The organism is Phenylobacterium sp., assembly GCF_013911965.1.
Lineage (GTDB): Bacteria > Pseudomonadota > Alphaproteobacteria > Caulobacterales > Caulobacteraceae > Phenylobacterium.
This window is the reverse complement of the sequence record NZ_JACESE010000018.1, coordinates 1-54,556: the sequence shown is the minus strand read 5'-3', so window position 1 is coordinate 54,556 and position 54,556 is coordinate 1. Positions and strand designations below refer to the sequence as shown.

The window sequence follows — 54,556 nt, the reverse complement described above, 5'->3', positions numbered from 1 at the left end:
GAGGCCGCCGACACAACCAATCTGCGAGGCGGAACACGAAGGGGTTGGCCACGATGGAGATGAGCGCCGCGGCCAGGATCAGATCGTGTGTCTCCCGCCCCATGACGCCGAGCGCCAGCCCCACCCCTGCCAGGATGAACGAAAACTCGCCGATCTGAGCCAGGCTGGCGGCCACGAGGAAGCCGTCCCGCCGCGGCATCCGAAACAGGGTCGTGATCGCCAGGGCCGCGAGCGACTTTCCCACCAAGACGATGAGGACGGTGGAGATCACCGCCACGGGCCGTTCGAGCACCACCCTCGGATCGAAGAGCATGCCGACGGACACGAAGAACAGGACGGCGAAGGCGTCGCGCAGCGGCAGGGATCGCTCCGCCGCGTTCTGGCCCAGCGGCGAGGAACTGAGCACCACACCCGCCACGAAGGCGCCGAGAGCGAAAGAAGCGCCGAAGACGGCGTAGGCGAGGTAGGCGATGCCGAGGGCGATGGCCAGGACGCCCAGGGTGAAGAGCTCGCGCGAGCGCGTGTGGGCGATACGCACCAGCAGCCATGGCAGGACCCGCGAACCCACCACCATCATCAGGCCGACGAAGAGTGCGATCTGCGCCAGGGCGCCGCCGACGCCCAGGGCGATGTCACGCGCCTCCACCCCGCCGCGAACGGCCACCAGCGGCACGAGCACCAGGGCCAGCACCATGACCAGGTCCTCGACGATGAGCCATCCGACGGCCACCCGGCCGGCCTCGGACTTGACCGCGCCGCGCTCCTCCAGGGCGCGCAGGAGGACCACGGTGGAGGCGACAGAGAGGGTCAGCCCGAAGAGGGCGGCTTCGGCATGAGCCATGCCCAGCAGCCGCCCGACGATCCAGCCCAGCGCCGTGGCGCAGCCGATCTGAACGAGGGCGCCCGGCGCCGCCACCCGCCGCACCTTCAGCAGGTCGGCGACAGAGAAGTGCAGGCCGACGCCGAACATAAGCAGGATCACGCCGATCTCCGCCAGCTGGGCGGCCAGCGAGGAGTCCGCGACCCATCCCGGCGTGAACGGCCCGACCGCCACACCGGCCAGCAGATAGCCGACCAGCGGCGACAGCTTCAGCCGGTTGGCCAGCAGGCCAAGCACGAAGGCCAGCACGAAGCCGGCGACGAGGGTCAGGATCAGGCTGTCGTCGTGGGGCATCCCGGCCTTGGGCTGTTCGCTTCGGCGAGCCGCTATGCCCTTCCGCGGGAGGGATCAGGGGAGGATGCAGAGGCGCTCGCAATTGCGCCCATCTTCAAACAGATCGGCCACCCGATGGAAGGGGCGCGCAAGGGTCTGTCTCACACAATCGACGGCCGAGCCGCCCCGCCCCAAACGCCGGGACGTGCCGCAGTCTTGGCCTATTCGCCGCGGACCTGTTCGCGGGCCTGAGCCAGGAACTCGTCCATCTTCATGCGGACCTCGCCCTCGGACACCTGGACGCCGGAGCCCTTGAGGTCCTCGAAGACCTTGCGCAGGACGTCTTCCTCGCCGGGCTGCTCGAGGTCGGAACGAACCACCGCCTGGGCGTAGGTCGCCACGCGATCTTCGGAGAGGCCCATCAGGCCCGCCGCCCATTCGCCCAGCATGCGGTTGCGGCGCGCGCTGGCCTTGAACTCTTGTTCCTGATCGAGCGCGAACTTCCTCTCGAAGCCCTTTTCACGATCGTCAAAGGTGGTCATGCGTTCCCCGATAAGCGGCACAATCGGAGGCTCCATACCTCCCACAAGGCGAGCCCGCAATCGAAAGCGGCGACTTGCCAGACGTTCGCAGGCGCGTACAGCGGGCGGCGTGTCGCAGCCGCACCGCGCCGTTTGCGCGCGGGCGGGCCATCCGCTAATTTCCGCCCGCCTCAGTTCGAGCGAGAGGCCGAGTCGGACCGCGCGTGGAAGCTCGCCGCGCGCGTTTTTCTTTTCCGACGGCGGCAAGCCCTCGCTCCGGGAGAAGGCGATTTGAGATGACCCGCCGCAAGAAGATTTATGAGGGCAAGGCCAAGATCCTCTACGAGGGTCCCGAGCCTGGCACCCTGATCCAGTACTTCAAGGACGACACCACGGCCTTCGACGCCACCAAGAAGGCGGTGCTGGAAGGCAAGGGCGTGATCAACAATCGCATCAGCGAATATGTGATGACGCGGCTGAACGCGATCGGTGTTCAGAACCACTTCATCAAGCGCCTGAACCTGCGCGAGCAACTGATCCGTGAGGTGGAGATCATCCCGCTGGAGGTGGTCTGCCGCAACATCGCCGCGGGCTCGTTGTCGACGCGGCTTGGCCTGCCCGAGGGCCAGGCCCTGCCCCGCTCCATCGTTGAGTTCTTCCTGAAGGACGACAAGCTCCACGACCCGATGGTCTCGGAAGAGCACATCACGGCCTTCAACTGGGCCTCGACCCAGGAGATCGACGACATCATGGCGCTGACCCTGCGGATCAACGACTTCCTGACCGGCCTGTTCGGCGCGGTCGGCATCACCCTCGTGGACTTCAAGATCGAGTTCGGCCGCGTGTGGGAAGGCGACTTCAGCCGCATCATCCTGGCCGACGAGATCAGCCCCGACTCCTGCCGGCTGTGGGATTCCACCACCAACGAAAAGCTCGACAAGGACCGCTTCCGCCGCGACCTGGGCGATGTGATCGAGAGCTACACCGAGGTGGCGCGCCGGCTGGGCATCATGAAGGAGATGCCGACCGTGATTCAGGGGGGACTGCACTGATGAAGGCCAAGGTTCACGTATTCCTCAAGCCCGGCGTGCTCGACGTCCAGGGCAAGGCGGTGGAGCAGGCCCTGCACGGCCTGGGCTGGGGCGGCGTCGAGGGCGTGCGCGTCGGCAAGACCATCGAGTTCGACCTGAAGGCCGACGACCGCGCCGCCGCCGAGGCCGAGGTCAAGGCCATGTGCGAGAAGCTGCTCGCCAATACGGTGATCGAAAGCTACCGGGTGGAGCTGGCGTGACGCGGACGGGCGCGCTCGTCCTGGCCGCGGGCGCGCTCTGCGCCTGCGCGCCGCGCGAGGCCCCGGAGGCGGAGGCCGCGAGCCTCGCCCTGGACTGCGCGGCGGGATACGAGGCGCTGCAGAGCCAGATCGTCGGCCGACCGGGGCTTCGGCCTGCGCCGATCGAGCGCAACGAGCCCTACAGGATCTATAGTGAAGCGGACGGCTCGGCCTCCTATATCCTGACCGAACCCGGCGCGCCGGCTCACCCGGCCGTGCTGAAACAGACGGCCGTGCGCCGCGCGGGCGTGCTGGCCATGGAGAACGAGGGCTGCGCCTTCGGCGACGCCGGGGCCTATGCGGACCTCAAAGCCTATTGGGACTCGGTCGCCCAGGCGCGATAGGTCCTCCCATCCGCCGGACCAAGAGACCGGCGCAAAAACGAGCAGGTTACGAGCGCTATGAAAGCCGCCGTCATCGTCTTCCCCGGGTCCAACTGCGACCGCGACTGCAAGGTGGCGGTGGAACGCTCCACCGGCGCCAAGGTGGACATGGTCTGGCACGGCGACACCGCCCTGCCCGACGGAGTCGACCTGATCGTCCTGCCGGGCGGGTTTTCCTATGGCGACTATCTGCGCTGCGGCGCCATGGCCTCGCTGTCGCCGATCATGACCGAGGTGAAGGCCGCCGCCGAGCGGGGCGTCGCCACCGTCGGCATCTGCAACGGCTTCCAGGTGCTGTGCGAGGCCGGGCTTCTGCCCGGCGCCCTCCTGCAGAACGAGCGGCTGAAGTATGTCTGCAAGCCGGTCGCACTGGAGGTCACCAACGCCCAGACGCGTTTCACCTCCGGCTATGGCGGCCGGCGCGAAGTGACCATGACCGTGGGCAATGGCGAGGGGAACTACTTCGCCGACGAGGCCACGCTGGACCGGCTGGAGGGCGAGGGCCAGGTGGTCTTCCGCTATCGCGACAATCCCAACGGCTCGGCCCGCGATATCGCCGGCATCGTCAACGGCCGCGGCAACGTACTGGGCATGATGCCCCACCCGGACCGCGCCTTCGAGGCCGAGCTGGGTTCGGCCGACGGCGCCATCCTCTTCCAGAGCGCGCTCGCCAGCGCCTGACGCCTGGAGGGGATCGATGCCGCCGGCCGCTGGAGCGGACGGACCGCGCATTCTGCCCCTCCTCTCCGTCATCTGCGCCACCGCCGCCTTCCAGGTCGGCGCGGCCCTGGCCAAGGGCCTCTTTCCGGCTGTCGGTGCGACGGGCGCGGCCACCCTGCGGCTCGGCCTCGCCGCCCTCCTGCTGCTGGCGCTCAGCCGACCCTGGCGCGCCTGGCCGGCCGGAGCGCCGCGTCTGCCGCTTCTGGGGCTCGGCCTCAGCCTCGGCGGCGTCATGCTGCTCTTCTACCTGGCCCTGACCCGCGCGCCGCTCGGCGTGGTCATCTCCCTGCAGTTCCTGGGACCGCTCGCGATCGCGCTCTTCGACTCGCGCCGGGCCATCGACCTCCTCTGGGCGGGCCTCGCCGGCCTGGGCGTCTTGTCCATCGTCGGGGTGACGAGCGCGGCCGCCGGCCAGGACGGGCTGGGCCTCCTCTTCGGCCTGGGCGCCGCGGCGTGCTGGGCCGGCTACATTCTGTTCGGCCGCCTCGCCAGCCGCGACTACGGCCGCAGCGCCCCGGCCCTGGGGCTCACGATCGCCGCGCTCGCCGTGCTGCCCTTCGGATGGGCGGAAGCCGGCGCCGGCCTCTTCTCGGCCGAGATCCTGCCGCTCGCCCTGCTGGTGGCGCTCACAGCGACGGCCATTCCGCTGTCGCTCGAACTCTACGCCCTTCCCCGGCTGCCGCCGCGGGTCTTCGCGGTCTTCACCAGCCTGGAGCCGGCGTTCGGCGTGCTGTTCGGCTTCCTCATGCTGAACGAACGGCTCAGTCCCGGTCAGCTCGCCGGCGTCGGGGCCGTGGTCCTCGCCGCGGCCGGCTCGGCCTGGACGAGCCGCACATCAAAGGCCGCTTGAGGTCCGGGCCGGCATCTCCTCGCCTTCCGCAGCGAAGTAGCAGACCGTCCCGATCTGGACGTTGCGCCGGTCACGGACGATCACGTGCGCGTCCTTCCCCGCTTCCGCGAAGGTGCGCGCCAGGCGCCGGGCGCTGAGTTCGGCCTGGGCGCCGGAGAAGAAGACGAGAGGCAGCTCCGAAAGCGTGCTGGCGACGCACCATCCCCCGTCCAGCGGCGTCACCGTGACCACGTGGCCGTATCGCTCCGCCAGGGTCGCCGAGGGTCGAGCCGTCATCGCCAAATCCTCCCGTTCATTTAGCTGAACGGACGCATCTGGCCAGCTTCTAGCCTGACCGTATGTGCTCTGGACGACGAACGGCGCAATCAAATCGCCGTTTGGTTGTGCTATCCTTCGGATAGTCGGGGGACACTTTCGCGGCGCCCCTTGGCATCGAGCTCCGTGATCAAGCGGAGTAAGCTGTGTATTCGACACCCCCCAACGCGTTTTTGCGCGCCCTCTCCACAGACACCCTTCAGCGCCTCTCCAGGGAAATGGTGCTCGTCGATCTGGAGCGCGGCGTGGAGATCGGGGTGGAAGGCGAAGCGATCGCCTTCATCTACTTTCCGCTGAACGCGCTCCTGTCGGCCTCGCGCAGTTCGCTCGACGGCTTCACGGTCGAGACCCGCGTGGTGGGCTGCGAGGGCGCCGCCAATGTCGCCCAGACCATGGGTTCGGGGAGGTTCTCCAGCCATCTCCAGGCGCAGATCGGCGGTCGGGCGTTGCGGATCTCCACCAACGCCTTCCGGCAGGCGGCTGCGGCGTCGACCTCCTTCGGTGAAGCCATCTGGCGCGGCGTCGAATTCCAGTTGTGGGAGACGGAGCAGTCCTGCCTGTGCCTGGCCGCCCACCCGGTGGAGGCGCGGCTGGCGCGCTGGCTTCTTGAGGCCGAAGAGCGTTCGGCCCGACGGGGCGGCGAACTGGGGATCACGCACGAATTCATGGCCATCATGCTGGGGGCCCAGCGGACCACGGTCACGCGCGTGCTCGGCGAGTTGTCGCGGCGCGGCCTGGTGGCCACCCGCCGGGGCAGCGTGCGCGTGACGGACGCCGAGGGACTGGGTGAGGTCGCCTGCGAGTGCCGCGCGCAAAGCGTCGCGGAACGTGGCCGCCTGGGCCTTCAGCCCTGCCACGCCTGAGCCCGAACGGCTCAGTCGAGGGCCACCTGAGCCTTCGACGGCAGCTCCCCGCGGAAGACCGCCAGGCCGTACTGGAAGCTGCGGGCGATCATCTCGGCGCGGGCGATGAACAGGGCCGCGGCGTCCGGCGGACAGACCTCCCGGACCGTCTCCCGCCAGAGCTCCAGCCAGCGCGCGAAGTGGACGGCGTCCAGGCCGGGCAGGCCGGCGTGGGCCGGCATGGGGGCGCCCTTGAAACGGCCGGTCATCAGGGTGACCGAGGACCAGAAGTCGCAGAGCTTGGCCAGGTGCTCGTCCCAGTCCTCGATGGCCGCCTCGAAGATCGGCCCCACCAGGGCGTCGGCGCGGGCCCTGGCGTAGAAGGCGTGGACCAGCTCGGCGATCATCGGCTCGGTCACGCCCACGGCGTAGCCCGGCGCGATCTGGCGGCGACGCGCCTCGGCGTCGCGGCGATGGACCTCGTACTCGTCTGCAGCCATGGGGCGGGCCTAGCGTGAAGACGGCCCCGCCGCCACCCTGGGACGACTACGTAGAGCCCGGCCGGCGCCCCTAGAACTCCTCCCAGCCGTCCAGCTTGGCGGCGGTGGCCGCGCCGCCGGCATAGGCCTGGCGGACGCGGTCGACCATCTGGCGCGGCGTGGCGCGGGGCTGCGGCTCGGGCCGCCGCGTCGCCTTCGGCTTCGCCTCGGTCTCGCCCACCCGGAACTCGCCGATCAGGCGGCGAAGCTCGGTGGCTTCGTTGCGCAAGGCGTGGCTGGCGGCGGTGGACTCCTCGACCATGGCCGCATTCTGCTGGGTCACCTGGTCCATCTGGTTGACGGCCGCGTTGACCTCGCCGAGGCCGGTCGCCTGCTCCTGGGCCGAGGCGGCGATCTCGGCCACCAGCGAGTCGATCTGCTCCACCTGAACGACGATCTGCTGCAGGGCCTCGCCCGAGCGGCCGACCAGCTCCACCCCGGAGCCGACCTGCTGGCTGGAGGCGCTGATCAGCGTCTTGATCTCCTTGGCCGCTTCGGCGGACCGCTGGGCGAGCGCCCGCACCTCGGAGGCGACCACGGCGAAACCACGGCCGGCCTCGCCGGCGCGGGCGGCCTCGACGCCGGCGTTCAGGGCCAGAAGGTTGGTCTGGAAGGCGATCTCGTCGATCACGCCGATGATCTGGCCGATCTCGGCCGATGACTTCTCGATCGCCCCCATGGCCGCGATCGCCTGCTGGACCACTTGTCCGCCCTCCGCGGCGCCGCTCTTGGCGGACAGCACGGCCGAACGCGCGGTCTTGGCGCCTTCGGCCGACTTGCGGACGGTGGCGGTGATCTCGTCGAGCGCCGCGGCCGTCTCCTCCAGGCTGGCGGCCTGCTGTTCGGTCCGGCGCGAGAGGTCGTCGGACGCCCCGGCGATCTCCTCGGCGCCGGAAGTGATCTGACCGACATTGGCGCTGATGACCTGCATAGCGCCCTGAAGCTTGGCCACGGCGGCGTTGAAGTCGGCGCGCAGCTGCTCGTATTCCGCCGAGAAGGCCGCATCGAGCCTGTGGGTCAGGTCGCCGTGCGACAGGCGCGACAGGCCGTCGGCCAGGGCGCTGACCACGGCGGTCTGCGCCTCCTGGGCCGAGGCGCGCTCCCGCTCGACCTCGTCGCGCATGGCGCTTTCGCGCTGCTGGCTGGCTTCCTGGTCCTGGCGCAGGGCGGCCAGGCGGCGCTGGTTGTCCTGGAAGACGCGCAGGCCGGTGACGATGGCGCCCAGCTCGTCCTTCCGCTCCAGGCGGTCGAGGTCCTGGCCGGCGTCTCCGGAGGCCAGGGCGCCGGTGGCCGCGGCGATGGAGTCGATGCCGCGCCGGACGCCCAGAATGATGGCGAAGGAGAGCGCCGCCACCGCCAGAAGGGTCAGCAGCGCGCCGGCCATGAAGACCTGGCCGGCCAGAGCCGCCTTGGCCGCGCTCTCGGCGGCGCGCGTCTTGGCCTCCGCCTGGATCGAGGCCGTGGCCTTCCCCAGGGTCTCGGTCATCCGCGCATAATGCTCTTCGAAGGGCTGCACGAAGGCGACGGCGGTGGCGAAGTCGATGCCCATCATCGAGCCCACCACTTCCAGGCCGCCGCGATAGTCGGTCAGGTCCTTGGCCAGGCCCGCCACGCGCTTCTGCTCGTCGGCCGGCAGGTTGGGCCGCAGCTTGTTGAGGTCCGCCTGGATGGCGTCGACCTCGCTGGTCAAGGTGGCCAGTTCGGCGCTGGCATCGGGGACGGCCAGCGGATCGGCCGCCGCGGCGCCCGCCTGGTTGGTGAGGAGCTGATAGATTTTCAGGTGCGCCACGGCGATCCGGCGCGAAATCGCCGCCAACTCCAGGCTGACCTGCAGGTCGCGCTCGACGATGCGGTCCAGAGCGCGGGCCTGCTGCTGCTGGCTCCAGTAGGCGCCGCCGGTCACAACGGCCAGCATCACCACCGCGAAGGCGGGCGCCAGAGCCATTTTCACCACCAGGGAGAGGTCGGCGAAACGAAGCGCTTTCATGTCGGACTCCGAAGCTGGCCGGGCGGTGGGCGCTCCTGGCCCAGGCCGCGCAATGGCCGATCCCCTATGGATGCTGAGAGGAAGGGAAATGAACCCTTAATCCTCAAGTTCTCGCACAATAAAAACCCGTCGGGGCTGCGGGTTTATTTGTCCGACTACGCCTGAGGCGGGCAATGTTCGCCGGCCGCAATTCTGGGATGGCGTGGCGCAATCTGCACGAATTCAGAGAAGGCGCGGGACCGCCTCCGAAGAGGCGGTCCCTGCGGACGGCGCAGAGTGGGGACCTGCGCCGCCGCGATCACCAGTCGGTGCTGATCGAGAGCAGCACGCGGCGCTCGGCTTCGAGGCCGCTCGTCTGACGTTGACCGTCCTCGAGCAGGTTCTGGCCGCTGAGCGCGAGGGTCAGGCCTTCGCCGAAGGTGCGCGCGACGCGACCGGCCACGGTCACATAGGCGTCCACCGGCCGCAGGGCCCCGCTGTAGTAGAGGTCCTTCTCGCTCTCGTAGCGGGCGAAACCGTCCACCGACCAGGCCTGGTTGGACCAGCCGAGGTTGAGGTTGGCGCGGTGCTTCGGCGTGGTCGCGGCGAAGGCCGCATAGCGGACGGCGGCGTTGTATCCGGCGTCGATGGAGTCTTCCACGTCGGTGTAGGCGTAGTTCGCGTTCCAGCGGACGCCGTTGTCGTAGGCGCCTTCGGCGGTCAGCTCCACGCCCTTCATCTCGGACTCGCCGATGTTCAGGTAGGTGAAGACCGGCAGCGTCGCGCCGGTGGCGGGAACGTCGACCTGGGCCGAGTTCGGCTGACCCTTGATGTCTTCGCTCTTCTGCACGAACAGCCGCACGCCGGCCTTGCCGCCGATCTGCGGCAGGTCGCGCTCGTAGCCGGCGCCGAAGTTGGTGACGACCGTCGGCTGGAGGGTCGGGTTGCCGCCGAACACGCCGCGGAAGGTCGGGGTGTTGAAGACGAGCTGCAGGCCGCCGAGGTCGACCAGGGTCGGCAGCTGCACGCCGCGAGCATAGGTCGCCCGCAGGGTGTCGGCCGAGGTCACGCTCCAGACCGCGCCGAGGTTGTAGGTGGTCTCGTTGAGGCTACGATCCCAGAAGGCGTTGCCGTAGGGCGGGATGCCGGGCGGGAAGTTGCCTTCGCGCTTCAGATCCAGTTCGTCGCGGCGGACGGCGGCGGTGAGCGCCAGGGCGTCGGTGACCTGCCAGTTCCACATGCCGGAGACCGAGGCCACGTCATAGCTGACCACGCCGCCGCGCACCGGAGCCGTCGGCATCTCGTTCTTGCGGTACTCGGCGCCGACGCGGAAGGTGTGCTTGGCGCCGACCTTGAACAGGTCCTGCAGGCTGAACACCGAGATGGTGTTCTCATAGATGGTCGGGACGCCGCTGATCTCGGTCTTGACCGTGAGGTCGTTCTGATAGGCCGAAGCCTGCACCAGGCCGAACTTCGAATCCCAGGCGAGCGTGCCCTTGATCGACTGCGTCAGGTACTTGGCCGGGACGTAGGCGTAGGTGGAGATGATGTCCGTCTGCTTGGTGTGCGAATAGCCGCCCTCGACGCGCAGTTCGAGATTGTCGGCCAGCTGGGTCACCGTGTCGACGTTGGCCGTCAGGCGCTCGGCGTCGAGGAACAGGCGGTCGGCCGAACCGGTGGTGTTGTCCCACTCGTCCTCTTCGGAGGCGCCCAGGGAGAGGCGGGCGGAGAAGCGCTCGCCGAGCTTCAGGGTCTGGCCCAGCGAGATCTCGCCGAAGCCGCCCGTGCCGCCGCTGACGGAGGCGAAGCCGCCGTCGTCGAACTTCGGATTGTAGGTGATGATGTTGACCACGCCGGCCACGGCGTTGAAGCCGAACAGGGCGGAGTTCGGGCCCTTCACCACCTCGATCTGACGGATCTCCTCCAGGCGCACGGGCAGGGTCGACCAGGCCGTGTAGCCATAGTGGTCGAGATAGGTCTGGCGGCCGTTGATGAGAACCAGCAGGCGCGCCGACCGGGCTTGGTCATAGCCGCGGACGCCGACATCGGCGTGACCGACGGACCAGGCTTGGATATCGACGCCGGCGACGCGCGACAGGATGGTCGGCAGGTCGGTAGCGCCCGACCGGGCGATGTCCTCGGCCGAGATGATGTCCATGTCCACCGGCGCCTGGCTGGCGCGCTGGGGCGAGCCGGTCGCGCTCGTGGTCACCGGCTCGTTGAACAGAGTCTCGAGCGAGCCGTAGTCGATGGACTGGGCGCTGGCCGGCAGGGCGAGGGCGAGCGCGGCGCAGGCGGCGGCGCCTGCGAGAAGGATTTGCTTGTTCATTGGATTGTGCTCCTGGCGCGCGGCCGGATCAGACTTCTTTGATCATCATGCGGAAGGCGGCCTTGAAGGCGGCGCCTACGGCCGCGGCCGTCGCACGATTGACGATGATTTCGACCTTGGGCTCGGTCTCGACGGCCATGACGCAGGCGCCGGAGTTGGCGCAGGCGGCGTCGGAGCCGATGGTGATGATCTTCTTGGCCTTGGCCGCGGCGCCCACCGAGGCGTAGTTCACGCCCTTGGTCACGTAGAGCACCTTCACGCCGCTCACGCCGGCGACCGCGGAGGCTTCCACGGCCGTGCCGGTGAGGGTCACGGAGCCGGCGTTGTAGCCCGCGCCGAGGGCGGCCATCACCGCGTTCTTCTCGGCCACAGAACCGGCGTTGGAAGGATCGAACACGACCCCCATCTTGGTGGCGCCCGTCGGGCCGTTTTCCAGGAAGGTCAGCGCGCGGCCGGCCACCTGCAGATTCTTCGCCCCGTCGGCGTGGGCCGCCATGGGCGTCGCCATGGCCGCAACAGCCGCCATGGCGGCCAGTCGCGTCGTCTTGCGTTCGAACATTCGGTCATCCCCTCGCCCGCCATTTTGCGGGCTGAACGCCGGGGAACCTCTTCTTCGACTCCGAACAAAAGCTTAAGCGAACCGGAGGCTGGGCCTGAAGGTGGAAGTACAGGGAAATCTAAGAGCACGCCTTACATGTATTAGATATGTATATTTCCCATATAATTGAGCACAAGCCTGAGCCTTTTCGCCACACACCTGTGACCAGCGGCCGAAATCGTGGCGCTCGATGGGCGACAAATATGGATCGTTGCACAGTCGCAACAGAACAGGCGCAATTGTGCCCGATTTACGGCGCCGACAATTACCCCGCTCACGCGCCCGTGAGAACTGTCGCTCATCTATCTCGACGGCAGATTGTCGCACCCCTGCGACAAGTTGTTCGCGCAACCGTTTCGCGCAGCCGCAGGTATGGACAGCCCCCGGTGCGGCAACGTGAGGTGGCGACGGCAGCCGGGCGGCCGAAGCCCGGCGGTTGGCCGTTCGCCCCGTTGCCATTATCAACCGCCGATCCACTGGGAGCCGACTTCATGACCGCGCAAACGCCGCCCGACCGCCTCTCCACCGACCCCAGCAGCCCCTATTACGACGAGGCCGTCCTGGCCCGCGGGGTGGGCGTGCGCTTCAAGGGCGTCGAGAAGAACAATGTGGACGAGTACTGCGTCAGCGAAGGCTGGGTCCGCGTGGCCGTCGGCAAGACCGTGGACCGCAAGGGCAACCCCGTGACCCTGAAGATGCAGGGCCCCGTCGAGCCCTATTTCCGCGACGCCGAAGAGGCCTGAGGCGCGAAGAGCGGCAGCCGCTCGAGCGCCAGCGCGCCCTCGATCTGAAGCAGCCGCATCTTGGCCGCCACCCCGCCGGGGGCGGAAAAGCCGCCTCGCCTTCCGCCGGCGGCGAGCACACGGTGACAGGGGACGAGGATGGGGACGGGATTGCGCCCCAGCGCCTCTCCCACCGCCCGGGCCGCGCCCGGCGCGCCGATACGGGCGGCGACGTCGCCATAGGTAAGGGTCTGGCCGCAGGGAATCGCGCGGGCGAGGTCATAGACCCGACGCTGGAAATCCGGCACGCCGCTCAAGTCGATCGCGACATCGCCGAAATCCCGGGGCTCGCCTGCCGTCAGGGCCCTCAAGTCGGCGACGATGGCGGCGACCTCGGACGGCGGCTCGAGCAGGCGCGCCTGCGGCCAGGCCCGCCTGGCCTCCGCCTCCACGGCCCCGCGGTCCGGATGCGGGAAGCGCACGCCGCACACGCCGTTCGCGCTCCAGGCCAGGGCGCACGCGCCAAGCGCGGTTTCGAAGATGACGAAGCCTAGTCCGCTCATGGGAGCGATCATAGCAGGAACGGCGGCTCCGATCCGGGTTCCGCCGCCGCCCGGCGCATGCGAGGCTCCTCCGCACGTTAGGAGCGGCCATGACGGTTCGAGAAGCGACGCTGGCGGACGTGCCAGCTATGGTGGACCTGCTGGAGCGCCGCCGCGCGGCCTACCAGCACTATCAGCCGGTCTTCTGGAAGAAGGCGGCGGACTCGGCGGAGATGTCGAAGGCCTTTCTGCCCTTCGTCATGGGCAAGCCCGAAACCGTCGCCCTGGCCGCGGATCAGGATGGCGCGTTGCTTGGGTTTCTCATCGCGACGCCGACGCCGGCGCCGCCAGTGTACGACGTGCCCGGCCCGACCTACACGGTTGATGACTTCGCGGTCGCCGCTCCGGAGCATTGGGCGAGCGCGGGACAGGCGCTCCTGTCGCGGATCGAAGCCGTCGGCCGGCAGCGGGGTTGGGCGCAGATCGTGGTCGTCTCCGCCCTTCGCGACCTTGAGAAGAGCGCCCTGCTCGAATCGGGCGGACTGACGATCGCCTCCACCTGGTGGACGCTGCCGCTTACGACGTAAGTCAACCCTTGTTCGACCGCCGGAGGGCGGCCATGTGAGGGGCCGCAAACATCAAGGGAGGCTTCCGTGACCGACATTCCCGCTCAGGGGCTCGAACTGCGCTCCACCATCACCTCGCAGGGCGAACTCCGCCTGAACCTGGAGACGGTGGACGTGCCCAAGCCGGGCGCCGGCGAACTGCTGGTCGAGGTGCAGGCCTCGCCGATCAATCCCTCCGACCTTGGGCTTCTGCTCGGCCCGGTGGATCCGGCCAGCCTCAAGGCCGGCGGCACGGCGCAGGCGCCGGTCGTCACCGGCGCGGTGAACGCCCGCCGGCTGGAGGCCCTGCGCCCGCGCCTCGACCAGTCCATGCCCGTCGGGAACGAGGGCGCGGGCCGCGTGATCGCCGCCGGCGATGACGTGCAGTCCTATGTCGGCAAGACCGTCGCCATGCTCGGCGGCGCCATGTACGCCCAGTACCGCCTGATCAAGGCCGCCGAGGTGATGGTCCTGCCGGAAGGCGCGACGGCGGCGGACGGCGCCTCCTGCTTCGTCAATCCGCTGACGGCGCTGGGCATGGTGGAGACCATGCGCCGCGAGGGCCACAGCGCGCTGGTCCACACCGCCGCGGCCTCCAACCTCGGTCAGATGCTGAACAAGCTCTGCCTGAAGGACGGCGTGCCGCTGGTGAACATCGTGCGCAGCGCCGAGCAGGCCAAGATCCTGCACGACCTGGGCGCCAAATACGTGCTCGACAGCACGTCGGAGACCTTCCAGGCCGACCTTACCGACGCCGTCGCCGAGACCGGCGCGACGCTCGCCTTCGACGCTATCGGCGGCGGGGACCTCGCCAACCGCATCCTGAGCGCTATGGAGAGCGCCCAGAACCGCAAGGCGGAGGTCTACAGCCGCTACGGCTCGGCCACCCACAAGCAGGTCTACATCTATGGCGGCCTCGACCTGCGCCGCACCGAGCTCGACCGAAGCTTCGGCATGGCCTGGGGCGTGGGCGGCTGGCTGCTGACCTACTTCCTGCAGAAGATCGGCGCCCAGGACGCCCAGAGGTTGCGCGACCGCGTGATGGCCGAACTGAAGACCACCTTCGCCAGCCACTACACCGCCGAGATCTCGCTGCGCGAGGCGCTCAGCCTCGACACCATCGCCGCCTACACCCGCAAGGCGACGGGCGAGAAGTACCTGGTCAATCCGAGCAAGGCCTGAGGACGGCGGGCCGGGGCTGTCCTGCGACGGCCCCGGCCAAGCTTGGTCGGTCCGGTTAACGTGTTATCCTGACCCAGGACCACCCCCGGTCATGAGGTTCGGCTTCCGTGTTCACCGCCCTCGGTTTCGCCCTCGCCCTTTTCGCCCAGGCGGGCGACCCGCCGGCGCCTGAGGGCAGCCAGGCCACCCTGCAGTCATGCGAGCTGGAGGCCGAGGGCTGGGTCTGCCGCTACCGCGTGCCCGATTCCTTCTACCGCGCCGCCCCGGCGCCGAGCCTGGCCGCGGCGCCGGCACCGCCGGCGACAGAGCCGCCGCTCGCCCCCGTCATCGCATCGCCGCCGCAGGACGAGCCGCTCGCGCCGGCGGCCGATCCGGAGGCCGTGCGCCAGGCCAAGCTGATCCGCCGCTGCGCCGACGCCTCCTGGCTTTCCCTCTGCACGCCGGGCGACCGCCGCGAGGCCAATGCGCTCAAGGCGGCCGCCGAGGCGCGCGAAGCGCTGAGGCTCAGCGTGACCAAGCTGGCCGCCGACGGCGAGTGCGACCAGGCGGTCAGGACGGCGCTGGAGGGCGGCGACCTGGACCTGGCGCGCGACATCCGCGCCTTCTGCGCCCGGGCGCCCTGACCCACGGCCGACGGGACCAACGGATCAACGGAAAAGGGCCGGCGCACGCGCCGGCCCTTCCCCTGCTCACCTCCCGCGGGCGATCCTACGGATTGGCGCCCACCGGCCCGCACACCCGGCCTTCGGGGCACGGAGCGGCGTGGATCTCCGGCGGTTCGACGATCACCTGGGACGGTTTCACGCGCACATCGGGCGCATGGAGATAGATCTGGGCCGGCGCCACGCGGATCGGCGGCGCCTCCACATAGATGGGCGGACCCTGGATATCGACCCGGCCCGAGGGCACATAGACCGGCTGCGAATAGACGCGCACGGCCGGGCCGCCCGGATGGTTGATGTGCCACGGCGCGCCCGGGGCCGGGGTGTAGAACACCTGCTCCTGATGGCAGTAGCAGCCGGCCCGCGGCGAATGCGCCGGCTCCGCGCATCCGTGGGGGCCCGGCGCAGTCGGCGCATAGTATTGGGCGGCCGCGCCGCCCGCCGACATGGCCAGCGCCACAGCAGCCCCGCTGATGATCTTGAGCATGTCACCCAACCCCGGTCTGAAGTTCCCAAAAGGGCTGGCGCAGCGCCATGGCCCTGTACGCTGACTCACATCCTGGTTAGGACGAAATGCCGCACGAGACAACCTCGCGTTAACCAACTCCGCCCCGACTTGAGCGGTTGTCGCACCGATGTGGGTCTTTCGCGCACCACTTCGGGGCGAAATTCGCCCAGTACGGGTCGAGCCCTCGCCCCGCAGGGGAAACCCTGCGGCGCCGGCTCGCGGCGCCCGGCCCGCGCGTGACGTCGGGCGCCGGGTCAACGCCCCTATCGCGCTCGCGCGCGAAGCCCGCTAGAAGGCGCCCCATGAGCGCTGCGCCTGCGAAAACCATGGCCGAGACGGCCGCCGAGTTCGGCCTCAAGGCCGACGAGTACGACCTCATCGTCAAGCGTCTGAACCGCGAGCCGAACCTCGTGGAACTGGGCGTCTTCTCGGTGATGTGGAGCGAGCACTGCTCCTACAAGTCGAGCCGCAAGCACCTTTCCAAGTTCCCGACCAAGGGCGCGAAGGTGATCCAGGGCCCGGGCGAGAACGCCGGGGTGATCGACATCGGCGACGGTCAGGCCTGCGTATTCAAGATGGAGAGCCACAACCACCCCTCGTACATCGAACCCTACCAGGGTGCGGCGACGGGCGTGGGCGGCATCATGCGCGACGTCTTCACCATGGGCGCGCGGCCGGTGGCCCTGCTGAACGCCCTGCGCTTCGGCGACCCCAGCCACCCGAAGACGAAGCGGCTGGTCTCCGGCGTGGTGGCCGGCATCGGCGGCTACGGCAACTGCGTGGGCGTGCCCACCGTGGCGGGCGAGACCAATTTCCACCGCGGCTATGACGGCAACATTCTGGTCAACGCCATGTGCGTGGGCCTCGCCGACGCCGACAAGATCTTCTACTCCGCCGCGCCGGCCGCCGGCCTGCCGGTGGTCTATTTCGGCTCCAAGACCGGGCGCGACGGCATTCACGGCGCGACCATGGCCTCGGCCGAGTTCGACGACGCCTCGGAAGAGAAGCGGCCCACCGTCCAGGTCGGCGACCCCTTCGCCGAAAAGCTGCTGATCGAGGCCACCCTGGAGCTGATGGCGTCGGGCGCCGTGGCCGCCATCCAGGACATGGGCGCCGCGGGGCTGACCTCGTCCTCGGTCGAGATGGCCGGCAAGGGCGGGGTGGGCATCGAACTCGACCTCGACGCCGTGCCCCAGCGCGAAGAAGGCATGAGCGCCTACGAGATGATGCTCTCGGAGAGCCAGGAGCGCATGCTGGCCATCCTCAAGCCCGGCCGGGAGGCCGACGGGCGGCGGATCTTCGAGAAGTGGGGCCTGGACGCCGCCGTCATCGGACAGACCACCGACACCGGCCGGATGGTGCTCAAGCACAAGGGCCAGGTGGTCGCCGACGTGCCGCTCGCCCCCCTGTTCGACGACGCGCCGCTCTATGACCGTCCCTGGACCGCGCCCGAACCGCAGCCGCGCCTGGCGCCGGCCGACGTCCCCGCCCCGGAGGACTATGCGCAGGCGGTGGTCAAGCTGATGTCCTCCCCCGACATGGCCTCCAAGCGCTGGCTGTGGGAGCAGTATGACCGGCACGTCATGGCCGACACCCTGGAAGATTCCGCCACCGGCGCCGATGCGGGCGTCGTGCGCGTGCACGGGACGAAGAAGGCGCTCGCCGTCACCTCCGACTGCACGCCGCGCTACGTCCTGGCCGACCCCTATGAGGGCGGCAAGCAGGCCGTGGCCGAGGCCTGGCGCAACCTGACCGCCGTGGGCGCCGAGCCCATCGCCATCACCGACAACCTGAACTTCGGCAACCCGGAACGGCCGGCCATCATGGGTCAGATCGTCCGCGCCATCGAAGGCATGGCCGAGGCCTGCGCCGCCCTCGACTTCCCGGTCGTGAGCGGAAACGTCAGCCTCTACAACGAGACCAATGGCGCAGCCATTCCGCCGACGCCGACCGTGGGGGCCGTCGGCCTGATCGCCGACTACGCCGCCCACGCCGACTTCTCGCGCTTGCAGGCGGGCGACGCCCTGATCCTGCTGGGCGAGACGCGTGGGGAACTGGGCGCCAGCATGTACCTGCGCGAGATCCTGGGCCGTGAGGACGGCGCGCCGCCGCCGGTGGATCTGGCTCAGGAGCGCAAGGTGGGCGATTTCGTTCGCGACCTGATCAAGGGCGAGCAGATCACCACCGTCCACGACCTGTCCGACGGCGGCCTGATCGCCGCCGCCGCCGACATGGCGCTGGCCTCGGGCGTGGGCCTCACCCTGTCGCTGGAAGGCGCCCTGCCCGCCCACGCCGAGCTCTTCGGCGAGGACCAGGGCCGCTACCTGCTGGCCGCCGCCGACGCCGAGCCGGTTCTGGCCGCCGCCCGCGCGGCCGGCGTGCCGGCGCGTCTGGCGGGCCGCGCGGGGGGCGACAGGATCGGCGCTGCGGGCCTTTTCGAGGTCGAACTTTCTGCGCTGCGTGAGGCATACGAAGGCTGGCTTCCGGCGTACATGGGCTAGGAGCGGAGCCCGCAGCCGGGCTCCGCGTTGGAACCAGGCCATGACCAAGTCCCATTCCCGCCTCGCCGCCCCCGGCCTGCTTCTCGCCCTGAGCGCCTGCGCCGCCACGCCCGAACGCGGCGCCTTCCTCTCCAGCTATGACGGCCTGGAGGCGCGCACCGACATGGTCCGCGCCGGCGCCCTCGACCGCACCGACGCCGAGGCCCTGGGCGCCATCCGCAGGGTCGCCATCGCCCCCGCCGTCTTCGCGCCGGCCGACGGGGCGAAGCTGTGGATGACGCCGCAGGAGCAGGCGCGCGTGCTGCGGGAGGTGGACGCCCAGCTCTGCTTCGAGCTGTCGGAGCGTTTCGAGATCGCCAGCGCAGCCCCGGCCGACGCCCAGGTGCGCGCCGCCGTCACCGACGTGCGCCCCACCGGCCGCGCCGGCTCCGCCGCCGCCGCGGCCGCCGCCTTCTTCATCCCCGGCCCCATCGGGCTGCGCGCGCCGGGGACGCTGGGCGGGCTCTCGGCTGAGGCCGAGATGCTTGATCCTGCGGGCGAACAGGTGGCCGCCATCGTCTGGAGCCGCTCGGCGACGGCGGTCGGCACCGACAATCCCTCGCTCAGCCGGATCGGCGACGCCCTCCAGTTCGCCGAACCCTTCGCAGACGCCGCAGCCGCCGCCATGACGCCGGAAGATCGTGAGCCGCGCGATCTCGGCGCCGGCGACGACCCTTGCGCCGAATATGGTCCGCGCTTCCGGCCGGAGGGCTTCCTGTCGCGCTTCGCCACCGGGCTCTACATCCCCGACACCAGCGCCGCCCGGCCCGAGGCGACCGAGGAGTAGAGCTGTGGAGGCCCCCGAACGCGAGGGCGCCGCCGGCGTGACCGTCTGGTACGACGGCGGCTGTCCGATCTGCACGCGGGAAGTCGGCCTGATGCGCCGGCTGGACCGCCGTGGCGCCGTGGTCTTCCGCGACGTGTCGCAGGCCGGCGACGCGGCCGATTTCCCCAAGCCGCCCCAGACCCTCCTCGCGCGCTTCCACGCCGCGCAGGACGGCCGGCTCTATGAAGGGGCGGCGGCGTTCGCCCTCGTCTGGCGCAACATCCCGCCCCTGCGCTGGGCGGGGCGACTGGCCATGGCGCCGCCTGTCCTCTGGCTCCTGGAGCGGGCCTATGACGGCTTCCTGCGCATCCGCCCGGCGCTGCAGGCCGTGGCCCGGCGCTCGCTGGGCGGCGGGGCGCGTCGATGACCTCCGCCATGCCGCGCGCCGCCCTCGTCCTGGGGCTCCTGGGACTGGTCCCCTTTGTCGCCTTCGCCGCGGCCGTGCGCACGGGCCTCGTCCTGCCGGCCGACCCGGCGCGGATCGGCGCCGTCCTCTATGGCGTGGTCATCCTTTCCTTCATGGGCGGCGCCCAATGGGGCCTGGCCACCGCCGCGCCGCGGCCCCGGCCGTGCGCCTTCATCATCAGCGTGGCGCCCGCCCTCCTGGCCTGGGCGAGCCTCGCCCTCAATGCGCGCCTGTCCCTCCTGCTCCTGACCGGGGGCTTCGCCGCCCTGCTGGCCTACGACCTGTGGACGGTGCGACAGGGGGAAGCGCCGCCCTGGTACGGCCGGCTGCGGATCGGTCTGACAGGCGTGGTCGCGGCCTGCCTGCTTGCTGCGGCCCTTTAGAGGAACGACAAGCTTGGCCACAAGCTGCTGAAACATAAGCGACTTGCGGTCTCCGGACGATGTCACGCAGATGACGCCGTTCTGTCATGATGTTGTAAATCCGCCTCACTCAGAACAAATCACAGCCGTCTTGGCGCCGGAATGGCGGCAATTTTGTTCTCGCTGGCGTCGGCCTCCTGCGCCGACGCCGGTTCCATGATCGATGGGGCGAAACTCCTTTCGCCGAGACCCGAATGATCCTCAAAAAGACACTCCTCGCCTCGTCCCTTCTGTCCGGCGCCGCCGTCCTGGCGAGCCTCGCCGCGCCCAGCGCCGCGCTGGCCCAGGAGGACTCCGCCGTCGCCGTCGAAGAGCTGGTCGTCACCGGTTCGCGCCTGCGCCTGCAGGACTTCACCGCGCCGAACCCCGTCAGCACGGTGAACGAGGAAGCCATCGAACGGTCGGGCATCACCAACGTCACCGACCTGATGCAGAGCTATCCGGCCCTGGTCGGCTCGACCGACAACCAGGATCTGGCCAACGCCGCCAACCGCGGCAGCGTGGGCCTCAACCTGCTGAACCTTCGCAACCTGGGTGAGAAGCGCACCCTGGTCCTGGTGGACGGCCGCCGCCACGTCGCCGGCGATCCCGGCACGGCCGCGGTCGACACCAACGCCATCCCCGTGGGCCTGATCGAGCGGGTCGAAGTGCTCACGGGCGGCGCCTCGGCCGTCTATGGCGCCGACGGCGTCTCCGGCGTGGTCAACTTCATCACCAAGCGCAACTTCGAAGGCCTGGACGTCCGCACCCAGTACGGCTTCTCCGACGAGGGCGGCGGCGAGGAAGCCTTCATCAGCGCCGTTGGCGGCCGCAACTTCATGGACGGCCGCGCCAACATCACCGGGGCTCTGGAGTACTCGAACCGCGACGCCATCTCGCCCTACGACCGCGACTTCTCGCGGCCGGGCAATCGCGAGGTCTTCGTCAACAACCCGGCCGACTACAACAATATCGACCGCGGTCCCTGGGGCGACACCACCCTCGTCTTCGCCCGCGACAGCCGCTACATCGACACCGCCCTGGGCGGCGGCGTCTATACCCGCGCCGACTTCAATTCCGGCACCTACTCCGGCGTCAGCTTCGAGGGCGACGGCGATCCCTGGGTCGACGGCCTCTACACTGGCGGCTTCTCCATGCTGGGCGGCTCGGGCACGCCCACCGACCTCTTCCAGACGGAGCTCGTGCCGGGCCTGGAGCGCTGGAGCGCCTACGTCTCCGGCACGTACGACCTGTCGGCCGACCACCGCGTCTTCGCCAATGTGAAGTACAACAACGCCAAGACGTCCTTCACCTCGCAGCCGACCTTCGACTACGGCATCTTCGTCCCCATCGAGAACCCCTTCATCCCGGGCTCCATCCGGGCTGACGCCATCGCCCCGGGCGGCTTCGCCGATCCGGGCACGGACACCGGCCTGCCGCCGGGCGTGCTGGTCGCCCGCGACAACTTCGATCTGGGCCAGGTGCGTCGCGACATCGAGCGCGAGACCATCCGCACCGTCGTCGGCTTCGAGGGCGATCTGTCGCCGGCCATCTCGTACAACGTCTCCTACACCTTCGGTAAGACGACCGAGGAGAACGACGAGCTCAACAACCGCAACAACCTGCGCTGGTTCGCCGCCATCGACGCCGTCCGCGATCCCGCCAGCGGCAACATCGTCTGCCGTTCGACGCTCGACCCGTCGGCTGTCCCCTTGGGCGACGTGTTCGGCGACGGCGTCGACGCCGGCGCCTGGAACGCCGCCTATGCCGGAAGCGGCGCGGCGGCCGGTTGCGTGCCGATCAACATCTTCGGCGAGGGCGGCATCTCGCCGGAGGCCCGCGCCTGGATCAACGAGACGGCCCACTCCAGCGCCGAGGTCGAGCAGCATGTGCTGAACGCCTACATCTCGGGGGACACCAGCGAGCAGTTCGAGCTGCCCGCCGGCCCGATCGGCTTCGTGCTGGGCGCCGAGTACCGCAAGGAAAAGAGCCTCTTCACCCCGTCGCAGTCTGAACTGCTGGCGGCCCAACTGGGCTACAGCGTCACCTGGCTGGGCGAAGGCGCGGTCGTCCAGGGCGAGTTCGACGTGAACGAGCTGTTCGCCGAGCTGGCCGTGCCGATCGTGCGCGACCTGCCCTTCGTGCAGTCCTTCGACGTCAATCTCGCCTACCGCTTCTCCGACTATTCCACGATCGGGACCACCGACACCTGGAACATCGGGGGCCAGTGGCGCGTGACCGACGACCTGATGATCCGCGGCAGCCGCGCCCGCGCGGTCCGGGCGCCGAACATCAACGAGCTGTTCCTGCCCCAGGTGCAGACCTTCCGGTCGATCACCGACCCCTGCGACACCCGCAATGTCGAGGCCGGCACCCAGTACCGCCTGGCCAACTGCACCGCGGCGCTCGGCTACAGCCCGCTCGACCAGGACTTCATCGATACGACCTCGTCGTCGGTCGAAGGCGTCGTGGGCGGCAATCCGAACCTGGAGTCGGAAACCGGCGACACCCAGACCCTGGGCCTCGTCTTCACGCCGCGCTTCGCGCCCGGCCTGTCCATGTCCCTGGACTATTACCGCATCACCCTGAAGGACGCGGTGAACCAGTTCACCGCCGACACCATCATCGAGAGCTGCTACGACCTCGAACAGCCGAACGACTTCTGCAACCTGTTCACGCGTGACCCGGCCACGGGCTTCGTGGACTTCTTCCAGGAGTACTCGGTCAACGTCTCGGAGTATGAGACGGCCGGCTTCGACTTCACCGCGCAGTACCTGCTCGATCCGGTGGACCTGGGCATCCAGCGAGACATTGGCCGGTTCCAGTTCAACCTGGCGGCCAACCGTCTGACCAAGCTGCAGTTCATCGAGATCGAGGGCGCCGATCCCACCGACGAGGTCGGCTTCGCCGGCGCGCCGAAGTGGCAGGCCAACTTCGACGTCACCTGGCTGTGGAACGACCTGATCGTGAACTACGGCTTCAACTGGTTCGACGAGACCAAGCGCTACACCGACGAGCGCCGCGCCTCGGACCCGAACTACGTCCCGGCCGACTACTGGACCTACTCGCCGCGCGAAACGCACGACATCCAGGTGCAGTACAGCTTCCGCGACGCCTACCAGGCCTATGCCGGCATCAACAACTTCACCAACCAGCTTCCCGACCGCGGCACGACCGGGGTGGGCAGCACCGGCGCCGGCGCCTTCACCCAGGGCGCCACGCCCGTGGGTCCGGTGGGCCGCTACTTCTATGTGGGCCTGAAGGCGAACTTCTGAGGCTCATTCGAGACCGGCAAGGGCGGGCGCGCAGGCGCCCGCCCTTTTCGTTTGTGCGCCACGGGCGGCCGGGGTGGCTGAACTGCGCGCGGCGGCGCTAAGCTCCGCCTTCAGATCATTAGCAGGGGACCTGATCATGGATCGTCGAAGCTTCCTGGCCGGTGCGGCCGCCCTCGCCCTGGCCCCGGCCGCCGCGAGCCGCGCCAAGGCCGCCGCGGTCACGGCCGAAGACGGCCGGCTGCTGGCCCTCTTCGACGACATCTTCGACGACATGCTCGACCACTCGCCGGAGATGGTCACGCGCCTGGGCCTGCACAAAGGCGTCCGGATGGCGGCCAAGAGCGAGCTCAGCCCCGCCTCGATCGCCGAACTCGAGGCCGACAAGGCGCGCAACGCCGCCCGCCTGGCGCGGCTGGAAGCCATCGACCGGACGGCGCTGAGCCCGGCCATGACGCCGCACTACGAGGCGGTGCTCTTCACCACGGCCACCAACGCCGCAGCCAACGCCCGCTACGTCTACGGCAATGGCGGCGCCGGCTCCCCCTACGTCCTCTCGCAGCTCAACGGGGCCTATCAGGACGTGCCGGACTTCCTGGGCACGCAGCACGCCATCGAGACCCAGGCCGACGCCGAGGCCTATCTCGAGCGCCTGAGCGACTTCGCCGCCGTGATGGACCAGGAGACCGAGCGCAGCCGCCGCGACGCCGGCCTCGGCGTGGTTCCTCCGGACTTCGTGCTCGAGCGGGCGCTCGCCCAGATGGCCGGCCTGAAGGGCGATCCGGCCGCCTCGCCCCTGGTCACCTCCGTCGCCGACCGGGCTCGGGAGAAGGGAATTCAAGGCGATTACTCCGGCCGCGCTTCGGCCATCTATGTCGAGAAAGTCGTCCCGGCCCTGGAGCGCCAGATGGCCTGGCTGCAGAGCCTGCAGCCGAAAGCCGTCCACGACGCCGGCTGCTGGCGGCTGCCGGACGGTGAGGCCTATTACCGCGACGCCCTGAAGAGCTCGACGACCACGGCGCTGACGCCGGACGAGATCCACGAGCTGGGCTGGCAGCAGGCGCGCGAGCTCTCGGCCCGGGCCGAGACCATCCTGCAGGGCCGGGGCCTGACGCAGGGGTCGGTCGGCGAGCGCATCCAGCACCTCTTCAAGGCGCCCGATCAGCTGTTCCCCGACACCGACGCCGGCAAGGAAGAGCTGATCGCCTATCTCAACGAGCTGGTGGCCGAGATCGAACCGCGCCTGCCGGAAGCCTTCGGGACCCTGCCCAAGGCCGAGGTGGAGATCCGGCGCGTGCCCAAGTTCATCGAGGCCGGCGCGCCGGGCGGCTACTACAACCGCCCCGCCCTGGATGGCTCGCGCCCGGGCATCTACTGGATCAACCTGCGCGACAGCGCCGAGAACCCGCGCTGGACGCTGAAGACGCTCACCTATCACGAGGCCATTCCCGGCCACCATCTGCAGCGGTCCCTGCAGCAGGAGGCCGGCATCCCGATGCTGCGCCGCATCGCCGGCTTCTCGCCCTACAGCGAGGGCTGGGCGCTCTATTCCGAGCAGCTGGCCCTGGAGATGGGCCTCTACGAGAACGATCCGCTGGGCGAGCTTGGCCAGATCCAGGCCTCGCTGTTCCGCGCCGCGCGGCTGGTGGTCGACACCGGCCTCCATTCCAAGCGCTGGAGCCGCGAGAAGGCCATCGAGACCATGACCTCCATCGACGGCAGCCCGACCAGTTCGGCCGCCACCGAGATCGAGCGCTATTCCGTCTGGCCCGGCCAGGCCTGCAGCTACATGGTCGGCAAGCTCACCTGGCTGCGCCTGCGGGAGAAGGCGCGCCAGGCGCTGGGCGAACGCTATGACGTGCGGCGTTTCCACGACGCCACCCTGCTCTACGGCGCCATGCCGCTCACCGTGCTCGAAGGCGTGGTCGACCGCTACGTGGCGGGCGCACGGCAGGCCTAGCGCGCCGAAGGCCAAGCGGCGCCGTCGGAGCCAATTCCCGCCCCATCCGCTCTCCGCTGCCTAAGCGGAGACGGAGGGAGCGACATGAAGAGCATCGGCGGCGCCCTGGTCCTGATGACCGCCGCGGCGGGTCCGGCCCTGGGCCAGGAGACCGATATCCCGCTCGGCGACGAGCGGCCGCCCGAGGTCGCCATCCTGGATCCCATGGCGCAGGACGAAGGCCGTTTCGGCGTCGATGTCGGCGCTGTGGCGGTCAGCCAGTACATCTCCCGCGGGGTGGCCTTCGCCGAAGAGCCGAGCCTGCAGCCCTACGCCACCATCCGCATCGACCTGCCCGAGCTGACCGGCGGCGCCGTCACCGGGGTCAATCTGACGTTCGGGACCTGGAGCAGCCTGCAGGACGGTCCGCCGGGCCTGGGCCAGGCGAACGACGGCGATTTCCCCGGCTGGTACGAGGCCGATCTCTATGCCGGCGCGACGATCCAGCTGCGCGACCGCTGGAACGGCGCCCTGACCTACTATCGCTACCATTCGCCGGCGGACTCCTTCGCCGACTACGGCGACCTGGAGCTGATTGTCGGCTACGACGACGCCGGCCGGTGGGAGGGCGTGCCGCTGCGCGGCTTCAGCCTGAACCCGGCCCTGCGGCTGGCGCACGAATTGGACCGGCCGGGCCGTAAGGACGCGCTCTACGTCCAGCCCTCGCTCACCCCCAGCTTCGGCCTCGGCGCGCCGGAGCGGGAGCTGACGGTCAGCATCCCGTTGGTCGCCGGCTTTTCCGACCACTATTACGACGCCATCGGCGGCGGAAAGACCGACTATGGCTTCTTCCGGACCGGCGTGGCCGTCTCGATGACGCCGTTTCCGCAGGCCGTGGAGTCGCTCAGCCTGAGCGGCGGCGTCGACCTGTGGTTCCCCAACGCCGACGTGGCGAGCGGGCTGGACGACCAGGAGCTGGTCACCCGCTTCGGCGTGAACTGGAGCTTCTAGGCCTCGGCCGTCGCCCGCTTAAGCAGTTCGAGGGCGGCGGCGGCGAAGGCCTCCATGTTCGCTTCCCGATCGTCGGCGCCGGTGCGGAGCGTGGTGGCCAGTTCGACGGGGCCGGAGAGCGCGATGCAGGTGTGTCCGGCCGGATCGCCATAGCCGTTGCCGGTGGGGCCGGCCGCCCCGGTCTCGGAAATCCCCCAATCGGCGCCGAAGCGCTCGCGCACCGTCCGCGCCAGCAGGAGCGCATAGGGCTCGCTGGCCGAGCGCATGCCCGCCACCGCCTCGCGCGGAATCTCCAGGAGGCTCATGCGCGCCTTGCCCGTGTAGACCACCGCCCCGCCCAGATAATAGGCCGAGGCGCCCGGCACGCCGAGCAGGGCCGCCGAGATCAGGCCGCCGGAGGAGCTCTCGGCCACCGCCACCTTCTCGCCGCGCGCCTTGAGCTGCGCGCCCACCTCGGCGCCCAGCGCCTTCAGATCCACCATGAGCCTCGCTCCTCGCCTGTTCGCCGCAGCCTAGCAGGGCGATCGCTTGAACAGGAACGGCTTGGCCGCCGCCGCGTCGCAGATCATGATGGCGGCAATTACATACGCCGCGATTTTCGGGAGGATTTTCTCATGGACGCCCAATCCCAATGGACGGGCCTGGACGCTGGCCGTCTGGAGCGCATCGCCGACCATCTGGAACGCAACTATATCGGACCGCAGAAGATCGCCGGCTGCCAGGTCCAGGTCGCCCGCCACGGCCACATCGCCTACCAGGAGTCCTTTGGCTCCATGGACCTGGAGCGGAACAAGGCGATGCGGGACGACGCCATCTTCCGCATCTATTCCATGACCAAGCCGATCACCTCGGTGGCGCTCATGATGCTGTATGAGCGCGGCTATTTTCAGCTCAACGACCCGGTCAGCCGCTTCGTCCCCTCCTGGCGCAACCACCGCGTCTGGATTTCCGGCGAAGGCGACGACATGCAGACCGAGGCGCCGAACCGCCCGGTCACCTTCCGCGACGTGCTGACCCATACCGGCGGCTTCACCTACGGCGGCGGCCTGCCGGGCGTCGGACTGCAGCATCCGGTCGACAAGATCTATCGCGCCCTGAAGGTCCGCTCCGTCGGCGGCGCCGATTCCATGCACGAGTTCATGGACAAGCTCGGCCAGGTGCCCCTGCTCTATCAGCCGGGCACGCGCTGGATGTACTCGCTCTCCACCGACATCTGCGGCGCGCTCGTCGAGATCATCTCCGGCAAGCCCTTCGCCCAGTTCCTGCAGGAGGAGATCTTCGAGCCGCTCGGCATGGTCGACACCGCCTTCCAGGTGGCGCCGGACAAGGTGGACCGCTTCTGCGCCAACTATCAGCGTGGGCCGGACAAGAAGCTGAAGCTGATCGACGACCCCGCCGACAGCGATTTCACCCGCGAGCCCGGCTTCAAGTCCGGCGGCGGCGGCCTGACCGGCACCATCGCCGACTATGGCCGCTTCGTGGACATGCTGCGCCGGGGCGGCGAACTGGAAGGCCATCGCATCCTCGGGCCCCGCACGCTCGAGATGATGCACATGAACCACCTGCCGGGCGGCGCGGACCTGACGCAGCTCGCCATCGGCGCATTCTCCGAGACCTCCAACGAAGGCGTGGGCTTCGGCCTCGGCTTCGCCTCGACCATGGGCCAGGTGGAGACGGGATCGCTGGGCGTGGGCGACTACTACTGGGGCGGCGCGGCCTCGACCATCTTCTGGGTCGATCCGAAGGAGGACCTGACGCTGGTCTTCATGACGCAGCTGATGCCCTCGGGCACCTTCAACTTCCGCGGCCAGCTCAAGAGCCTGATCTACTCGGCCATCGTCGACTGAGGCGAATGCCGGCCCGGGCGCCCAAGGCCCGGCGGCTCAGGCCGCCGCGGCCAGGGCGTCGCGGGCGGCGCTGGCGATCTCCAGGGAGCGGACGCGCTTGGCCTGATCGAAGATCTGGGCGGTGATGATGATCTCGTCGGGGCGGTGCTCGGCCACGAACCGTTCGAGACCGGCGCGCACCGTCTCCGGACCGCCGACCACCGCCTTGGACAGCGGCGAACCGGGCGCCACCGTGCCAGCCAGCGCGCCCTCCGCATCCTCGATCGGCGGCGGCAGGGGCCCGGGCTGGCCCCGGTGCAGGTTGACGAAGGCCTGCTGCAACGAGGTGAACAGATACTTCGCCTCGGCGTCGGTCTCGGCGGCGACGAGGTTGAGCGCGAGCATCAGACGGGGCTGATCCCCCGGCTTCGACGGCCGGAACTGCTGGCGATAGATCTGCGCGGCCTGGTCCATCATGGCCGGCGCGAAGTGGGAGGCGAAGGCGTAGGGCAGCCCCAGCGCCGCGGCCAGCTGCGCGCCATAGAGGCTGGAGCCCAGCACCCAGACCGGCACCTTGGACCCGACGCCGGGCACGGCGCGCACCGCTTGATTAGGCTGCGCATCGTCCAGCAGGGCCATCAGCTCCATCACGTCCTGCGGAAACTGGTCGACGCCGCCGGCCAGGTTGCGCCGCAGGGCCCGCGCGGTGACCTGGTCGGTCCCCGGCGCCCGGCCGACGCCCAGGTCGATCCGCCCCGGATAGAGGGCGTCCAGTGTCCCGAACTGCTCGGCGATGATCAGCGGCGCATGGTTGGGCAGCATGACGCCGCCGGCCCCCAGCCGGATGGTCGAGGTTCCCTCCCCCACATAGGCCAGGGCCACGGCGGTCGCCGCGCTGGCGATGCCGGTCATGTTGTGGTGCTCGGCCATCCAGTAGCGCGCAAAGCCCAGCCGCTCGGCGGCGCGGGCCAGGTTGCGGCTGTCACGAAGCGACTGGCCAGGGCCGCCGCCCTGCACGATGGGCGAAAGGTCGAGAACGGAGAGCGGGATCATGGAGGGGGATATAGGGCGTGGGGCGCAGATTGCTCGCGGCGCGCCGTCGAGAAATCCGCCCTATGTAGCGCCGGTCGCTGGTCTTCCGACGAAAGGCCCAAAGTCCCTGATGCGCCGTCGCCTCAGGGGCCTCAAGGCTTCAGACACGTCATATCCGCCGCGGCGCAGCTCGTGGAGTAAACGCGGCTCTTACCATTGGAGTAGCTGGCGAACCCGAGATCGAAACCTCGCGCGATGCAACGCGGGCTAGAAATGGCGGCCGGCCGCTCGGCCCGACAGTTTCACCCCCCCATCACCGCCGCAAACCGCCTGTCGAAGTCTTCGGCGATGTCGGCCAGGGTCACCTCGCCGAAGCGGGCGATCACCAGGGCTTCGGCGGCTGAGAGGGTGTCGGCGACGGCGGCGTTGACGGCCTGCTCCACCAGGCAGCGGGGGTCGTCGTCGGCCAGGCCAATGGCGAACAGGCGCGGGTCGCCCAGCGCCCGGTAGATGTCCAGCAGGGTGACGTCGCCCAGGCTGCGATTCAGGGCCCAGCCGCCGCCGTGGCCCTTTTCCGACCGCACGATGCCCTGGTCGCGCAGGCCCGCCATGGTGCGACGGACCACGACGGGGTTGGTGCTGAGCATCTGGGCCAGATGCTCCGAGGTCATGGCGCCGTCGTGGCGGTCCATATGGATCAGGGCGTGCAGCATGCGCGAGAGGCGGCTGTCGCTTCGCATCGGGGCTCTCCGGTTGACCTGCGAACATAGGCCATAATTCTCGGAACAACAGGAGTTGCGTGATCGGCCCGCGCGCCCCATCATGTAACTTCTGAAGCGGCGAGACGGCCGCGGGCGCAGATCAGGAGTTCCCCATGCCCTATGAGGTCATCATCATCGGCGGCAGCTTCGCCGGCCTGTCGGCGGCCATGCAGCTGGCGCGGGCGCGCCGGCGGATTCTGGTGATCGACGCCGGCGAACCGCGAAATCGGTTCGCCAAAGCCTCCCACGGCTTCCTCGGCCAGGATGGCGCCGCGCCGGCCCAGATCATGCGCGAGGGGCTGAGACAGCTCAGCGCCTATCCGAGCGTCGACTTCGTCCATGGCCACGCCGTCTGGGCCTCGGGCGAGTTCGACCGCTTCGAGGTGACGCTGGCCGATGGCGCGGCCTACGCCGCCCGACGCCTGGTCCTGGCGCACGGGGTGGCCGACACCCTGCCCGAGGTTCCGGGCCTGGCGGAACGGTGGGGACGCACCGTCGTCCATTGCCCGTTCTGCCACGGATACGAGTTCGGCGACCGTCCGCTGGGCGTGCTGGCGACCGGGCCGCTCGGCGCCCACCAGGCCGAGATGCTGCCGGACTGGGGGCCGACCACGCTCTTCACGCAGGGCCTGTTCGTTCCCGAACCTGAGGTCAAGGGGCGGCTCGACCGCCGGGGCGTGACCGTGGAGACCACGCCTGTGGCCGCCCTGTTGGGGGACGCGCCGGGCCTGGAGGCCGTCCGGCTGGCCGACGGCCGCGTCCTGCCCCTCGCCGCCCTCTTCACCGCGCCGCAAACGGCCCCCAACGGCGGGTTCGCCGAGGCCCTGGGCTGCGCCTTCGAAGACGGGCCGACGGGGGCCTATATCGCCGCCGACGGCCGCCAGGAGACGAACGTGCCGGGCGTGTTCGCCGCCGGGGACGCGGCGCGCGCAATGCACAACGCCACCCTCGCCTCGGCGAGCGGCGTCATGGCCGGCGTCGGCGCCTATCAGTCATTGAGCCTCGGCTGAGGCGCGCGGTCGTAGCGGTCGAACTCCTCCCGGAAACGGCGGTCCAGAAAGGCCTGGTCCTCGTACTCCGCCTTGATGCGCGGGAACCAGGAGTTCTCCTCCTCCCAGATGTGGTGGAGGATCGCGCCGCGGATGTGCTCGAGCTTGTCGAGCCAGGCCTCCTTGGCCGGATCGATCCGCTCCAGTTCGGCCATCTGCATCTTGGCCGTGGTCTGCTCGCTGTAGGCGATGCCGGCGCGCCCCTTGTCGCCCTCCTTGGCGAGCGCCGGATAGAGCACAAGCTCTTCGGCCAATGCGTGACCGTTGAGGACCAGCGCCAGACGTTTGGAGGCGGCGACCCGGCCGGCCGGGTCGGCGGCGCTTCGCGCCTCCTCGAAGGCGGAGCGGATCTGGTCGTGGTGGTCGAGCGCGGCGCTGAGCCAGTCGCCGGGGGTCGCCAGCTCCCGCGCCTTGCGGGTGGCTTCGGCGCGCGCTTCGTCGCTCTCCGGCGGGGTGATGGCCGCCAGGGCCTTGTCGATGACGGACATTGCGAGGCGTCTCCTTTGTGGGCCGCAACACAAGCGGCCATCGCCCCGATTGTTCCCGGCGAAGGGCTCGCGCCGGCCGCCGGCTTCGCGCTATCAGGCCGTTAAGCCTTTCTGCGCCATAAACTCTGTTCGACGGGAGCCGAACCATGCCCATGAGCCAGTCCGCGCTGGAGTCCGCGCTGCGCGAAGCCTTTCCGGACGCCGAGATCGACATCACCGATCTGGCGGGCGACGACGATCACTACCGCGCCCGCATCGTCTCTCCGGCCTTCCGGGGCCTGCCGCGCGTGAAGCAGCACCAGCTCGTCTACGCCGCGCTCAAGGGCAAGGTGGGCGGCGAACTCCACGCCCTGGCCCTCGAGACGTCCGCGCCAGCCTGAGGGAGAGGCGAATGCGCTATCGGCCGTTCGGCGTTGCGGGAAAGGCGGTCTCGGCGATCAGCCTCCTGTTGCGCGAGCCTGGCCGGCCGCAGCCGCCCGGGACCTGGCGCAACCTGGCCTTCGCGGCCATGGAGACGGGCGTCAACACCTTCGAATTCGAGGCCGGTTCGGAAGCCCTCGCCGAAGGGCTGCGCCTGGCCTTCGAGCCGGTGGAACGCCGGCTGCTGTTTGTGTCCCTGCGCCTGCCGGGCGACGGGCGCACGCCCACCGACGCTCAGCGGATCGAAGGCGCCATCCGTCAGGCGCTGCGATCCACCGCGGCGGCCTATCTCGACCTGCTGATGCTCGACGAGCGCGCCTACGCCACCCTGACCGCCGAAGGCGCACGCATGCTCGACGAGGTGCGCAGCGCCGGCCTCGCGCTCGGCGTCGGCGTCGTGGGCGAAGGTCCGGTGATCGACCAGGCCGTCGCCACCGGCGCCTTCGACGCCCTGGGCTCGCCCTTCAACCTCACCTCGGGATGGAAGATCCGCCGCCGCATCCGCGAGGCGGCCCACGCCAACATGGCGATCCTCGGCTTCGATCCCTTCCCGCCCGAACTGTGCCGGCTTCCCTCCGAGCCGCCGCAGAAGGGCGGGCTCTTCCGCCGCTCCGGTCCGAGCGCCGCCAGCGTCGGCCCGTACGCCTTCCTTCACGAGACGCGCGGCTGGGAGGCCGACGAGCTCTGCCTCGGCTACGCCCTGACCGAGCCCTCGCTCTCCACGATCCAGATCGAGGCCCTGCGGCCCGAGGTGATCGAGCGTCTCGGGGCCATTCCCGACCGCGACCTGCCCACCGGCCTGGCCGCCCAGATCGAGATGGCTCGGATCGATTCGCAGGCCGAAGGGCCGACCGCGCAGCGGGCCTGAGCGTCGATCGGCCGCGCCGCCTCGCTTGACCCCGCCGCGGCGGCTCCCTAGCTGTCAGACGACTCTGGATTCTATTCGAAAGGCCGTTCCCATGAGCGAGGCCATGACCGATCCCGCCCACGACTTCATCGCCAAGACGATCCAGGACCATCAGGTCGTCCTGTTCATGAAGGGCGTGCCCGAGCAGCCGCGCTGCGGCTTCTCCGCCGTCGTGGTGCAGATCCTCGACCACCTGGGCGTCGATTTCGTCGGCGTCGACGTCCTTCAGGACGATTCCCTCCGCGAAGGGATCAAGAGCTTCACCGACTGGCCGACCATTCCGCAGCTCTATGTGAAGGGCGAGTTCGTCGGCGGCGCCGACATCGTCCGCGAGATGTTCCAGACCGGTGAGCTGAAGCCGTTCATGGCCGAACAGGGCGTGCTGGAGGCGTGAGCCGGGCCTTCGAGCCGCCGGCGGGCCGGCGGGTCTTCACCCGCGACTTCACACCCCTCGACACCGACATCGACGCCAACGGCCACGTGAACAATGTGGTCTACCTGGCCTGGGCCCAGACCCTGGCCATCGCCCACTGGGACAGCGCCGCGACGGCCGAGGAGTCGGCCGCCTGGGCCTGGATCGCCCTGCGCCACGAGGTCGACTACCGCCGAGCGCTCCTGCCGGGCGAGACGGCGCATGGCCGGACCTGGGTGTCGGACAGGGCGGAAGGCCCGCGGTTCGACCGTTTCGTCCGCATCGACGGCCCGGACGGCGCCATGTGCGCCCAGGTCCGCACGGTCTGGTGCCTGATCGACCGGGCGACGGGACGCCCCCGTCGCGTGCCCGCCGAGCTGGTCGCCCGTTTCGGCTGAGCCTTCGCGCGGCGGCGCGGCTGAGGCATCATGCCCGCGAGGGACGTTCGCGAAAGGAGACCGGCATGGACGGGTTCGCCAGCCTCTTCTCCGCCTTCGGCCTGGCCAGCGCCGCCGGCTTCAACGCCTATGTGCCCCTGCTCACCGTCGGCCTGGTGGCGCGCTACACCGATCTTCTGCGTCTGGCCGAGCCGTTCGACGTGCTCACCCAGCCCTGGATGCTCGGCGCCATCGCCGTTCTGGCCGTGGTCGATTTCGTCGCCGACAAGATCCCGGCGGTGGACCATGCATGGCACGCGGTGGGCGCGATCGCCAATCCGGTCGCCGGCGCCGTCCTGTTCGCCGGCCAGCAGAACGTCCTGACCGAGGTTCACCCGGCGGTGGCGGCCGTCGCGGGCCTGATCGTGGCCGGCGGCTTCCACGGCAGCCGGTCGCTGGCGCGGCCGGTCTCCACCGCCGCCACGGGCGGCTTGGGGAACCCGGTGCTCTCGCTGGTGGAGGACGTGATCTCGGGCCTGCTCAGCCTGCTGGCGGTCTTCCTGCCGTTCATCGCCTTCGGCATGGCGGGCCTGGTGGCTGTGCTTCTGGTGCTGGGCGCGATGCGTGCGGCGCGATCGGTCCGGGCGCGGCGGCGCACGCCGATGCAGGTCTAGAGTCCGCGCCAGGCCACCAGCGGATTGAGCAGGAAGACGGGGTCGCGGGGCTTCAGGCCCAGTTCCTCATAGCTGAAGCTCAGGTCCACATGTCCGGCGACCAGGCTGCGGCAGGGATCGACGCGCTTGCGCCCGAAGGCCAGCGTCACAGCCTCGCCCTGGCGCTCCACATAGAAGGCGAAGTCCGCCTTGGTGGTGCAGCCGTTCGACGCCACGCGGATGGTCAGTTCACGCCCACGGGCCGTGGCCGAATAGAGCGGCTCCAGCTCCGCCAGCGGCGCGGACGACGGTGCCAGGATCGGCGGCGGAACGGTGGCGCATCCCGACAGGAGGACGAGCACGGAGGCGAGCATCAGGCCGCGGCGAGTCATGGGCTCAGTCGGCCACAAGCCGGCCCCCGACGAAAGGGCCAAGGCGAAACCTGCCGGGCGCGGGCGTGTTGCCTTCGGTGATGCCCGCCGAGATCGCCGTCACAGCCCTGATCGCCGTCCTCTTCTCCGCCACCCATGTGGCCGGTCCGACCCTGCGCTTCCTGCAGCGGACGCCGCGCAGCATCTGGCTGTCGGCGGCCGGCGGGGTGTCGGTGGCCTATGTCTTCGTCCACCTCCTGCCGGAACTGGCCGCCCACCAGGATACGTTCGGCGGCGAGTTCGAAGGCGGACTTCTCGCCGAGATGGAGAGCCACATCTATCTGATCGCCCTGGTGGGCCTGAGCGTCTTCTACGGCCTCGACCGGCTGGCGCGCACCTCGGCGCGGAAGGCCGGAACCGCCGGCGCGGCGCGGCGTCCCGGGACCGGGGTCTTCTGGATCCATCTGACCGCCTTCGCCGGCTACAACGTGCTGATCGGCTATCTCCTGCTGCACCGCGAGGCGGCGGACGGGCGCAGCCTGATCCTCTACGCCATCGCCATGGGCCTGCACTTCGTGGTCAACGATCAGGGCCTGCGCCAGCAGCACGGCTCCACCTACGACCACCGCGGCCGCTGGATCCTGGCGGCCGCCCCGCTGATCGGCTGGGGGATCGGCCTGATCGGGCCCGCACCCACCCTGCTGGTCTCCAGCCTGTTCGCCTTCCTGGCCGGCGGGGTGGTGCTGAACGTCCTGAAGGAGGAGCTGCCGGAGGACCGCGAAAGCCGGTTCTTCGCCTTCGCGGCCGGGGCGGCGATCTACGCCGCCCTCCTCCTGGCCAGCCGCTGACCTATTCCCCCGGATGGGTGAGGGCGTGCGGCCGGCGCGGCCTGAGCAGCGAGACCACGACGCCGCCCGCGAGCAGGGTGATCGTGATGCCGAGCGACCATGGCGCGGGGAACTTGCCGCCGAAGAAGAGGTCCCCGGCGAAGATCTTGAAGCCGATGAAGACCAGCACCAGCGCCAGGGCCACCTTCAGATAGTGGAAGCGGTGGACCGCGTTCTCGAGCGCGAAGTAGAGCGCCCGCAGGCCGAGGATGGCGAAGATGTTGGACGTGTAGACGATGTAGGGATCCTGGGTGATGGCGAAGATGGCCGGCACCGAGTCGATGGCGAAGACGAGGTCGGCGAACTCCACCAGGACCAGCGCCAGGAAGAGCGGCGTCACGAAGAGGACGAGCTTGCCGCTTGCCGGATGCGGCTCCTTCACGAAGAAGCGCGAACCGCGGAAGCCGTCGCTGACCCGCAGGTGGTTGCGCAGCCACTTCAGCAGGGCGTTGTCGGTGAGGTCCTTGGCCTCCTCCGCATCGCTCGAGAAGGACTCCTTGAGCATCTTGGCGCCGGTGAAGAGCAGGAAGGCGCCGAAGATGTAGAGGATCCAGGCGAAGTTCGCGACGAGCGCGGCGCCGACGCCGATCATGATCGCCCGCAGGACGATGACGCCCAGAATGCCCCAGAACAGCACCCTGTGCTGCAGTTCCCGCGGCACGGCGAAATAGGCCAGGATCAGCGAGATGACGAAGACGTTGTCGAGCGCCAGCGTCAGCTCGAGCAGATAGCCGGTATAGTACTCCACCGCCTTGTCGGCCCCGAGGTCCCACCAGACCCAGGCCCCGAACGTCAGACCGATGGCGATATAGGCCGCGGCGGTCTTCAGCGATTCCGCCGGACCGATGACGTGGTCCTTGCGGTTGAAGACGCCCAGGTCGAGCACCAGCACGGTCAGGACGATGCTGATGAAGAGCAGCCACAGCCAGGTGGGCTGGCTGAGGAAGGGAGATTGTAAAAAGGCGAGCAGAGAGTCCATCGGGCCCCGCACCTCTCATAGTCGCGGCGCCGCGTCCGCGCCTGTCGAGAGTGAAGATCCGACATCATCGCGACCGCCGTCGCGACCAGAGGGGCCCGGATCGTGGCGGGGAGATAGTGAGGCTTCTGCGGCGCGTCAACGGGGTCTGAGGCACAGCGCGCGTCGTCGAGGCTCCGGCGCCGGCGGCGCCGCGGCGCGGGGGGCGGAGCGCACGAAAAAGGCCCCGGATCGCTCCGGGGCCCTTCGCAAGTCGAAAGTCGTCGAGGCCTTAGGAGGCGTAGAATTCGACGACGAGGTTCGGCTCCATCTTCACCGGATAGGGCACTTCGGCCAGTTCCGGGGCGCGGACGAAGGTGGCCGACAGGCCCTTGCCGTCGACCTGGATATAGTCGGGCGTGTCGCGCTCGGACGAGGCGACGGCTTCCAGCACCAGGGCCATGTTGCGCGACCGTTCGCGGACCGACACCACATCGCCCGGCTTCACGCGGTACGACGGGATGTTCACGCGCTTGCCGTTCACGGTCACGTGGCCGTGGTTCACGAACTGGCGGGCGGCGAACACGGTCGGCACGAACTTGGCGCGATAGACGATGGCGTCCAGGCGGGATTCGAGCAGGGCGATCAGGTTCTCCGAGGTGTTGCCCTTGCGGCGGGCGGCCTCGGTGTAGATGCGGGAGAACTGCTTCTCGGTCAGGTTGCCGTAGTAGCCCTTCAGCTTCTGCTTCGCGCGCAGCTGCAGGCCGAAGTCGGAAACCTTGGACTTGCGGCGCTGGCCATGTTGACCGGGGCCGTAGGAGCGCTGGTTCACCGGCGACTTGGCGCGGCCCCAGACGTTCTCGCCCATCCGGCGGTCGAGCTTGTACTTGGCGGAATGACGCTTGGTCATGGATCACTCTTCTTCATCGACGCGGCCCGGCGCCCCCAGTAGCAGAAGCGCGATCTCAACGGCGTAGCCCGCATCACCCGTAATGCATTCCGCACCGCACAGGCGACCTGGCGGCGGGAAAGGGGCGGTCTATGACGGCTGGGGGAGCGAGTGTCAAGGCGCGCAACCGAAGGGCCGCCGGTCCATTTCGCCTGACATGCCGCGCTTCCGACGCCTCCGTCTGCTTCGCTTCGGCCTCGGGGCCGCCCCGGCCCTGCTGCTCTCGGCCTGCATCGTCTCTCAGCCCGAGGACATGAGCCTGCAGAGCCCCGACGGCCAGTTCGTCCTGGAGGCGGACTTCTCCGGCGGCGGGATCACCCTGGTCCCGGGCCTGTCGGCGGAGCTCTCGCTGCGCCACCGGGACGGCGAGCCGACGCAGGTCGCGACCCTGGACGCGATCCGCCAGCTCGAGCTCGCCTGGACGGAGCCGCGGACCCTGCGCATCTGCGCGCAAGGCGCGGAGCCCGCGCAGGATCAGACCGTCACCGTCGATACGCCGCAGGGTCCCGCCGACTTCCAGGTCAGCTACGGCTGCCCGGCCCGCCCTCCGGCCGGCGGCTAGAGCGCCTCCACCGGCGGCAGGCGGTAGACGCCGTCCAGCAGTTCGGGCTTCGGCAGGTAGGTCCGCATGAAGAGGGCGAAGGGACCGGCCGGCGCGGGCAGCCAGTTGGCCCGCCGCCCCTCCCCCGGATCGGCATGGCCGATCCAGATGTCGAGCGACCCGTCGTCGTTATAGGTCAGGCCCTCGGTGCGGTCGCCGATGGCGTAGCGGTCGAGCGGGTTGTCCGTGAAGAAGAACTGCCCGTCCTCGGTCGCCTCGTAGAGGGAGAGGCTCCAGAAGGAGTTCACCGGCGGCAGGCGGTCGGCGGCGAAATGCAGACGGTAGGCCCGGTTCCCGTCATAGAGCGCCCGCGGCAGGTCGCCCTCGCCGCGCATATAGGTCGCCTCCACCACCGGCAGGGCCGCGAGCCCGCCGAGCGCCACGCCGGCGCGATAGCGGTAGTCCTGGCCAAAGTCGCCCAGCTTCGACGACGGATAGGACCATCCCTCGATGTAGTTCGGGCCTGTGATGCCGCCGCGGCGGACCGCCTTGCGCGCCTCGGCCACCCCTTCCTCGATCTCGGCGATTTCGGCGGCGGAGAAGCGCGACGGATCGAAGCCCTCCAACAGGCCGAGGGGCGCCATGCGCTCCAGGACGGCGAGATCCGTCGCCGGCGGCGGGTTGAGCCGCATCAGGGTCGAGACGGCGGCGAAGAATTCGGGCCAGGGCGCGCCGCGCTGGGCCACCGCCGGCGGCGCCTCGACCGCCGGCCCCTGGATGGAGACTCCCGCCTGGACGCCGCGGGCGGCCTCCAGGTCGTGCGGGCCGTCGACCAGGATGCGGGCCAGCGCCCAGACGTGGTTGGTGGGCGCACGGACCACGCGCGGCCCCTCGGCGGCCTCGGTCGGCCCCACCAGCGTGAAGGTCCCGCCGTTCGGCCCGGTCGTCCGCGTGCCCAGAACGGCGAAGCTGTTGGTGTAGGCGTCCATCAGCTGCAGCGACAGATAACGCTCGCCCGCCGCCGGGAGGGTGATCGTCACCGGGCCGGCCGAAAGGTCGAGATGGGCCGACGAATAGAGGGTGTCGTTGTTGGGCGTGGTGACGGCGCGGTGCTTGTGGTTGGCCAGGTTCCGCACGTGGGCGAAGGCGTTCATGCTCTGGCCCAGCGCCTGGCCGCGCGACCGGGTGGTGGCGATCTCCACCAGGGGCAGGCCATAGAGCCAGGCCTCCGTCGCCGCCGTCTTCAGATCCGTCTCCGCCATCGCGTCCTCGCGCCCGCCCATAGGTTATCGTTGATCTCTTATGGGACCGGCCGGCGCCGTTGCGTCAAGTCTCCGCAGGCGGAGCGGCGTCCGACTTCTGGCGGGCCAGCTTCTCCAGCACCCGGCCGCGGCCGCGCGACAGGGCCGTGACCACCCCGCGGAAGGTGCGGACCTCCTGATCGCTGAACTGGGCCCGCCCGAGGGCCGAGCGCAGGTTCTGGATCATGGAAGGCCGCTTTTCGGGCGGATGGAAGAAGCCGGCGGCGTCGAGCTCGGTCTCCAGGTGGCCGTACAGCCCCATCATCGCCGCCTGATCGGCGGGCGGCGGCCCCTCGCGGAACTTCGGCGGCGGACCCGCGGCCTGGGTCATCCGCCACTCATAGGCGTTCAGCGCCACCGCCTGGGCGAGGTTGAGCGAGTGAAAGCGCGGATCCACCGGAACCGTGACCACCGCCTGGCAGAGGGCCACGTCGGAGGTCTCCAGCCCGGCCCGTTCGCCGCCGAACAGCAGGCCCGTCCGCATCCCTTCCGCGGCGGCTTCGGCCAGCCGGGCCGCCGCCTCCCGCGGGGTGATCACAGGCAGCTGCAGCTCGCGCGGCCGTGCCGTGGTGGCGAAAACCAGCTGCAGGTCGCCAATGGCGCCGGCCACGTCGTCGAACACCTGGGCCTCGTCCAGCGGCCAGTCGGCCCCGGACGCCGAGGCCCAGGCCCTGTCCTGCGGCCAGCCGTCCCGCGGATTGACCAGGCGAAGGTCCGAGAGGCCGAAGTTCGCCATCACGCGGGCGGCGGCTCCGATGTTCTCCGCCAGCTGCGGGGCGGACAGGATAATGCTTGGCGCGACGACGGAATTTGCGGTCATGTCGCGTTTTCAGTCCGAAGAGGCCGCGGGCGCAAGCCCGAGGCTCGGTGTTGGAGTCCCGCCGCATGCGTCTTTTGGCCTTACTGGTCGCCGCCCTCCTCGTCGCGGCCTGCGAGCCGGAGATGCCACAGACCGTCTCCACTACGCCGCGACTGGACGCTGAGCTGCTGGACGAACAGGGCGCGGACCTGGCGGTCCGGGCGACGGGCGGCGCCGACAACGCCCGCTTCGGCGCGGCGATGATCAATCTGGAGAGCGGCGAGCTGTGGGCCTTCAACGGGTCCGACCGCTTCCCGATGATGAGCGTGTTCAAGGCCCCGCTCGGGGCGGCCGTTCTGGCCGAGGTCGATGCGGGCCGGCTCGACCTCGACGAGACGATCACCTTGACCGACGAGGATCTCTCGCCGCCCTTCAGCCCGATCGCCGACGCCTATCCAGGGCGGCGGACCTATACGGTGGGCCAGCTTCTCGAACTCGCCGTCGGCCAGAGCGACAACACCGCCGCCGATGTGCTCATGCGGCGGATCGGCGGGCCGGGCGTGGTCACCGCCTGGCTGCGCGCCCACCGGATCGACGAGATGCGGGTCGACCGTTATGAGCGGCAGATGCAGCCCGAACTGGCCGGCCTGGACTCCTTCCGGCCCGAGTGGAAGGGCGAGAGCGCCTATGGCCCGGTCCACCGCGGCGTGCCCGACGACCGCCGCTTCGCCGCAACCCTGGCCTATATGCGCGATCCGCGCGACACCACGACGCCGCGGGCGGCGCTTCTCTTCCTGTCCAAGCTGTCGGCGGGCGAGCTGCTGTCCGAGGCCTCGACCGAACGCCTGCTGACCCTCATGAGCGAGACGACCACCGGCGCCGATCGTCTGAAGGCCGGCCTGCCGGAAGGCGCGCGCCTGGCGCACAAGACGGGCACCGCCCGGACCGACTTCGGGATGAATCCGGCGACGAACGACATGGGCATCATCACCCTGCCCGACGGCCGGCGCTACGCCGTCGCCGTCTTCCTTTCGGGCTCGCCCCTGGACGGCGAGTCGCGTGAGGCGGTGATCGCCGATTTCGCCCGCCTGGCGGTGCGCGCCGCCGGCTAGGGCGGCGATGCGTCGAACGCCCGGTCACCCGCCGGAGCGAAAGCTCAGGCTTGCAGCCGCATTGCGCCCAGCAGCGGCCCTCCGCCGCGGCGGGGCGTGGCGTAGAGCCGGACGCCGGCCGATTCGCCGCGAAGCAGCCGCGCGGTGAGGTCCCCGGCGCCGCCGTTCAGGGCCACGGCCCGCAGGGCGCTGACCTCTCCCGCGCCCGGCTGCAGCACCTGGGTCTGGATGTCGAGCCGCAGCTCCTCGCCGGCGGGGCCGAAACTCCGGGCTTCCGCAATTCGGCCGATCAGGCGGCCGCGGCCGTGCAGGGACTGGAAATCCCAGGGCTCGGCCACGAGCACCAGGGCCGATGCGCCGACCACGCCCCGTCCGACGCCGGCGTTCATGCCGGCCTTATCTCGCTGAACGTCCACCGCGCCCGAACTAGCGGCGGGGCGTGACGTTCCCATGTCGCGCCAATGAAATCGGCTCGCGGCTTTGCGGTCCGGCGCTGGCCCTGTATACGGCCTTCAATCCCTCAATTCCGCCACGGAGCGCGCCTCGCCTATGGCCAAGATCAAAGTCGCCAATCCCGTCGTCGACATCGATGGGGACGAGATGACCCGGATCATCTGGAAGATGATCAAGGACAAGCTGATCTTCCCCTATCTCGACCTCGACCTGGCCTATTACGATCTGGGCATCGAGTATCGTGACGCCACCGACGACAAGGTGACGGTCGAAGCCGCCGAAGCGATCAAGAAATACGGCGTGGGCGTGAAGTGCGCGACCATCACGCCCGACGAGGCCCGGGTCGAGGAATTCGGCCTCAAGAAGATGTGGAAGTCGCCCAACGGCACCATCCGCAACATCCTCGGCGGCGTCGTCTTCCGTGAGCCGATCATCTGCAAGAACGTGCCGCGGCTCGTATCGGGCTGGACCCAGCCGATCATCGTCGGCCGCCACGCCTTCGGCGACCAGTATCGCGCCACCGACTTCCTGGTGCCCGGCAAGGGCAAGATGACCATCCGCTGGGAAGGCGAGAACGGCGAGACCGTCGAACACGAGGTGTTCGACTATCCGGGTTCGGGCGTGGCCATGGCCATGTACAACCTGGACGACTCGATCCGCGAGTTCGCCGAGGCCTGCCTGGCCTACGGCCTGAACCGCAAATACCCGGTCTATCTCTCGACCAAGAACACCATCCTCAAGGCCTATGACGGGCGCTTCAAGGACATCTTCGCCGAGATCTACGAGACCAAGTACGCCGAGCAGTACAAGGCCGCCGGCATCACCTACGAGCACCGCCTGATCGACGACATGGTGGCCTCGGCCCTGAAGTGGTCCGGCGGCTTCATCTGGGCGGCCAAGAACTATGACGGCGACGTGCAGTCCGACCAGGTGGCTCAGGGCTTCGGCTCTCTGGGCCTGATGACCTCGGTGCTGATCACGCCGGACGGCAAGACCATGGAGGCCGAGGCCGCCCACGGCACCGTCACCCGCCACTATCGCCAGCATCAGCGGGGCGAGAGCACCTCGACCAACTCCATCGCCTCGATCTTCGCCTGGACCCGCGGCCTCAGCCACCGGGCCAAGCTCGACGGCAACGAGGAGCTCGCCAAGTTCGCCGAGACGCTGGAGAAGGTCTGCATCTCCACCGTGGAAAGCGGCTCCATGACCAAGGACCTCGCCCTGCTGGTGGGCGACACCCAGGGCTGGCTGACCACCGAAGGCTTCATCGACAAGGTGGCGGCCAACCTCGACAAGGCGCTCGCCGCGGCCTGACCGGCTCAGATGCGGGCGGGCGTGGCGCGTCGCGCAGGTCCGCCCGACTCGGCGACGTTGCGGAAGCGGCGATAGCGTTGCGATAAGTCGCGCACGTCGGCGCTGTTGGCGAACCCCCGCCGGCCGTCGCTGAGGGCGAGGTCGGCGTGGCGACGCAGGGCCTTCAGGCGCGAGCGGTCCCGCTCCTGCTCGGCCACCAGGGTCAGCACCTCCATCATCCGGATCAGCACGGCCGGCGATGAAGCGCCGTTCTGGCGGATCATGTCGAACATGGCGTCCGTCAGCCCGTCATAATCCGTCACGGGCCGCACCAGCACCGCGCGCCCGTCCCGCACGCTCACGCCCGTGGGGAAGTGACGGCGCGAGACTTGGCACAGGGCCGCCCCCAGCTGGTCCAGCACGGTCATGGCGGTCATCGGGTCGTTAACGCCTGGCGAAAGCGCGCGGACGGCGACCTCCACCAGCTGACGGACGCTGTATTCCAGGTCGCCCGCCGCCGAGCGCCGGCCGCCCAGGGCCATGGCGCGGTTGATCGCCTCGGCCGCCCCCTCGGCCGGCGGCGAGACCAGAGCCACCACCCCGCCGGGCATCAGGAAGTCCCCATGGCGGACCAGCAGGCGGATGCAGACCTCCTTCTCGCAGGCCCAGTCGGCGAGGACGTCTTCGTCCAGTTGCTGCAGATAGCCGTGCCGGTCGTCGCGGATCTGATCGGCGCCGGACCAGTCCGCCTCCTGCCGCGGCGGGGCGTCGGGGGCCTCCTTCGTCAGGCTGTCCAGCGCATTGAAGAGGTCGCGCCGGACGAGCTCGATCACGGTGTCGATATTGATCCGCGAGGCCATGTGCTGGACGAAGTAGACCAGCAGGGCCACGCACAGCAGGGCCAGGACCATCGCCCCGGCCAGGGCGACCTGGGGCACGAAGACGTTGTCCTCGCCGCCGCGCACCTGCCGCAGGACCACCAGCGAATAGGCGAAGGAGCCCAGGAAGACGCCGAGCGTAACCTGGTTGCCCCGATCGCGCGTGAAGTTGTCCAGCAGGCGCGGCCCCATCTGGCTGGAGGCGAGCGTCAGGGCCGCAATGGTGATCGAAAAGAGCGTGCCGGTGACCCCGATGGTCGAGGAGGCGATGGCGCCCAGGAGCGTGCGCGCGCCCGTCTCGCCCCCGCTGTAGAGGCGTTCCTTCAGCCAGTCCGGCGCCCAGCCGGCCGTGTCGGCGTGGATCGCGCCCTCGGCGCCGAGCAGGCCGGCCAGCACCAGCAGGGCCGGCAGGACCCAGAAGGTGCGGCGCAGGTCGTCCAGGAGTTTTCGAAGCCTCGCCCCCATGGCCCCCTCAACGCGCCAGTTTCGCAGCCGCTCCCGGCCTGAACCCGCTGCGGTGGCGAGCCGGCCGGCCGCGTGTTAACCCTTGGCCCGCGGCAGGGGGATCCTGGATGGTGCGACGCCAGCTTTTCAACATCGTCCTTCTGGGTCTTGTCCTTTTCGCCATCGCCTTTGCGGCCGCGCCCTGGTTCGCCTTCCGGGCGCTGAAGGCCAATGCGCGCGATCAGGACGTCGCCGGCCTCTCCGAGCTGGTGGACTTCCGCGCCCTGCGCACCAGCCTGCGCGCCCAGGTGCGCGCGCCCGAGCCCGAGCCGGCCGCCGCGCCAGACGCTCGCCCGGACATCTGGCGCGATCCGCTGGGCGCCATGCGCCGGGCGCTGGAGCCCCTGGCCGAGCCCCTCGCGCCGCTGACCGCGCCGCCGGCCCGGATCGAGCCCTATCTGACCCCCGAGGGCCTCTACGACCTCACCCGCGGCTACGAACCCGGGACGGCCCCGCCCGAACCGCCGCCGCCGGAGGGCTTCGTCGCCCGGGCTGACGCGGCGATGCGCGATCCCCTGCCGGCCGTGCGCTTCTGGGGGATCAATCGGGTGCGGTTCGAGGTCCATCCGCCGGAGCGGCCGGCCGAGATCACCGTGCTGACCTTCCAGCGCGTCGGATGGTTCGACTGGAGGCTCGTGCACGTGCGCCTGCCCGAGCGCGACGACGCCTGAGCGCATTCGGCGACCGTGGAGCTCATCGCGCGCATTGCGCCCTTCTTCGCCATCATCGCGGCGGGCGCCCTGGCCGGCCGCCTGGGCCTGCTGAACGCGCGCATCGGCGGCTGGCTGTCGGCCTACACCTTCTGGATCGGTTTCCCGGCCCTCCTGATCCGCTGGCTGGGCGACGCCCCGCCGCCCGACGCAGGCCAGGCCGTGGCGCTCGGCGCCTACGGCGCCGCCATGGCCGGCCTGATCCTGGCCGTCTGGGCGTTCGCGCGCCGCGCCGGCTGGACCCCGCAGGCGGCCGCCGGCCTGCCGATGGTGAGCGTGGTGGGCAATACGGCCTTCCTCGGCGCCCCGCTGGCGGTCGCCGTGCTGGGGACCGCCGTGCGCCCGCTGGCCGCCACCCTGGTGGCGGTGGACTTCATCCTGCTGATGGGCGTGGCGATCGCCATCCTCCAGACCGGCGCAGCCAGCCTGGGGATCGGCGCGGCCCTGCGGCGCGTCCTGGCCAACCCCACGGTCCTCGGCGCCGCAACCGGCCTCGCCCTCTCGGCGACAGGCGTGCGGCCGCCCGGCCTGGCCGACCAGGGCCTGAGCCTGCTCGCGGCGACCGCCAGCCCGGTGGCCCTCGTCGCCCTGGGGGGCCTGATCGGACGAGACGGCGGTCTCCCGGCCCGACGGGACCTGTCGCCGCTCGCCCTGGCGCTGGGCGTCAAGCTGCTGGCCGCCCCCCTCCTCGTCTGGATCGCGCTCGGCCTTGTGGGCGCATCGGCCGAGGCGCGCGCCACGGCGACCCTGCTGGCGGCATGTCCCACGGCGGTGAACGTCTTCATCCAGACACGGGCCTTTGGCGTCTTCGCCCGCGGCGCGGCCGAGGCCGTGGTGGCCGGAACCGTGCTGAGCGCCCTGACCCTGACCCTGATCGCCCACTTCCTCAGCTAGATTGTTCTTGTTATGTTCCAGTCGCGGGCCAAGGGGGCCCCGATGACGGGAGAGCATCCATGAACCATCCGCCGACGATCGGCTATGTCACCCTGGGGGCCGAGGACCACGGCGCGGCCCAGGCCTTCTACGACGCCGTCCTCGCCACCTTGGGCCTGAAGCGCCAGCATGAGTTCGAGGGCTGGACCGGCTATGGCCGCGAAGGCGACGCGAGCGGCCAGTCGGTCTGGATCTGCAAGCCGTTCGACGGCCAGCCGGCCAGGGCCGGCAACGGCGTCATGCTCGGCTTCTACGCCCAGACGCCGGACGTGGTGGACGCCTTCTACGCCGCGGCCATGGCCAATGGCGGGACCGACGAGGGCGCGCCGGGCATGCGCCCACATTATGGCGACGGCTGGTACGCGGCCTATGTCCGCGACCCGCAGGGCAACAAGCTGGCCTGCGTGCGCCCGCCGGCGGCCTGAACCGGGCGCACGCCTGCGCGGCGATCAGCCGGCGATGGCCGCCTTGATCGCCGCCAGGCCTTCCTCGGCCTTGGCCCCGTCCGGCGCGCCGCCCTGGGCGAAGTCGGGCCGGCCGCCCGCGCCCTGGCCGCCCATGGCGACCACGGCGGCCTTGGCCAGATCCGGGGCGGCGAAGCGGTCCTTGGCCGCGCCGGTCACCGCCACGGTGACGGCGGCCTTGCCCTCGGCCACGCCGATCAGGGCGATGATCCCGTCGGCGACCTGCTTCTTGAACTCCTCGGCGATGGGCCGCAGGTCCTTGCCGCCGACGCCGTCCATGACGCGCGCCAGCTCCTTCTCGAGCTTGCGGCGCTGGGCCTCCAGGGCTTCGACGCGGGCGCCGACCTCGGCCACGGGAACCTTGAACTGCTCGGCCAGGGAACGGGCGACCTGGGCCTGGTCCAGCAGCCAGCGGCGCGCCGCCTCTCCGGTCAGGGCCTCGATCCGGCGAACGCCGGCGGCCACGCCGCCCTCGGAGACGATCTTGAAAAGGGCGATGTCGCCGGTGCGCGCCACATGGGTGCCGCCGCACAGCTCGACCGAATAGGCGCCTTCCCCTTCCAGGGCATGGCCCAGGGTCAGCACGCGCACGACGTCGCCGTACTTCTCGCCGAACAGAGCCATGGCGCCGGCCTCGATCGCCTCCTGAGGCGCCATGTCCTTGGTCTCGGCGGGCAGGTTCTGGCGGACGACGGCGTTCACCTCGGCCTCGATGCGGTCGATCTCGTCCGGCGTCAGCGGCTGGCCGTGGCTGAAGTCGAAGCGGATGCGCTCGCCATCCACCATCTGGCCCTTCTGCGACACGTGGGGGCCAAGCACATTGCGCAGGGCCGCGTGCAGCAGGTGGGTGGCCGAATGGTTGGCGCGCGTGGCCGTGCGCCGCTCGGCGTCGACCGCCAGGCGCACCCGCGCGCCGGGGACGAGTTCGCCCTCGGTGACTTCCAGCACGTGGACGTGCAGGTCGCCGGCCTGCTTCTGGGTGTCGAGGATGCGGCCGCGGCCGCCGTCCCACTCCACCTCGCCGACATCGCCGGCCTGACCGCCGCTCTCGGCGTAGAAGGGCGTGCGATCGAACAGGACCTGGCCGGTCGCTGCGGCCGGCAGGCGATCGGTCTCGACGCCCTCCACCACGATCGACAGGGTTTCGCCCGTGGCCTCGGTGGTGTCGTAGCCCACGAAGGCGGTGGGGCCCAGCCGATCACGGAGGGCGAACCACTCGGCCGCAGCCGCCACCTGGCCCGAGCCCGTCCAGGCCTCGCGCGCCTGGTCCTTCTGGCGCTTCATGGCCGCATCGAAGCCTTCCAGATCGACGGTCACGCCCTTGGCGCGCACCGCGTCCTGGGTCAGGTCGAGCGGGAAACCGTAGGTGTCGTAGAGCTTGAAGGCGGTCTCGCCCGGCAGGACCCCGCCTTCGGACAGTTCGGCCGTCGCCTCTTCCAGCAGGGTCATGCCGCGGCCGAGCGTCCGGCGGAAGCGTTCTTCCTCCTGGCGGAGGGTCTCGGTGATCACCGGCTCGGCGCGGCGCAGCTCCGGATAGGCCTCGCCCATCTCCTGGACGAGGGTGGGCACGAGCCGGTGCATCAGCGGCTCGGCGGCGCCCAGGATGTGGGCGTGGCGCATGGCCCGGCGCATGATCCGGCGCAGCACATAGCCGCGGCCTTCGTTGGAGGGCGAGACGCCGTCGGCGATCAGGAAGCTGGTGGAGCGCAGGTGGTCGGCGATGACCCGGTGCGACGGGGTCGCCGCGCCCTCCGCCTTCACGCCCGTCGCGTCCTCGGAGGCGGCGATCAGGGTGCGGAACAGGTCCGTCTCATAGTTCGACTTCACGCCCTGCATGATGGCGGCCATGCGCTCCAGGCCCATGCCGGTGTCGATCTGCGGCTTGGGCAGCGGGCGCTCGGTCCCGTCCTCGAAGCGCTCGAACTGCATGAAGACGAGGTTCCAGAACTCCAGGAACCGGTCGCCGTCCTCGTCCGGGCTGCCGGGAGGGCCGCCGGCCAGTTCCGGACCCTGATCGATGAAGATCTCCGAACAGGGGCCGCAGGGGCCGGTGTCGCCCATGGACCAGAAGTTGTCCGCGGTGGCGATGCGGATGATGCGATCGTCGGAGAAGCCGGCGATCTTCTTCCACAGGTTCGCCGCCTCCTCGTCGGTATGGAAGACGGTGACGAGCAGCTTGTCCTTGGAGAGGCCGAACTCCTTGGTGATCAGGGTCCAGGCGGACTCGATCGCCCCTTCCTTGAAATAGTCGCCGAAGGAGAAGTTCCCCAGCATTTCGAAGAAGGTGTGGTGACGCGCAGTGTAGCCGACATTGTCCAGGTCGTTGTGCTTGCCGCCCGCGCGGACGCACTTCTGGGAGGAGACGGCGCGCGGCGCCGGCGGAGTCGCCGCGCCCGTGAAGTAGTTCTTAAACGGCACCATGCCGGCGTTGACGAACATCAGCGTCGGATCGTCCTGCGGCACGAGCGGGGCCGAGGGCACGACGAGGTGGTCGCGGACCTTGAAGAAGTCGATGAAGGTGCTGCGGATCTGATTGAGGCTCGTCATGGCTTGCATATAGGCAGTGGCAGGCGGGCTGCGCAGGGGAAGTTTCGCCGTCGTTTAAGGGAGTTGCCTCCCACCGCAAAAGGAAAAGGACGCCCCGGGCGAGCCAGGGCGTCCTCCTCCGCCGATGCGGCGGCGCGTTGGGGTCCAGATCAGAGCCGGGCGCCTGTGTCGGCGGGGACGCCCGGTCCGGGCGGTCGCGACGCCGCGCGGCGGAAAGCTTAGTCCTCGGCGTCCTCGGGCCCGCCCACCAGCAACTCCTCCTCGATCTTGGAGGTGGCGCCGCGGACAGCCTTCTCGATCTCGTCGGCCACGTCGCGATTGGCCTTCAGGAACTCGCGGACATTGTCGCGGCCCTGGCCGATGCGCTGGCTGTTGAACGAGAACCAGGAGCCGGATTTCTCCACAACCCCGGCCTTGACGCCCAGGTCGATGATCTCGCCCAGCTTGGAGATGCCCTCGCCGTACATGATGTCGAACTCGACCTCGCGGAACGGCGGAGCGACCTTGTTCTTCACCACCTTGACCCGGACATTGTTGCCGACGATCTCGTCGCGCTGCTTGACCGAGCCGGTGCGGCGGATGTCGAGACGCACCGAGGCGTAGAACTTCAGGGCGTTGCCGCCCGTGGTCGTCTCCGGGCTGCCGTACATCACGCCGATCTTCATGCGGATCTGGTTGATGAAGATGACGAGCGTCTTGGCCTTGGAGATGGACGCCGTCAGCTTGCGCAGGGCCTGGCTCATCAGGCGGGCCTGGAGGCCCGGCAGGCTGTCGCCCATCTCGCCTTCGATTTCCGCCCGCGGCGTCAGCGCGGCCACGGAGTCGATGACGATGATGTCGATGGCGCCCGAACGCACCAGGGTGTCGGTGATCTCGAGCGCCTGCTCGCCCGTGTCGGGCTGGGAGACCAGGAGATCGTCCAGGTTCACGCCGAGCTTGTGGGCGTAGGACGGGTCGAGCGCGTGCTCGGCGTCCACGAAGGCGGCCGTGCCGCCGGCCTTCTGCACCTCGGCGACCACATGCAGGGCGAGCGTGGTCTTGCCCGAGCTTTCCGGCCCGTAGATCTCCACGATCCGCCCCTTGGGCAGGCCGCCGATCCCGAGCGCCAGGTCGAGCCCGAGCGAGCCGGTCGAATAGGACTCGATCTCCACGATCTTGCCCTTGTCGCCCAGCTTCATCACCGAGCCCTTGCCGAAAGCCCGATCGATCTGAGACAGCGCCGCCTCGAGCGCGCGCTGCTTATCGCCTTCTTCGCGTCCCACCAGTTTCAATGCCGACTGTGCCATTTGAGAGGGACCCCTTATCCCATGATTCCGCCGATGCGGCGGGCGGACCTGGCCTTTGGCCCGCCTGTCCGCCGCGAGAACCATGCGTACCGGATTTGTTCTCTGTTCGCAAGATGTTCTCCCCGGCCCCGCCCGACGGCGAGCCGCGCCCGGCGCGCGCGGGCGCGCTCACGGCTCCAGCGGCTCCATGCGGCATTGCTCGGGCGCCCTGCCCGTCCGGGTCCCCGCCGATCAGGCCCCTGGCCCCGAGCGCCTTGGCGAGCTCGCCCGCGAGGGCGGAACGCCGGTCGCCCAAATGCGAGCCTGGGCCGCCGAACTTCCCGTCATCTGCACACCTCGTAGGCGCCGGCTCAGTTCGGGTCACAATTTCGGGAGCGATTCCGCGTTCTGGCCCTTCTTTGGCCAAACCGGTCCCCGACACGGGGCCTGACCTCCACAGCCAGGGAGCCGAAGCCGGCGTGTCATCCGGAGCCTTCAGCACGGCCGCGAAGGGCCTGAGCCGTCGCGATCTGGTCCTTGCGGGGTCGGCGCTGATGCTGGGCGCCGCGGGGCCTGCGCCTTTCGGCTTCGGCGCGGTGGACGCCCTGGCGCGGGACCTGGCGGATCGGCCCTTCGCCGAGCCGGACCGCCGCCTGCCCGCAGCGCTCGCCGCCCTGGACTACGACACCTACCGCCAGCTCGGCTTTCACGACGACAGGGCGCTATGGGCCGACCAGCCCCTGCCCTTCCGCGCCCAGTTCTTCCATCGCGGGGGGCTCTTCCCGGAGAAGGTCGAGGTCTTCGAGGTGGCCGACGGCGCGACGCGGCCGGTCGCCTACGACCCGCACATGTTCCGCTACGGCCGCGGTCCCTTGAGCGACCTCGTCGCGCTGGACGATCCGAACCTGGGCTTCGCCGGCGTGCGCCTGCTCTATCCCCTGAACCGCGCCGACAAGTTCGACGAGGTGACGGCCTTCCTGGGCGCGAGCTATTTCCGCGCCGTGGCCAAGGGCGGCGTCTACGGCGCCTCGGCCCGCGGCCTGGCCATCGGCGCCGGCGAGGCGGGCGAGGAGTTCCCCCGCTTCCGGTCCTTCTGGCTGGTGCGCCCGGACCGAGGCGATACGAGCCTGGTGGTCTACGCCCTGATGGACAGCGCGAGCCTGACCGGCGCCTATCAGTTCACCATCACGCCGGGCGAGGCGACCTTCACCGACGTCCGGGCGCGGCTGCATCCGCGCACCGAGGTCGCGCGAGTCGGCTTCGCCCCGCTCACCAGCATGTTCCTGTTCGATCCCCAGACGGCGGGACGCTTCGACGACTTCCGGCCCCGGGTGCACGATTCCGACGGGCTCGCCATGGCCAACGGCGCGGGCGAACGCCTCTGGCGGCCGCTGTCCAATCCTCAGGGGGAACTTCAGGCCAGCGGCTTTCAGGACGCCGGCCCCCGCGGCTTCGGCCTCCTTCAGCGGGCGAAGGGCTTTTCGGCCTATCGCGACCTGGAGGCGCGCTACGATCTGCGTCCCAGCCTCTGGGTCGAGCCGCAGGCCCACTGGGGCGAAGGCGAGGTCCGGCTCGTCGAGATCCCGGCCCGGTCCGAGGCGGTGGACAACATCGTCGCCGAGTGGCGCCCGGACGGCATCCTGCGGCCCGGCCGTCCGCAGGCGCTCGACTACCGCCTCCGCTGGGGGCCGGAACCGTCGGCCGCCGACCTGGCCCAGGCCGCGCTCTGGCGCGAGGGCCGGGGGGACGACGGCGGCTGGCGACGCGTGATGATCGAGTTCGAAGGCGCCCCGGCGGCCGTCGCCCTCCGCCCCGAGGTCAGGGCCGGCAGCCGGCCCGTCCGCAACGTCGTGGCCGAGCCGAACCCGGTGACGGGCGGCTGGCGGCTGGCCTTCGAATTCGCCCCCGGCGAGGCGCGCGAAGTGGAACTCCGCGCGCGCCTCCTCGACGAGAGCGCCCCCAGATCGGAAGTTTGGACCCGCCGATGGACAGCCTGACCCCCTCGCCCGTCCGTCCGGCGCGAAAGCGGCCGCCGCGCGCGCGGCCGCCGGCGCGCCCGCGCCGCCGCCCCCAGGCCCGGCCCGCTGCGCGCCCGCCCAAGGCCGATCAACCGGCCCTGCGCTCCCTGCCCCCGCGCCAGCCGCTGGACATGCCCGAACAGCGGCTCGACCTCGCCCCCGGCGCCCGGGCCGAGCTCGGCTCCCCGGCCTGGCGGCGGGCATTGCTGATCGGCATGACCGCGGCCATGACCGCTGCGGCCGGCCTGAGCATGGCCGATCTGCTCGCGCCCGGCGGCTTCGGTCCGGCCGACGCGGGCATGCTCGCCCTCTTCTGCATCCTCTTCGCCTGGATCGCCTTCGCCTTCCTGAGCGCGGCGGCCGGACTCGTCCTCTCCTGGCGCGCGGCTCAGGCCCGCTGGAGCGCACGGCCGGTGATCCTCACCCGCACCGCGCTGCTGGCGCCGGTCTACAATGAGGACCCGGGGCGGGTGCTGGCCGGCGTCGAGGCCATCCATGAGGACCTGGCCGCCTGCGGCGTGGCCGAGCTCTACGACATCTATGTGCTGTCGGACACGCGCGATCCGGACATCGCCCGCGCCGAGGCCACCGGCGTGCTTCGCCGGCGGGCGCGCACCGGCGCGCCGGACCGCTTCTTCTATCGCCGGCGGGCGATGAACCGGGACAAGAAGGCCGGCAACATCGCCGACTGGGTGCGCCAGTTCGGAGCCGGCTACGAGGGCATGGTGATCCTCGACGCCGACAGCCTGATGAGCGGGGACACGCTTGTGCGGCTCACCGCCGCCCTCGAGGCCGATCCCAAGGCCGGGCTGATCCAGACCCTGCCGACCATCATCAACGGCGAAACGCTGTTCGCCCGCATGCAGCAGTTCGCCGGCCGCGTCTTCGGCCCCTCCGTCGCGCAGGGCCAGGCCTGGTGGTCGGGCGCGGAGGGCAACTACTGGGGGCACAACGCCATCATTCGCACGCGCGCCTTCGCCGCATGCGCGGGCCTGCCGCACATCGGCGGCGGCAAGCCCTTCGGCGGCCACATACTGAGCCACGACTTCGTCGAGGCCGCCCTTCTGCGCCGAGGCGGCTGGGCGGTGCGAATGGCCGCCCACCTGGAAGGCAGCTATGAGGAGGCTCCGCCCTCCCTGCCGGACATGGCGGTGCGCGACCGCCGGTGGTGCCAGGGCAATCTCCAGCATGCGGCCGTGCTGCCGGCGCGGGGGCTGCACTGGGTCAGCCGGCTGCACCTGGCGCGCGGCATCCTCTCCTACGCCACCGCGCCGCTCTGGCTGGGCTTCCTCGTCCTGGGCGGCCTGGTCTGGGCGCAGCAGCGGCCGCTTCCGGACGCCGGCTCGCCCACGGGCGCCGCCATGCTGTTCGCCGTGACCATGGCGCTGCTGCTCGCGCCGAAGCTGCTGGCCGTGGGCCTGGCGGCGGCGATTCCGGCGGCGCGACGCGCCTTCGGAGGCGCGGTCAGGCTGTTCTCCGGATTCGTGGGCGAGGTCGTCCTCTCCTCGCTGATGGCCGCACCCCTGATGCTGATGCAGAGCCGCGCGGTGGCCGACGTCCTGCTCGGCCGCGATTCAGGCTGGAACGCCCAGACCCGCGACGATCCGCAGATTTCCCTGGCCGACGCCTGGCGCCGTCATCGCCGCCACACGGTGATGGGCCTGGTCTGGGCCGCCGGGGCCATGGCCGTCGATCCCATGCTGCTCGCCTGGACGAGCCCCCTGGCGCTCGGCCTCGTCCTGTCGGCGCCCCTCACGGTCTGGACCTCCCGCGCCAGGTCGGACCGGGGTTTCGGCCTCTTCCGCACGCCGGAGGACGTCGCCCCGCCGCGGGTGATTTCGCGTGCGGCGGAGCTGCGCGCGCGGCATGAAGGCGAGGCCGCGATCCGGCGGCAGATCGACAAGCTGATGGCCGCCCCCGTGCCCGTCCACACACCGGCCCTGCCGCGCGTGAGGGTCCGGGAGGCCGCCTGAGCGGAGGCCTTGATGAGCGAGACGACCACAATCCGGCACACCGGCGGCTGCCTTTGCGGCGGCTATCGCTACGCCGTCACGGGCGCGCTGGCGGGGGTCCAGTTCTGTCACTGCAGCCAGTGCCGGAAGGCGCAGGGCGCGGCCTTCGCCGCCAACATGCCGGTGGCCCTGGCCGACTTCGAGATCCTGGCCGGCGAAGAGCTGCTGCAGGTCTTCGAGTCCTCGCCGGGCAAGGAGCGCGTCTTCTGCGGCCGTTGCGGTTCGCCCGCCTTCAGCCGGACCTCGGCCCGTCCCGGCTTTGTCCGGATTCGCGCCGGCACGCTGGACGCGCCCGCCAAGCCGCCGCTCGGCTTCCACTTCTATGTCGACTCCAAGGCCGACTGGTGGGCGTTCGACGCCGATATTCCGCGCTACGGCGAACGCGCGCCGGCCTAGGGCGTGGACTCATAAGCTCTGAGCCACAGGCGGGTTGAGGCGAGCAGGACGGCGGCGAGGAAGTTCCTGGCCAGCTTGTCG

General features: G+C 70.0%; 56 protein-coding genes and 1 pseudogene (1 of these 57 cut by a window edge). 34 read left to right on the top strand and 23 right to left on the bottom strand.

All coding sequences use genetic code 11. From position 1 onward, the window contains the following. Together H2041_RS16130 and H2041_RS16125 are read right to left on the bottom strand one after the other, a co-directional pair. Window positions 1–1,174 carry the 5' portion of a cation:proton antiporter gene (locus H2041_RS16130; RefSeq protein WP_293414433.1) on the bottom strand. Its footprint begins 26 nt before the window's first position, so the window shows 1,174 of its 1,200 coding nt (coding positions 1–1,174); its start codon is at window positions 1,172–1,174; its stop codon lies beyond the left edge, outside the window. 200 nt (window positions 1,175–1,374) lie between these two features. Next, window positions 1,375–1,695 carry a DUF1476 domain-containing protein gene (locus H2041_RS16125; protein ID WP_293414432.1) on the bottom strand — a complete coding sequence of 107 codons (321 nt, stop codon included), beginning with the start codon at window positions 1,693–1,695 and terminating at the stop codon, window positions 1,375–1,377. Window positions 1,696–1,970: 275 nt separating this feature from the next. Here H2041_RS16125 and purC point away from each other — a divergent pair, with 275 nt between their 5' ends. From purC to H2041_RS16100, 5 genes are read left to right on the top strand one after another with little or no spacing between them, the layout of a single operon-like run. Beyond that, the gene (purC, locus tag H2041_RS16120) at window positions 1,971–2,726 is read left to right on the top strand and encodes a phosphoribosylaminoimidazolesuccinocarboxamide synthase (protein ID WP_293414431.1); all 756 of its coding nucleotides are present in this window, start codon (window positions 1,971–1,973) and stop codon (window positions 2,724–2,726) included. Continuing rightward, window positions 2,726–2,965 carry a phosphoribosylformylglycinamidine synthase subunit PurS gene (purS, locus tag H2041_RS16115; RefSeq protein WP_293414430.1) on the top strand — a complete coding sequence of 80 codons (240 nt, stop codon included), beginning with the start codon at window positions 2,726–2,728 and terminating at the stop codon, window positions 2,963–2,965. Before purC ends, purS begins: the two co-directional genes overlap by 1 nt. Next, window positions 2,962–3,348, top strand: a complete 387-nt coding sequence (locus tag H2041_RS16110) for a hypothetical protein (RefSeq protein ID WP_293414429.1) — start codon at window positions 2,962–2,964, stop codon at window positions 3,346–3,348. Before purS ends, H2041_RS16110 begins: the two co-directional genes overlap by 4 nt. 57 nt (window positions 3,349–3,405) lie before the next feature. After that, window positions 3,406–4,068, top strand: coding sequence for a phosphoribosylformylglycinamidine synthase subunit PurQ (gene purQ, locus H2041_RS16105; RefSeq protein WP_293414428.1), 663 nt, complete (start codon window positions 3,406–3,408; stop codon window positions 4,066–4,068). 16 nt (window positions 4,069–4,084) lie between these two features. Then, window positions 4,085–4,957 (top strand): EamA family transporter, encoded by an 873-nt coding sequence (locus tag H2041_RS16100; RefSeq protein ID WP_293414427.1) that lies wholly within the window; start codon window positions 4,085–4,087, stop codon window positions 4,955–4,957. Here H2041_RS16100 and H2041_RS16095 read toward each other — a convergent pair. Beyond that, a complete protein-coding gene (locus H2041_RS16095; RefSeq protein WP_293414426.1) occupies window positions 4,943–5,233 on the bottom strand; it encodes a hypothetical protein in 291 nt (96 codons plus the stop codon). The genes H2041_RS16100 and H2041_RS16095 overlap by 15 nt on opposite strands. Before the next feature lie 257 nt (window positions 5,234–5,490). On the opposite strand from H2041_RS16095, the gene H2041_RS16090 reads away from it, so the two are divergent. Then, window positions 5,491–6,135 (top strand): Crp/Fnr family transcriptional regulator, encoded by a 645-nt coding sequence (locus tag H2041_RS16090; protein WP_293414425.1) that lies wholly within the window; start codon window positions 5,491–5,493, stop codon window positions 6,133–6,135. Between the two features lie 11 nt (window positions 6,136–6,146). On the opposite strand, the gene H2041_RS16085 is transcribed toward H2041_RS16090, so the two are convergent. The 4 genes from H2041_RS16085 to H2041_RS16070 form a co-directional block, all read right to left on the bottom strand. Continuing rightward, on the bottom strand, window positions 6,147–6,614 hold the full coding sequence (locus tag H2041_RS16085) for a group III truncated hemoglobin (RefSeq protein WP_293414424.1): 468 nt from the start codon (window positions 6,612–6,614) through the stop codon (window positions 6,147–6,149). Between the two features lie 70 nt (window positions 6,615–6,684). Next, window positions 6,685–8,640 (bottom strand): methyl-accepting chemotaxis protein, encoded by a 1,956-nt coding sequence (locus H2041_RS16080; RefSeq protein ID WP_293414423.1) that lies wholly within the window; start codon window positions 8,638–8,640, stop codon window positions 6,685–6,687. Window positions 8,641–8,938: 298 nt separating this feature from the next. Further along, entirely contained in the window at window positions 8,939–10,948 is a 2,010-nt protein-coding gene (locus H2041_RS16075; RefSeq protein WP_293414422.1) for a TonB-dependent receptor, read from the bottom strand. A 28-nt stretch (window positions 10,949–10,976) separates the two neighbouring features. Beyond that, window positions 10,977–11,507: a hypothetical protein gene (locus tag H2041_RS16070; protein ID WP_293414421.1), complete on the bottom strand. Its 531-nt coding sequence runs from the start codon at window positions 11,505–11,507 to the stop codon at window positions 10,977–10,979. A 530-nt stretch (window positions 11,508–12,037) separates the two neighbouring features. On the opposite strand from H2041_RS16070, the gene H2041_RS16065 reads away from it, so the two are divergent. After that, window positions 12,038–12,289 carry a DUF3297 family protein gene (locus H2041_RS16065; RefSeq protein WP_293414419.1) on the top strand — a complete coding sequence of 84 codons (252 nt, stop codon included), beginning with the start codon at window positions 12,038–12,040 and terminating at the stop codon, window positions 12,287–12,289. Here the strand turns inward: H2041_RS16065 and H2041_RS16060 are convergent. After that, a complete protein-coding gene (locus H2041_RS16060; protein ID WP_293414417.1) occupies window positions 12,262–12,831 on the bottom strand; it encodes a methylated-DNA--[protein]-cysteine S-methyltransferase in 570 nt (189 codons plus the stop codon). The genes H2041_RS16065 and H2041_RS16060 overlap by 28 nt on opposite strands. A gap of 89 nt (window positions 12,832–12,920) precedes the next feature. Between H2041_RS16060 and H2041_RS16055 the strand changes: the two genes are divergently transcribed. From H2041_RS16055 to H2041_RS16045, 3 genes are all read left to right on the top strand, one after another. Next, window positions 12,921–13,397, top strand: coding sequence for a hypothetical protein (locus H2041_RS16055; protein WP_293414415.1), 477 nt, complete (start codon window positions 12,921–12,923; stop codon window positions 13,395–13,397). A 66-nt stretch (window positions 13,398–13,463) separates the two neighbouring features. Continuing rightward, the gene (locus H2041_RS16050; protein WP_293414413.1) at window positions 13,464–14,597 is read left to right on the top strand and encodes a zinc-binding dehydrogenase; all 1,134 of its coding nucleotides are present in this window, start codon (window positions 13,464–13,466) and stop codon (window positions 14,595–14,597) included. A 107-nt stretch (window positions 14,598–14,704) separates the two neighbouring features. Next, a complete protein-coding gene (locus H2041_RS16045; RefSeq protein WP_293414411.1) occupies window positions 14,705–15,220 on the top strand; it encodes a hypothetical protein in 516 nt (171 codons plus the stop codon). Window positions 15,221–15,305: 85 nt separating this feature from the next. Here the strand turns inward: H2041_RS16045 and H2041_RS16040 are convergent, their stop codons facing one another. Beyond that, window positions 15,306–15,746 (bottom strand): hypothetical protein, encoded by a 441-nt coding sequence (locus tag H2041_RS16040; protein ID WP_293414409.1) that lies wholly within the window; start codon window positions 15,744–15,746, stop codon window positions 15,306–15,308. 323 nt (window positions 15,747–16,069) lie between these two features. Between H2041_RS16040 and purL the strand changes: the two genes are divergently transcribed. The 7 genes from purL to H2041_RS16005 all read left to right on the top strand — a co-directional run bounded on the left by purL (window position 16,070) and on the right by H2041_RS16005 (window position 26,162). Continuing rightward, complete coding sequence (gene purL / locus H2041_RS16035; protein ID WP_293414407.1) at window positions 16,070–18,268, top strand: phosphoribosylformylglycinamidine synthase subunit PurL; 2,199 nt, start codon at window positions 16,070–16,072, stop codon at window positions 18,266–18,268. A gap of 40 nt (window positions 18,269–18,308) precedes the next feature. After that, window positions 18,309–19,094, top strand: a complete 786-nt coding sequence (locus H2041_RS16030) for a DUF3313 domain-containing protein (RefSeq protein ID WP_293414405.1) — start codon at window positions 18,309–18,311, stop codon at window positions 19,092–19,094. A gap of 4 nt (window positions 19,095–19,098) precedes the next feature. Next, window positions 19,099–19,500, top strand: a complete 402-nt coding sequence (locus H2041_RS16025) for a thiol-disulfide oxidoreductase DCC family protein (RefSeq protein WP_293414403.1) — start codon at window positions 19,099–19,101, stop codon at window positions 19,498–19,500. A gap of 8 nt (window positions 19,501–19,508) precedes the next feature. Further along, on the top strand, window positions 19,509–19,922 hold the full coding sequence (locus tag H2041_RS16020; protein WP_293414401.1) for a DUF3429 domain-containing protein: 414 nt from the start codon (window positions 19,509–19,511) through the stop codon (window positions 19,920–19,922). Between the two features lie 233 nt (window positions 19,923–20,155). Then, the gene (locus H2041_RS16015; protein WP_293414399.1) at window positions 20,156–23,215 is read left to right on the top strand and encodes a TonB-dependent siderophore receptor; all 3,060 of its coding nucleotides are present in this window, start codon (window positions 20,156–20,158) and stop codon (window positions 23,213–23,215) included. Window positions 23,216–23,351: 136 nt separating this feature from the next. After that, window positions 23,352–25,172 (top strand): DUF885 family protein, encoded by a 1,821-nt coding sequence (locus H2041_RS16010; protein WP_293414397.1) that lies wholly within the window; start codon window positions 23,352–23,354, stop codon window positions 25,170–25,172. Between the two features lie 84 nt (window positions 25,173–25,256). Further along, window positions 25,257–26,162, top strand: coding sequence for a hypothetical protein (locus H2041_RS16005; protein ID WP_293414395.1), 906 nt, complete (start codon window positions 25,257–25,259; stop codon window positions 26,160–26,162). Here the strand turns inward: H2041_RS16005 and H2041_RS16000 are convergent. Further along, a complete protein-coding gene (locus H2041_RS16000; protein ID WP_293414393.1) occupies window positions 26,159–26,644 on the bottom strand; it encodes a CinA family protein in 486 nt (161 codons plus the stop codon). The two genes, H2041_RS16005 and H2041_RS16000, sit on opposite strands and share 4 nt — an antisense overlap. Window positions 26,645–26,776: 132 nt before the next feature. On the opposite strand from H2041_RS16000, the gene H2041_RS15995 reads away from it, so the two are divergent. After that, a complete protein-coding gene (locus H2041_RS15995) occupies window positions 26,777–28,009 on the top strand; it encodes a serine hydrolase (RefSeq protein ID WP_293414391.1) in 1,233 nt (410 codons plus the stop codon). Between the two features lie 36 nt (window positions 28,010–28,045). Here the strand turns inward: H2041_RS15995 and H2041_RS15990 are convergent, their stop codons facing one another. Further along, complete coding sequence (locus tag H2041_RS15990) at window positions 28,046–29,041, bottom strand: LLM class flavin-dependent oxidoreductase (RefSeq protein ID WP_293414389.1); 996 nt, start codon at window positions 29,039–29,041, stop codon at window positions 28,046–28,048. A gap of 281 nt (window positions 29,042–29,322) precedes the next feature. Next, a complete protein-coding gene (locus tag H2041_RS15985; protein ID WP_293414387.1) occupies window positions 29,323–29,760 on the bottom strand; it encodes an Rrf2 family transcriptional regulator in 438 nt (145 codons plus the stop codon). 134 nt (window positions 29,761–29,894) lie between these two features. Between H2041_RS15985 and H2041_RS15980 the strand changes: the two genes are divergently transcribed. Next, window positions 29,895–30,791 (top strand): NAD(P)/FAD-dependent oxidoreductase, encoded by an 897-nt coding sequence (locus tag H2041_RS15980; protein WP_293414385.1) that lies wholly within the window; start codon window positions 29,895–29,897, stop codon window positions 30,789–30,791. Here H2041_RS15980 and H2041_RS15975 read toward each other — a convergent pair. Beyond that, window positions 30,770–31,318, bottom strand: coding sequence for a hemerythrin domain-containing protein (locus tag H2041_RS15975; RefSeq protein WP_293414383.1), 549 nt, complete (start codon window positions 31,316–31,318; stop codon window positions 30,770–30,772). The two genes, H2041_RS15980 and H2041_RS15975, sit on opposite strands and share 22 nt — an antisense overlap. Window positions 31,319–31,464: 146 nt before the next feature. Here H2041_RS15975 and H2041_RS15970 point away from each other — a divergent pair, with 146 nt between their 5' ends. The 5 genes from H2041_RS15970 to H2041_RS15950 all read left to right on the top strand — a co-directional run bounded on the left by H2041_RS15970 (window position 31,465) and on the right by H2041_RS15950 (window position 34,108). Then, window positions 31,465–31,698 (top strand): BolA family transcriptional regulator, encoded by a 234-nt coding sequence (locus tag H2041_RS15970; protein ID WP_293414381.1) that lies wholly within the window; start codon window positions 31,465–31,467, stop codon window positions 31,696–31,698. A gap of 11 nt (window positions 31,699–31,709) precedes the next feature. Then, complete coding sequence (locus tag H2041_RS15965) at window positions 31,710–32,606, top strand: hypothetical protein (RefSeq protein ID WP_293414379.1); 897 nt, start codon at window positions 31,710–31,712, stop codon at window positions 32,604–32,606. A gap of 91 nt (window positions 32,607–32,697) precedes the next feature. Next, window positions 32,698–33,039, top strand: coding sequence for a Grx4 family monothiol glutaredoxin (grxD, locus tag H2041_RS15960; RefSeq protein WP_293414377.1), 342 nt, complete (start codon window positions 32,698–32,700; stop codon window positions 33,037–33,039). Beyond that, window positions 33,036–33,455 (top strand): thioesterase family protein, encoded by a 420-nt coding sequence (locus H2041_RS15955; RefSeq protein ID WP_293414375.1) that lies wholly within the window; start codon window positions 33,036–33,038, stop codon window positions 33,453–33,455. The genes grxD and H2041_RS15955 overlap by 4 nt, the downstream gene beginning before the upstream one ends. Before the next feature lie 65 nt (window positions 33,456–33,520). Beyond that, window positions 33,521–34,108 carry a DUF4126 domain-containing protein gene (locus H2041_RS15950; RefSeq protein WP_293414373.1) on the top strand — a complete coding sequence of 196 codons (588 nt, stop codon included), beginning with the start codon at window positions 33,521–33,523 and terminating at the stop codon, window positions 34,106–34,108. On the opposite strand, the gene H2041_RS15945 is transcribed toward H2041_RS15950, so the two are convergent. After that, entirely contained in the window at window positions 34,105–34,479 is a 375-nt protein-coding gene (locus H2041_RS15945) for a hypothetical protein (protein ID WP_293414371.1), read from the bottom strand. The genes H2041_RS15950 and H2041_RS15945 overlap by 4 nt on opposite strands. An 80-nt stretch (window positions 34,480–34,559) precedes the next feature. Here H2041_RS15945 and H2041_RS15940 point away from each other — a divergent pair, with 80 nt between their 5' ends. Then, window positions 34,560–35,306 carry a hypothetical protein gene (locus tag H2041_RS15940; RefSeq protein WP_293414369.1) on the top strand — a complete coding sequence of 249 codons (747 nt, stop codon included), beginning with the start codon at window positions 34,560–34,562 and terminating at the stop codon, window positions 35,304–35,306. A 1-nt stretch (window position 35,307) separates the two neighbouring features. Here the strand turns inward: H2041_RS15940 and H2041_RS15935 are convergent, their stop codons facing one another. Continuing rightward, window positions 35,308–36,324 (bottom strand): TerC family protein, encoded by a 1,017-nt coding sequence (locus H2041_RS15935; RefSeq protein WP_293414367.1) that lies wholly within the window; start codon window positions 36,322–36,324, stop codon window positions 35,308–35,310. 268 nt (window positions 36,325–36,592) lie between these two features. Further along, a complete protein-coding gene (gene rpsD / locus H2041_RS15930) occupies window positions 36,593–37,210 on the bottom strand; it encodes a 30S ribosomal protein S4 (protein WP_293414365.1) in 618 nt (205 codons plus the stop codon). Between the two features lie 196 nt (window positions 37,211–37,406). Here rpsD and H2041_RS15925 point away from each other — a divergent pair, with 196 nt between their 5' ends. Next, on the top strand, window positions 37,407–37,811 hold the full coding sequence (locus H2041_RS15925; protein WP_293414363.1) for a hypothetical protein: 405 nt from the start codon (window positions 37,407–37,409) through the stop codon (window positions 37,809–37,811). Here H2041_RS15925 and H2041_RS15920 read toward each other — a convergent pair. Together H2041_RS15920 and H2041_RS15915 are read right to left on the bottom strand one after the other, a co-directional pair. Next, window positions 37,808–39,052 carry a DUF1254 domain-containing protein gene (locus H2041_RS15920; protein ID WP_293414362.1) on the bottom strand — a complete coding sequence of 415 codons (1,245 nt, stop codon included), beginning with the start codon at window positions 39,050–39,052 and terminating at the stop codon, window positions 37,808–37,810. The two genes, H2041_RS15925 and H2041_RS15920, sit on opposite strands and share 4 nt — an antisense overlap. A 64-nt stretch (window positions 39,053–39,116) precedes the next feature. Beyond that, window positions 39,117–39,911: an RNA methyltransferase gene (locus H2041_RS15915; protein ID WP_293414360.1), complete on the bottom strand. Its 795-nt coding sequence runs from the start codon at window positions 39,909–39,911 to the stop codon at window positions 39,117–39,119. A gap of 65 nt (window positions 39,912–39,976) precedes the next feature. On the opposite strand from H2041_RS15915, the gene bla reads away from it, so the two are divergent. Then, window positions 39,977–41,002 (top strand): class A beta-lactamase, encoded by a 1,026-nt coding sequence (gene bla / locus H2041_RS15910; RefSeq protein ID WP_293414358.1) that lies wholly within the window; start codon window positions 39,977–39,979, stop codon window positions 41,000–41,002. Window positions 41,003–41,046: 44 nt separating this feature from the next. Here the strand turns inward: bla and H2041_RS15905 are convergent, their stop codons facing one another. Then, entirely contained in the window at window positions 41,047–41,391 is a 345-nt protein-coding gene (locus H2041_RS15905; RefSeq protein WP_293414357.1) for a hypothetical protein, read from the bottom strand. 160 nt (window positions 41,392–41,551) lie between these two features. On the opposite strand from H2041_RS15905, the gene H2041_RS15900 reads away from it, so the two are divergent. Further along, window positions 41,552–42,769, top strand: a complete 1,218-nt coding sequence (locus H2041_RS15900) for an NADP-dependent isocitrate dehydrogenase (protein ID WP_293414356.1) — start codon at window positions 41,552–41,554, stop codon at window positions 42,767–42,769. Between the two features lie 5 nt (window positions 42,770–42,774). On the opposite strand, the gene H2041_RS15895 is transcribed toward H2041_RS15900, so the two are convergent. After that, window positions 42,775–44,091 (bottom strand): DUF2254 domain-containing protein, encoded by a 1,317-nt coding sequence (locus H2041_RS15895; protein WP_293414355.1) that lies wholly within the window; start codon window positions 44,089–44,091, stop codon window positions 42,775–42,777. Window positions 44,092–44,198: 107 nt separating this feature from the next. On the opposite strand from H2041_RS15895, the gene H2041_RS15890 reads away from it, so the two are divergent. Genes H2041_RS15890 through H2041_RS15880 form a run of 3 tightly spaced genes read left to right on the top strand, consistent with a single transcriptional unit; the run spans window position 44,199 to window position 46,198 of the window. Then, a complete protein-coding gene (locus H2041_RS15890; RefSeq protein ID WP_293414354.1) occupies window positions 44,199–44,801 on the top strand; it encodes a DUF2939 domain-containing protein in 603 nt (200 codons plus the stop codon). Window positions 44,802–44,816: 15 nt separating this feature from the next. Beyond that, window positions 44,817–45,734: an AEC family transporter gene (locus H2041_RS15885; RefSeq protein ID WP_293414352.1), complete on the top strand. Its 918-nt coding sequence runs from the start codon at window positions 44,817–44,819 to the stop codon at window positions 45,732–45,734. Window positions 45,735–45,793: 59 nt separating this feature from the next. Further along, entirely contained in the window at window positions 45,794–46,198 is a 405-nt protein-coding gene (locus tag H2041_RS15880; RefSeq protein ID WP_293414350.1) for a VOC family protein, read from the top strand. A gap of 24 nt (window positions 46,199–46,222) precedes the next feature. Here the strand turns inward: H2041_RS15880 and alaS are convergent, their stop codons facing one another. Further along, entirely contained in the window at window positions 46,223–48,784 is a 2,562-nt protein-coding gene (alaS, locus tag H2041_RS15875) for an alanine--tRNA ligase (RefSeq protein WP_293414348.1), read from the bottom strand. 218 nt (window positions 48,785–49,002) lie between these two features. Then, a complete protein-coding gene (gene recA, locus H2041_RS15870; RefSeq protein ID WP_293414346.1) occupies window positions 49,003–50,070 on the bottom strand; it encodes a recombinase RecA in 1,068 nt (355 codons plus the stop codon). 458 nt (window positions 50,071–50,528) lie between these two features. On the opposite strand from recA, the gene H2041_RS15865 reads away from it, so the two are divergent. Genes H2041_RS15865 through H2041_RS15855 form a run of 3 tightly spaced genes read left to right on the top strand, consistent with a single transcriptional unit; the run spans window position 50,529 to window position 54,475 of the window. After that, window positions 50,529–52,046: a glucan biosynthesis protein G gene (locus H2041_RS15865; protein WP_293414344.1), complete on the top strand. Its 1,518-nt coding sequence runs from the start codon at window positions 50,529–50,531 to the stop codon at window positions 52,044–52,046. Then, window positions 52,034–54,040 (top strand): glucans biosynthesis glucosyltransferase MdoH, encoded by a 2,007-nt coding sequence (gene mdoH, locus H2041_RS15860; RefSeq protein WP_293414342.1) that lies wholly within the window; start codon window positions 52,034–52,036, stop codon window positions 54,038–54,040. Before H2041_RS15865 ends, mdoH begins: the two co-directional genes overlap by 13 nt. A gap of 12 nt (window positions 54,041–54,052) precedes the next feature. Continuing rightward, on the top strand, window positions 54,053–54,475 hold the full coding sequence (locus tag H2041_RS15855) for a GFA family protein (RefSeq protein ID WP_293414340.1): 423 nt from the start codon (window positions 54,053–54,055) through the stop codon (window positions 54,473–54,475). Here the strand turns inward: H2041_RS15855 and H2041_RS15850 are convergent. Continuing rightward, a pseudogene (locus H2041_RS15850) lies at window positions 54,472–54,556 on the bottom strand (IS5/IS1182 family transposase); the annotation flags it as partial. The gene H2041_RS15855 and the pseudogene H2041_RS15850 sit on opposite strands and share 4 nt — an antisense overlap.

Bases quoted from the DNA above. Each gene is read 5' to 3' on its own strand.
- H2041_RS16125 (WP_293414432.1), bottom strand. From the start codon at position 1,695: ATGACCACCTTTGACGATCGTGAAAAGGGCTTCGAGAGGAAGTTCGCG.
- purC (WP_293414431.1), top strand. From the start codon at position 1,971: ATGACCCGCCGCAAGAAGATTTATGAGGGCAAGGCCAAGATCCTCTAC.
- purS (WP_293414430.1), top strand. From the start codon at position 2,726: ATGAAGGCCAAGGTTCACGTATTCCTCAAGCCCGGCGTGCTCGACGTC.
- purQ (WP_293414428.1), top strand. From the start codon at position 3,406: ATGAAAGCCGCCGTCATCGTCTTCCCCGGGTCCAACTGCGACCGCGAC.
- H2041_RS16100 (WP_293414427.1), top strand. From the start codon at position 4,085: ATGCCGCCGGCCGCTGGAGCGGACGGACCGCGCATTCTGCCCCTCCTC.
- H2041_RS16095 (WP_293414426.1), bottom strand. From the start codon at position 5,233: ATGACGGCTCGACCCTCGGCGACCCTGGCGGAGCGATACGGCCACGTG.
- H2041_RS16090 (WP_293414425.1), top strand. From the start codon at position 5,491: ATGGTGCTCGTCGATCTGGAGCGCGGCGTGGAGATCGGGGTGGAAGGC.
- H2041_RS16085 (WP_293414424.1), bottom strand. From the start codon at position 6,614: ATGGCTGCAGACGAGTACGAGGTCCATCGCCGCGACGCCGAGGCGCGT.
- H2041_RS16080 (WP_293414423.1), bottom strand. From the start codon at position 8,640: ATGAAAGCGCTTCGTTTCGCCGACCTCTCCCTGGTGGTGAAAATGGCT.
- H2041_RS16075 (WP_293414422.1), bottom strand. From the start codon at position 10,948: ATGAACAAGCAAATCCTTCTCGCAGGCGCCGCCGCCTGCGCCGCGCTC.
- H2041_RS16070 (WP_293414421.1), bottom strand. From the start codon at position 11,507: ATGTTCGAACGCAAGACGACGCGACTGGCCGCCATGGCGGCTGTTGCG.
- H2041_RS16065 (WP_293414419.1), top strand. From the start codon at position 12,038: ATGACCGCGCAAACGCCGCCCGACCGCCTCTCCACCGACCCCAGCAGC.
- H2041_RS16060 (WP_293414417.1), bottom strand. From the start codon at position 12,831: ATGAGCGGACTAGGCTTCGTCATCTTCGAAACCGCGCTTGGCGCGTGC.
- H2041_RS16055 (WP_293414415.1), top strand. From the start codon at position 12,921: ATGACGGTTCGAGAAGCGACGCTGGCGGACGTGCCAGCTATGGTGGAC.
- H2041_RS16040 (WP_293414409.1), bottom strand. From the start codon at position 15,746: ATGCTCAAGATCATCAGCGGGGCTGCTGTGGCGCTGGCCATGTCGGCG.
- purL (WP_293414407.1), top strand. From the start codon at position 16,070: ATGAGCGCTGCGCCTGCGAAAACCATGGCCGAGACGGCCGCCGAGTTC.
- H2041_RS16030 (WP_293414405.1), top strand. From the start codon at position 18,309: ATGACCAAGTCCCATTCCCGCCTCGCCGCCCCCGGCCTGCTTCTCGCC.
- H2041_RS16020 (WP_293414401.1), top strand. From the start codon at position 19,509: ATGCCGCGCGCCGCCCTCGTCCTGGGGCTCCTGGGACTGGTCCCCTTT.
- H2041_RS16015 (WP_293414399.1), top strand. From the start codon at position 20,156: ATGATCCTCAAAAAGACACTCCTCGCCTCGTCCCTTCTGTCCGGCGCC.
- H2041_RS16010 (WP_293414397.1), top strand. From the start codon at position 23,352: ATGGATCGTCGAAGCTTCCTGGCCGGTGCGGCCGCCCTCGCCCTGGCC.
- H2041_RS16005 (WP_293414395.1), top strand. From the start codon at position 25,257: ATGAAGAGCATCGGCGGCGCCCTGGTCCTGATGACCGCCGCGGCGGGT.
- H2041_RS16000 (WP_293414393.1), bottom strand. From the start codon at position 26,644: ATGGTGGATCTGAAGGCGCTGGGCGCCGAGGTGGGCGCGCAGCTCAAG.
- H2041_RS15995 (WP_293414391.1), top strand. From the start codon at position 26,777: ATGGACGCCCAATCCCAATGGACGGGCCTGGACGCTGGCCGTCTGGAG.
- H2041_RS15990 (WP_293414389.1), bottom strand. From the start codon at position 29,041: ATGATCCCGCTCTCCGTTCTCGACCTTTCGCCCATCGTGCAGGGCGGC.
- H2041_RS15985 (WP_293414387.1), bottom strand. From the start codon at position 29,760: ATGCGAAGCGACAGCCGCCTCTCGCGCATGCTGCACGCCCTGATCCAT.
- H2041_RS15980 (WP_293414385.1), top strand. From the start codon at position 29,895: ATGCCCTATGAGGTCATCATCATCGGCGGCAGCTTCGCCGGCCTGTCG.
- H2041_RS15975 (WP_293414383.1), bottom strand. From the start codon at position 31,318: ATGTCCGTCATCGACAAGGCCCTGGCGGCCATCACCCCGCCGGAGAGC.
- H2041_RS15970 (WP_293414381.1), top strand. From the start codon at position 31,465: ATGCCCATGAGCCAGTCCGCGCTGGAGTCCGCGCTGCGCGAAGCCTTT.
- H2041_RS15965 (WP_293414379.1), top strand. From the start codon at position 31,710: ATGCGCTATCGGCCGTTCGGCGTTGCGGGAAAGGCGGTCTCGGCGATC.
- grxD (WP_293414377.1), top strand. From the start codon at position 32,698: ATGAGCGAGGCCATGACCGATCCCGCCCACGACTTCATCGCCAAGACG.
- H2041_RS15950 (WP_293414373.1), top strand. From the start codon at position 33,521: ATGGACGGGTTCGCCAGCCTCTTCTCCGCCTTCGGCCTGGCCAGCGCC.
- H2041_RS15945 (WP_293414371.1), bottom strand. From the start codon at position 34,479: ATGACTCGCCGCGGCCTGATGCTCGCCTCCGTGCTCGTCCTCCTGTCG.
- H2041_RS15940 (WP_293414369.1), top strand. From the start codon at position 34,560: ATGCCCGCCGAGATCGCCGTCACAGCCCTGATCGCCGTCCTCTTCTCC.
- H2041_RS15935 (WP_293414367.1), bottom strand. From the start codon at position 36,324: ATGGACTCTCTGCTCGCCTTTTTACAATCTCCCTTCCTCAGCCAGCCC.
- rpsD (WP_293414365.1), bottom strand. From the start codon at position 37,210: ATGACCAAGCGTCATTCCGCCAAGTACAAGCTCGACCGCCGGATGGGC.
- H2041_RS15925 (WP_293414363.1), top strand. From the start codon at position 37,407: ATGCCGCGCTTCCGACGCCTCCGTCTGCTTCGCTTCGGCCTCGGGGCC.
- H2041_RS15920 (WP_293414362.1), bottom strand. From the start codon at position 39,052: ATGGCGGAGACGGATCTGAAGACGGCGGCGACGGAGGCCTGGCTCTAT.
- H2041_RS15915 (WP_293414360.1), bottom strand. From the start codon at position 39,911: ATGACCGCAAATTCCGTCGTCGCGCCAAGCATTATCCTGTCCGCCCCG.
- bla (WP_293414358.1), top strand. From the start codon at position 39,977: ATGCGTCTTTTGGCCTTACTGGTCGCCGCCCTCCTCGTCGCGGCCTGC.
- H2041_RS15905 (WP_293414357.1), bottom strand. From the start codon at position 41,391: ATGAACGCCGGCGTCGGACGGGGCGTGGTCGGCGCATCGGCCCTGGTG.
- H2041_RS15900 (WP_293414356.1), top strand. From the start codon at position 41,552: ATGGCCAAGATCAAAGTCGCCAATCCCGTCGTCGACATCGATGGGGAC.
- H2041_RS15895 (WP_293414355.1), bottom strand. From the start codon at position 44,091: ATGGGGGCGAGGCTTCGAAAACTCCTGGACGACCTGCGCCGCACCTTC.
- H2041_RS15890 (WP_293414354.1), top strand. From the start codon at position 44,199: ATGGTGCGACGCCAGCTTTTCAACATCGTCCTTCTGGGTCTTGTCCTT.
- H2041_RS15880 (WP_293414350.1), top strand. From the start codon at position 45,794: ATGAACCATCCGCCGACGATCGGCTATGTCACCCTGGGGGCCGAGGAC.
- alaS (WP_293414348.1), bottom strand. From the start codon at position 48,784: ATGACGAGCCTCAATCAGATCCGCAGCACCTTCATCGACTTCTTCAAG.
- recA (WP_293414346.1), bottom strand. From the start codon at position 50,070: ATGGCACAGTCGGCATTGAAACTGGTGGGACGCGAAGAAGGCGATAAG.
- mdoH (WP_293414342.1), top strand. From the start codon at position 52,034: ATGGACAGCCTGACCCCCTCGCCCGTCCGTCCGGCGCGAAAGCGGCCG.
- H2041_RS15855 (WP_293414340.1), top strand. From the start codon at position 54,053: ATGAGCGAGACGACCACAATCCGGCACACCGGCGGCTGCCTTTGCGGC.